Here is a 56,656-nt window from a genome sequence, read left to right as displayed (position 1 = left end):
GCGGTTGGTACTGCGCCGGTTCCGGCGCCGGCGGCTGGCGTTGGCCGGGCTGGTCGTGATCGTTCTGCTGTACCTGCTGGCGTTCGTCGCGCCGGTGTTCACGCCGTGGCGCTACGACGACCTGGACTACGCGGCGTTCCTGTCCGCCCCGTCGCCGTCGCACTGGTTCGGCACCACCAAGATCGGCGAGGACGTGTTCGCGCAGGTCATGCGTGGTCTGCAGAAGTCGCTGACGATCGGGTTGCTCGTCGGGGTGATCTCGACGTCGGTGTCCGCGGTGGTCGGCGCGACCGCCGGGTACCTCGGCGGGTTCGCCAACCGGGTGCTGATGTGGGTGACCGACCTGCTGCTGGTGCTGCCGGCGTTCCTGATCATCGCGATCGCGTCGCCGTGGTTCAAGGGCGCGAACTGGCTGGTGTTCGTGGCGCTGCTGGCGGCGTTCAACTGGATGATCACCGCACGGATCGTGCGCGGCATGACGTTGTCGTTGCGGGAGCGGGAGTTCGTGCTCGCCGCGAAGTTCATGGGACAGCCGGCCTGGCGGATCATCGCCACGCACATCCTGCCGAACATGGCGTCGCTGCTGATCGTGGACGCCACCATCAACGTCGGCGTCGCCGTGCTGACCGAGACGAGCCTGAGCTTCTTCGGGTTCGGCGTGCAGCCGCCGGACGTCTCGCTCGGCACCCTGATCGCCGCCGGCACCGGCTCCGCCACGACCTACCCGTGGCTCTTCCTCGCCCCGGCGGGGTTTCTCGTGGCGTTCGTGCTGGCGGTCAACCTGGTCGGCGACGGCCTGCGGGACGCCATCGACCCGTCGTCGGGAGGCGGGCGATGACCGGGCCGGTGCTCGAGGTCGACGGCCTGGCGGTGTCCTTTCCCGGCGAGACCGGCCGGGTGCAGGCGGTGCGTGGACTGTCCTACGCGGTCGGCCCTGGCGAGGTCCTCGGCATCGTGGGGGAGTCGGGGTCGGGCAAGTCGGTGTCCTCGCTGGCGGTGATGGGCCTGTTGCCGCCGAACGCGGCCGTGTCCGGCTCGATCCGGTTCCGGGGCAGGGAGCTGCTCGGCCTGTCGGACAAGCAGCTGTCGGCCATCCGCGGTCGCCGGGTGGCGATGGTGTTCCAGGACCCGCTCTCCGCGCTGACGCCCGTGTTCACGGTCGGCGACCAGGTGGCCGAGGCGCTGCTGACCCACGACCGCGACCTGTCCGGCCGGGACGCGCGGCGGCGGGCGGTGGAGCTGCTGGACCTGGTGGGGATTCCGGACGCGGCGAACCGGTCGCGGGCCTACCCGCACGAGTTCTCCGGCGGGATGCGCCAGCGGGTGGTGATCGCCATGGCCATCGCCTGCGACCCGGACCTGATCATCGCCGACGAACCGACCACCGCGCTGGACGTCACCGTGCAGGCCCAGGTGCTCGACGTGCTGAGGACCGCCCGCGACGTCACCGGCGCCGCCGTCGTGCTGATCACCCACGACCTCGGCGTGGTCGCCGGGTTCGCCGACCGGGTCATGGTCATGTACGCGGGCCGGGCCGTGGAGACCGGGCCGACCGACGCCGTCTATGCCCACCCGCGCATGCCGTACACGCTCGGCCTGCTGCGGGCCGTGCCCCGGCTGGACGCGGCCACCCAGCTCGTCCCGATCGAGGGGCACCCACCGTCGCTCGTGGGCCTGCCGCCCGGCTGCCCGTTCGCGCCACGCTGCCCGATGGTCATCGACGCCTGCCGGACGACCGAGCCCGAGCTGTCCGTCGTGGACGGCGAGCAGTACGCGGCCTGCCTGCGCGGCAAGGAGATCATCGCCGACGACTCGGCGACCGAGCTTCGTGTCACCACGGCGGGCGGACGCGACCGGATCGTGCTGTCCGTCCACGGCCTGACGAAGACGTTCCCCATCACCAAGGGCAGCGTGTTCAGGCGCCGGGTCGGCGCGGTGCACGCGGTCGACGGGATCAGCTTCGACATCGCCGAGGGGGAGACGCTCGGCCTGGTCGGCGAGTCCGGCTGCGGGAAGACCACCACGCTCATGGAGATCCTCGGCATGGCCAAGCCGCGGGCCGGTCATGTCGAGATCCTCGGCCGGGTCACCCACGAGCTGGACAAGGCCGCCCGCAAGGCGTTGCGGGCGGACGTCCAGGTCGTGTTCCAGGACCCCGTCGCGTCGCTCGACCCGCGCCTGCCGGTCGCGGACATCATCGCCGAGCCGTTGCGGGTCCACGGCCACGACCGGACCGCCGCGCGCGCCCGCGTCGCCGAGCTGCTCGACCTGGTGGGGCTGGGACAGGAGCACGCGCACCGTTTCCCCGGCGAGTTCTCCGGCGGCCAGCGGCAACGCATCGGCATCGCCAGGGCCCTTGCCCTGCGACCGAAGCTCCTCGTCCTCGACGAGCCGGTGTCCGCGCTGGACGTCTCCATCCAGGCCGGGGTGATCAACCTCCTCGACGAGCTGAAGGCCAAGCTCGGCGTGGCGTACCTGGTCGTCTCGCACGACCTGTCGGTCATCCGGCACCTCGCCGACCGGGTTGCGGTCATGTACCTCGGCCGCATCGTCGAGATCGGCGCCGCGGACGAGGTCTTCGCCGGGCCGTCGCACCCGTACACCCAGGCGCTGCTGTCCGCGGTCCCGATCCCCGACCCGCCGGTCGAACGCCGCCGGGAACGCATCGTGCTCACCGGTGACCTGCCGGACCCGGCACACCCGCCGGCCGGCTGTCCGTTCCACACCCGGTGTTTCCGCCGTCTGACCCTGTCCGAGGAGGACCGGAGCCGCTGTGTCGGTACGGCTCCCACCCTGGCCAGCCATGGCGTGGACCACGACGTTGCCTGCCATTTCGCCTGACTCCCACGAAAGGACCGAGCACGATGCGACGTTCCGCCCTGGCGTTGGCCCTGCTCACCGCGTTGGCCGTGGCCGGCTGCGGCAGCGGCGGCGACGCGGAGAAACCACCGCCCAAGGCCGCGCTGAACCAGATCGACATCAACGCCGTCGACCCGGACACGCTGCGGGACGGCGGCGACCTGAACTGGCCGGTCCAGGACTTCCCCAACCAGTTCAACGAGTTACAGGGCGACGCGACCAGTGGCGACATCCCGCCGGTCACCCGGTCCTTCATGCCGACGCCGTCGTGGGAGAAGCCGGACGCCACGTTCGAGCCCAACCCGGACTACGTCGAGTCGTTCGAGCTCGTCTCGGACAACCCGGAGAAGGTCGAGTACAAGCTCAACAAGAAGGCGCACTGGAGCGACGGAAAGCCGATCACCTGGGAGGACTACAAGTCCCAGTGGCAGGCGGTGAACGGCAGGAACCCGGCGTTCGTCCCGCTCTCGACCGCCGGCTACGCCAACATCTCCGACATCTCGAAGGGCGCGGACGAGTACGAGTTCACCGTCACGTTCGACCCGACCTACGCGGACTGGGGCGCCGTCTTCCAGGTCCTCTACCCGAAGTCGGCGACCTCGAATCCCGACGAGTTCAACAAGGGCTGGATCGCCGCGCCGAAGGTCACCGGTGGACCCTTCATGATCGACAAGATCGACGCCACCGCGAAGACCGTGATCGTCAAGCGTGACCCCGACTGGTGGGGCTACCAGCCGCGGCTGGACCGGATCATCTTCCGCAACCTGTCGACCACCGGCGGCACCGCGTCGATCGACGCGCTCGCCAACGGCGGCCTCGACTTCTCCGGCATCGCCGGCAACCTCGACGCGTACAAGCGTGCCAAGCAGATCCCGCACGTCGTGTTCCGCCGTGCCACGCTGCCCAACCTGCGCTGGATAGTGCTCAACGGCGCGGGCTCGGGTCCGTTGGCGGACAAGGAGGTCCGCAAGGCGGTGATCCGCGGCATCGACGTCGCGTCGATCACGAAGGCCGAGGTGGGCCAGCTCATCCCGGACGCCAAGCCGCTCGGCAACCACATCTTCGTCGAGGGTTTCCCCGGCTACCAGGACAACTCGAAGGGCTACGGCTTCGACCCGGAGGCGGCCAAGAAGCGACTGGACGAGCTCGGCTGGAAGCAGGAGGGCCAGTACCGCAAGAAGGAGGGCCGCACGCTGACCATCCGGGACGTCGTTCCCGCCGAGAACCCGGCCAGCGACGACGAGGCGGTGCTCGTCCAGCACCAGCTCGCGGCGATCGGTGTGGAGGTCAAGGTCGAACAAGTCGACCCGGACGGCTACTTCGACGAGCAGATCACCCCGGGCGACTTCGAGCTGGCGCACTGGGCGCAGATGGACGCCGCGTCGCTGATCACGGTCCTGCCGTCGTTCGACCTGACGCCGGACAACGTCGAGCAGAACTTCGGCCACATCGGCAACGCCAAGATCAACAAGCTGCTGAAGGACGCCGCGAAGGAGCTCGACCGCGACCGGCGGAACGCGATCCTGAACGACATCGACGAGGAGCTGTGGGACCTCGGCTACGCCCGCCCGCTCTACCGCCGCCCGTCCATCGTCGCGGTGAAGGACGACCTCGCCAACTTCGGCAACTCCGGCCTGGCCGCCGTCGACTACGCGAAGATCGGCTGGACCAAGAAGTAGCTCGTGGGCGGTGGCCGCGGTGGCGGCCACCGCCTGCCCATAGGATCCGGCGAATGACCCGCCGCGGTGTACGAGTTCTGTTGCTGTTGGGCCTGATCGCGTCCTGTGCCGCGCCGAAGCCGTCCCCCGCGCCCGCCGGGCACGACGCGGCGTTCGACTGCGCGGCGATCCAGGGTCCGCTGTCGAGGGACAGGTTCTACGAGGACAACCCGACCTACACCGACCCGGTCGACGACAGCGCGTCGTGGACGCTCTCGACCCCGCAGGCGCGGGGAATGGACCCGGGCCGGCTCGAACGAGCGTCCGCGGCCCTCGCCGACCTGCCCTACTCGTGGAGCTTCCTCGTGATCCGCCACGACGCGCTGGTGTTCGAGCGGTACTACCACGGCAGCGCGAGGAACCAGAGCAACAACGTGCATTCGGCGTCCAAGAGCATCTGGGGAGCCGCGATCGGCATCGCGGTCGACGAGGGTCTGATCCCCGGCGTCGACGCGACGGTCGCCTCGACCCTGCCGCCGCGCTACGGCGCGGTGATGGGCCCCGAGACCAAGACGGTCCGGGTCCGCGACCTGCTCACGATGACCTCGGGCAGCCAGTGGGACGAGGACGCGACCGAGACCGAGATCGAGCGGACGCCCGACTGGGTCGCGGCGACCCTGCGGCTCCCGAGAGCCGCGGCACCCGGCACGCGGTTCAACTACAGCACCGGCGACTCCCACCTTGGCTCCGCCGTGCTCACCGCGGCCACGGAGACGACGGCCTGCGAGTTCGTCCACGAGCATCTGCTCGCGCCGCTGGGAGTCGTCGCCGAGCACTGGGGGCGCGACCCGCAGGGCTACTTCTCGGGCGGCTACAACTTCTACGTGACACCACGCGAACTCGCGAAGTTCGGGTTGCTCTATCTTCACGGCGGCCGCTGGCACGGCAAGCAGCTCGTGCCGGCGGACTGGGTGGAAACCTCGATGACAGAACAGGTCGACGCCGGCGCACCCTACGGCTACGGATACGACTTCTGGCTGCGCGACCTCGCGGGCCACCAGGTCGCGATGGCCTGGGGGTACGGCGGTCAGATGGTCTACATCGTCCGGGATCTGGACCTCGTCGTCGTGATGACGACCAACACCCGCGACTTCGCCCCGGATTCGTTCGACGGCTCGACGATCGTCGAGAACGACGTGCTTGCCGCGGCCCGCTGAGCGAATGTCGTAACCGGCAACTGTCAGCAACCGGATGGATGGCGTAAATCACTTATGCTGCAAGGGAAACACGCCACTCAACGGGAAGGACGGTCGGGGATGAGGCGGGCGTTGTGGCATACCCTGTTGGCGGTCGTACTGGCCGCCGCGGGTGTTTTCTCCAGTCAGTCGGTGGCGGCCGCGGCCGCCGGACGGTCCGCCATCTTCGGTGGCGGACCCTTCTACCAGGACGGCCAGGCCGTGATCGACACCCTGCGCGCGTCGGGGTTCACGACGGTGATCCTGTGGAGTATTCACGTTCACACCAACGGAGATCTCTACTACAACGACACGCTGATCGTGTCGGGTGGCCAGTACGTCGGCGACTCCGGTTGGCCGGCCCGGCTGCGGCGGCTCAAGCAGGCACCGACCTCGGTCAACCGCATCGAGGTGTCGGTCGGTGCGTGGGGAACCGGCGACTGGGAGGCGATCGACAGCCTCATCACCCGTGACGGGACCGGGTCGGGCACCATCCTGTACCGCAACTTCCTGGCGCTCCGGAACGCCACCGGCGCCGACGCGGTCAACAACGACGACGAGTCGCACTACGAGGTCGACTCGACCGTCAAGTTCGCCCGGATGGCCAATGCCATGGGGTACCGGCAGTTCACGCTCGCCCCGTACACGGCCGTCTCGTACTGGCAGGGTGTCACGAACAGCCTCGGCACGCTCGTCGACCGGGTGTACCTCCAGGGATATGACGGCGGCGCGGGCAACAACCCGGCGTCGTGGGCACAGTCGCTTGGCCGGCCGATCGACCCGGGGCTGTGGAGTAAGCACGGTTCCGGCTGCGGTGCGGGCGACTCGCCCGCGCAGGTGGAGTCGAAGATGCGGTCGTGGCACGGCTCGGCGGGCATTCCCGGCGGCTTCATGTGGCTCTACGACGACATCAAGGCCTGCTCGTCCGCCGGCACCGCCGCGGACTACGCACGAGCGATCAACAACGCCACCAGCAGCTGAGTCCACTGTGGCCCGCCTGGACCGCTCCTTCGGAAACGGTCCAGGCGGGCCGGGTTTTCAGCTCACCGTGTCGACATGGTCGACGCCGCCGGTGCGGTAGTTGTTGACCCGGGTGCTGACCTGTGCCGGGCTCACCACCTCGTTCTCCGCGAAGTACACCCAGTCGACCTGTTCCTGGTAGGCGCGGTCTCCCGGCGAGCCGACCAGCCCGCCGGAGATGAACCACAGGTTGAAGTTGATCGACATCGGGGTCTCGGGGTAGTACCGGTCACCGTGGTCGGCGAACAGGTTGCCGTCCACGTAGTACTTCACGCGGCCGGACGCCACCTGGATCACCAGGTCGTGCCAGCCGTTGTAGCTCGTGCGCCGCTCGGTGTGGATGTTGTCGGCGACCCACGGCTCGTCCTGGTAGGTCTCCCAGGTGGTGGTGTACAGGATGTTCGACGTCTCGCCCCACCCGCCGTTGGGCAGGTACTCGAAGTCCATCTCCCCGTAGTTCGGGTCCATCGGCGCGTTGAGCGGCGTGATCGTGAAGAACGTCTGCACCACGTTGTCGCCGTCGACACCCCGCACCGGCGAGTCGGAGAAGTACACCCGTGCGCCGTAGGTGCCCTCGAAGAACTTGCGCTGGTGGAACAGTTCCGTCTGCCGGGCACTCGACCCGTTGTTGGACGACTCGAGCCGCATGACCTTCTGCCCGTTGACCGTGGGGAACGTGACGAGCGACGGGTCCCACACCGCGCCGGGCACGCCGGGGCCGCCGCCGCCCGAGCGGACGGTCCAACCGCGCTGGGCGATCCGCGCGTCGCTCGACGACGTGTACGCGAAGTCGTCGAACAGCACCTCGCCGGTCGGGACCGGCGGCTCGCCCGGTTCGCCGGGCGGGTCCTGGTCGTCACCACCGGGGCCGGTGCCCCAGATCGTCGTGCCGTTTCGCTGGACGGTCACCTTGTTCCACGCCGCGTAGGTCGTGCGGTTGGTGAACGAGTAGTCGTCGGACTGGGTGATCGGGCCCCAGTTGGTGCGGTAGAAGCGCAGCTGCAGGTCGCCGGTGTTCGCGCCCGGCGCGAGCGAGCCGGCGCCCGAGGTGAAGCCGACCTCCAGGTAGCGGTCGGCGGTCGACGTCGGGGTGGACAGCGTCCGGAACGTGCCGGTGACGTTGGCGCAGCCCAGCACCGCCCACGAGCAGGCGAACCGGTAGCCGACGTCCGGGGTGTCGCCGCGGAAGTAGTACCGCAACGTGACCTCGGCGAGCGGGACGGTGGTCGTGCCGGTGTTGGCGACGGTGAACCACGGCTCCACCTGGTCGGTGGTGGCGCCCGTGGCGCTGGTGCGGTAGTTGGCGGTGAGCGCGTCGGTGGCGGCGGACGCCGGCGCCGCCACGATCGCGGCTGTCGCGACCGCCACGACGACGGTGGCGAGGAACCTACGGGACATTTCTTCTCCTGTACGTGCAGGGTGCGTACCGGGTGGGGGTGCGATCTCCTTCCTTTGTCAGGCCTTGACCGCGCCGCCGGTGATCCCGGCGGTCACCTTTCGTTGGAGCACCAGGAAGATCGCCAGCACGGGCAGCATGAACAGGGTCGACGCGGCCATCGTCGCGCCCCAGTCGGTGCCGAACGTGTTGCTGAACGAGGACAGCCAGACGGGCAGGGTGCGGTCGTCCTGGTCCTTGATGATCAGCAGGTTGGCGAAGGCGAACTCGTTCCACGCGGTGATGAACCCGAACAGCGACGTGGTCAGCAGGCCGGGCGCGAGCAGCGGGAGCACCACCCGCCGGAACGCCGCCGGCCGGTCGCACCCGTCCACCTGGGCCGCCTCCTCCAGTTCGACGGGCACCGCCGCCAGGAAGTTCCGCAGCGTGACGATCGTGAAGGGCAGGGTGATCATGAAGTAGACGAGCGTCAGCATGGACAGCGTGTCGAGCATCCCGGTGTCCCGTGCGATGACGTACATCGGGATCAGCAACGCCTCCCACGGCGTCATCTGCGCGATGAACACCATGAGGATGAAGCCGCGGCGCCCCTTCCACCGCAGCCGTGCCACCGCGTACGCCGCGAGCAGCGCGACCACCAGTGACAGTAGGACCGCGACGCAGGCCACCAGCAGGCTGTTGCGCCAGAAGTACCAGAAGCCCTGCGCGTGCACGGCGGCATTGAAATGGTCGAGGGTCAGCGCGGACGGCCAGAACGTCGGTGTCTCCGCCTGGATCTCCCGCGCCGGCTTGACCGCGGTCAGCACCATCCAGTACACGGGGAACACCGACACGACGAACACGAGCAGTGCCAACACGTTGCGGGCGACGCGGCCGGTCATGCGGCTGCCTCCTCGCGGAACATGTGCCGGAAGTAGAACAGCAGCGCGAACACCAGGAGCAGGACCATGAGCACGGACACCACCGCGCCGACGTCGTAGCGGTGCAGCGACTGCGCGACCTGGTACGCGTACACCGGCAGCGTGGTCGTCGCCCGGCCGGGACCGCCCCCGCTGATGACCCAGATCTGTACGAACGCCTTGCCGACCCAGATCACCTCGAGACAGGTGACGAGCCCGAACATGGGGCGCAGCACGGGAAACGTGATCGAGCGGAACGAACGGAGGCCGCCGGCGCCGTCGATGCGGGCCGCCTCGTACAGCTCGTGGGGGACCGTGGTCATCGCCGCGTACAGGGTGAGCGCGGCGAACGGCACCGACTGCCAGACGATCAGCGCCACGAGGATCGCGAAGGTCTGCGGACCGTCGGCGAACCAGGCGTGGCCGCGGAAGCTCGCGAAGCCCAGCCGCACGAGCACCCAGTTCACCACCCCGAGCTGGGAGGAGAACATCCACTGGAACACCGTGGTCGCGGCGATCATCGGCGTGGCCCACGTGAGCACCAGCCCGCCGAGCACGACCAGCCGCATCACCCGGCCCAGCCGCATGACGAGCAGTGCGACCACGGTGGACAGCACCATGATGAGCCCGACGTTGACCGCCGTGAACAGCAGCGTCCGGCGGGTGACCGACCAGAACTCCGGGTCGGACAGCACGGCGCCGTAGTTGGCGAACCCGGCGAAGCCGGCACCGCCGCGGATCAGCTGGGCCAGCCCGAAGTGCTGGAACGAGATGATCACGTTGCGCAGCAACGGGTACACGAGCAGGTAGGCGGTCGCCAGCAGGGTCGGCGCGATCAGCAGGTACGGCCAGAACGTCCGGCGTCGGCGAGCACCACCCTGTGCGGCGGCCGCGCGGCCGCTTGACCGCCGCACAGGGGGCGCCACTAGTCCGCCTCCCCGGATTTCTGAGTGTTGGTTGCGTCCCGACGAAGGTGCGGGTGGCGAGGTGGATTGTGGCTGGGTGCCGTCACGTTCCCCTGAGGTAACTGTTGGTCGAGCTGGGGACTTCACAGAACAGGCCCTAGTTCGCGGTGTTCAGTGCCGCGGTGATCACCGCGTCCGCGTCGGCGGCCGCGGTCTTCGGGTCGGTGCCGGTGAGCACCTTGGTCAGGAACTCCTTGATCGGGTTGCGTGCCTCGACCGCCGTCCAGTTGGGGGAGTTGGGGGTGGCGTGGCCGTTCGCCGCGCCGGCGGCCATCGCGGCGGCACCCGGGTCGTCGCCGACGGCGTCGGCGAGCGAGGTCCGGTTCGGCACGTAGTTCATGGCGGTGGCCAGCTCGGCCTGCCACTTCTCGCCGGCCAGCGCCTTGACCACCTCGTACGCGCCCTCCTGGCGGGGCGAGGCCACCGGCACGATCAGGTCGGACCCGCCGGTGAACACCGCGCCCGGCTTGCCCGACCGCTTGCCCGGGATGGGGAAGAAGCCGAGCTTGCCCTCCAGGGCCGGGTTGGCGGTGGTGATGAGCTTCGCCGCGCCGGGGACCGCGATGAGCTGCGCGACGTTGCCGTTGGCGAACACGTCGGTCTGCTGCGGCTTGGCCTCGTCGGAGTCCTTCGGCCCGTTGCCGAGCGCCTGGAGCTGGCGGTAGAAGTCCGCGCCGGCCAGAGCCTCCGGCGTGTCGAGCGCGCCCTTCCATTTGCCGCCGTCGCGGACGGCGAGGTCGCCGCCCTCGTCCCAGACGAAGCCCGCGAGCACGTACCAGTTCTGGCCGGGCAGGTAGATGCCCTGCGTGCCGCCCTGGTTGAGCCGCGCGGTCGCGGCGAGCCATTCGTCCCGAGTGGACGGTGGCTCGACTCCCTTGGCGCCGAAGAGGTCCGTGCGGTAGATGACGACCCGGTTGGCCGCGTAGAAGGGGATGCCGTACTGGTGGTCGTCCACCGCGCCCGGCTCGGCGAGGCCGGGCAGCCAGTCCCTGCCCTTCAGCTCCCCGACCTTGTCGGACAGGTCGGTGACGCCGCCGCTCGCCGCGTACTGCGCCACCTGCGTGTTGCCGACCTCGAGCACGTCCGGCGGGTCGGTGCTGGCGAGCGCGCCGGTGACCTTCTCGGTGATGCCGTCCCACTCCTGGATCTGGATGGTCAGGTCGTACTCCGAGTGGTCCTTCTCGAACGCCGCCTCGAAGTCCTTGACGAACTCGTCGGTCGCGGTGTCCTTCATCAACCACACGGTCAGGTGCTGCGGCCCGCCGTCGCCGGCGGCGTCGTCGGAGCCGCACGCGGCGAGGGTGGGGAGGGTCAGCGCCAGGCCGAGCAGGCCGGCGGCAAGGCGGTGCGGCACGGGTCACCTCACGGGTGCTCGAGTATCTGACCAATTGGTAAGGTCCAGTGGTCTGAACCAAAATGGCATAGACCAATACTCAAGTCAACCTGCAGGTGGAGCCCAAAATCTAACACAGCCGTCACGGCGGAGTGGTTAGTTAGGCGAGCTGTTCTCTGGTCCAGTTGTCATACTGGCGGCATGGCCGGAGCCATTCTCAAGCGTGAGCGCGTGCGGGACTACCTGCTCGAGATGATCGAGACGCATCCGCCGGGCGCACCGCTGCCCGCCGAGCGGGTGCTCTGCCAGCGCCTGGAGGTGTCGCGGCCGACGCTGCGTTCGGCGGTGGACGAGCTGGTGAACAACGGGATGCTGGTGCGCCAGCACGGGCGCGGCACGTTCGTCGCGCCGGCCAAGATCACCCAGGAGCTGGTGTCGGGGGACCGTTCGATGGTGCTGCCGCAGGCGGCCGGGACGTGGACGAGCAAGGTGCTGGAGTTCGCGACGATCGCGGCGGGGGCCAGGGTGGGCCGGCGCCTGCGCTTGTCGCCCGCGGCGGAGATCTTCTACGTGGCGCGGCAGCGGTTCGTGGACGGCGCGCCCATGGCCATCGAGTACCTGCACGTCCCGGTGGCCGTGGCGCCCCGGCTGTCCGTCGAGGACCTGGAGTCCGGCGATCTCTACGCCCGCCTGCACGAGCACGGCGTGCGGGTGCACGACGCGATCCAGTCGGTGGAGCCGACGGTCACCAACGACGCCGAGTCGTCGTTGCTCGGCGTGCCGGTCCTGTCGCCCGCGCTGCTGTTCGAGCGGCTGACCAACGACGACACCGGCCGCCCCATCGAGTACGTGCACTCGCTCTACCGCGGCGACCGCTACCGCATCGTGTCGCGGCTCGCCCTCGGCCCGACGGCGACGACCTCGGGGTCCGCCGCCGCGGACGCCCACCATCCGGGCATCCCCCCGGGCGACCTCACCGCCGGGGGCCCGGTCCGCTCGGCGACGGTGGGCGACATCCAGTGAGCCCCGTTCCGGGATTGTCGCCGGCCTGACCGCCGGGCCGCTGCGGGCCGGGCGTGACGAGGACGTCACCACCGGCAGGCCGCCGCGGCTCGCGCTCGGGCCACCCGCGAGAGACCATGGAGGCGGTGGCGGCCTGGACCGCCGCCCGCCGACGTGGTCGCCGCCGGTGCCGGCACCGGCGCCGCGGGTGCCACCGCTAGGAGGTCGTTTTCCTTGCCAGACTCCCGTTTCCGTGAGTTCGCCGACCGTCTCCGCGCCCGCGGGCGTGCCCTGGGCTACTGGGTGGCGCTGGACAGCCCGGTGTCGACGGAGCGCATCGCCCGGCTCGGCTACGACTACGTCACCCTCGACGCACAGCACGGCCTGCTCGGCTACTCGGGCCTGCTGGCCGGCCTGATGGCGATCGACGCCGCGGGCGGCGGCACGGTCGGGCTGGTGCGGGTGGCGGCGAAGGACCCGACCCACATCGGCAAGGCCCTCGATGCCGGCGCGGGCGGCGTGATCGTGCCGCTGGTGGACAGCGCGGCGGACGCGGCGGCGGCCGTGACCGCCGCGCGCTACCCGCCGGCGGGCCGCCGCAGCTACGGCCCGACGCGCTCTGGCCTGCGCGTGGGCCCGGTCCCGGCCGACACCGACGCGACGGTGGTGGTCCTGGCCATGATCGAGACCCCGGGCGGCCTGGCGAACATCGAGGAGATCTGTGCCACGCCCGGCCTGGACGGCGTGTACGTCGGCCCGTCGGACCTACGCCTGGCCGTGGGCGGCGCCCACCCGGGCGACCCGGCGGTGGCGGAGGTCTTCGAGGCGGCGGTGAAGACCATCCGCGAGACCGCCGCGACGGCGGGCATCGCGGCGGGGTTCCACACCCCGGACGGCGACCAGCCGGCGCGGAGGCTCGCGGAGGGGTACACGTTCGCCACGGTCTCGTCGGACCTGGCCCACCTGGAGCTGGCGGCGCGTGCCCACCTCGAGGCCGCCCGCCGTTAGCGCCGTGACCGAGGCGGCCCGTCCGTGCGCTGGTCGCCGGTGAACGACGGTGGTTGCCTGGCTGGGCGGCGACGAGGTGACCGACGGACGGGTCCCGCATCCGGCCGGCGTTCCCGGGGCCGTACCAGGCGATGATCGGCGCTCAGTGGTGTCCGTCGTCGTCCAGCGACAGTCCCTGGGTCACCACCGCCTCGGCGATGTCGTGCAGGGGACGGTCCTGCACGTAGGCGTGCGCCCGCAGGAGGACGAGCGCGTCGTCACGGGAGATCGCGTGCCGGACGGCGAGCAGCTCGGTCGCCGCGGCGACCATCGTGCGGCGGCCACGGACGGCGTCCGGGTCCGGTGCCTCGTCGTCGAGCTCGATGAGCTTGGCGATGAAGCCGGCCATGACGGCGGTGTGCCGGAGCTCCGTCGTGGACAGCGGACCGGTGGTCCGGCGGTACAGGGTCAGCACGCCGATCGGGTTGCTGCGGGCGTCCGGCAGCGGCACCGCGAACATCGCGCGGACGGTGTTCGCCGCCGCCCGGGTGGTGAAGACGGGCCACCGGCTCGCCTTGGGCAGCAGGTCCGGCGCGAACACGGCGAGGCCGGACTGCAGGACGTCCGGGACGGGGCCTTCGCCGAGCGTGTGCTGGTAGTCCTCCAGCCGCTCGGCCCACGTGTCGGTGGCCACCGTGTGCTCCAACCCGCGGCACGAGACCGACACGGCCACGGCGTCGGCCCGCACGTGGTGCAGCACCATCTCGCACGCGGTGCTGACGCGGTCCCAGACCGTCTCGTCCTCGGGCCCGACGGGCCGCAGCCGCCGCCAGAGGTCGTGTCGCCGTCGCTCGCCCATGATCATCTCCCGCTCGCCGTACTCCCGTGCGAGAAGGCGTTCGGAGCCGAGACGGTGGTGGATTGGTGCGGGTTCGAGTTTCACCCGAAAAATCTGCCCGGGACGTCAGCGCAGGTAGGAGGCACCGTTGAGGTCGAGAACGGCGCCGGTGGACCAGCGGGCGGCCGGTGAGGCGAGGTACACGACGGCCGCCGCGACCTCCTCCGGGGTGGCGACCCGGCCGTACGGGCTCTGCGCGCGGACCGCGGCCCCGCCGTCGCCGGCGAGTCGCGCGGCGACCCGGTCGGTCTCGATGAAGCCGGGCGCCACCGAGGTCACCGAGATGCCGTGCGGGGCGAGGGAGACGGCGAGCGACTGCCCGAGCGCGTGCAGGCCGGCCTTGCTCGCGCCGTACGCGGGCGCGTCCGGCTCGCCGCGGTAGGCGCCGCGGGAGCCGACGTTCACGATGGCGCCCCCGGCGCCCCGGTCGATGAGCCGGCGGGCGACGCAGTAGCTCAGGTTGGCCGCGCCGAGGAGGTTGACGTCGAGCGTCTCGCGCCAGGCCCGCTGCCAGGCCTCGTAGTCGGCGTCGGCCACCGCGTAGCCGGCCGTGACGACCGCGGCGTTGTTCACCAGCACGTCCACACCGCCCAGCGCCGTGTCCGCCGCCGCGGCCAGGTCGGCGACCTGCCGTGGGTCGGAGAGATCGCCCGACACCAGCGCGTGGCCGTCGCCGGCCAGCCCCGCGAGGGTCTGCTCGGCCTCGGTGCGCCGTGCCGAGTAGTGCACCGCCACCCGGTCGCCCTCCCGCGCGAACGCGGTCGCGACCGCCCGCCCGACCCCGCCGGACGCCCCGGTGACGAGGACTCCTCGGCTCACGTGCGCCTCCCGACGTCGATGGTGAGGGCTCGCGGGACCCTCAGTAGTCGTCGCGGCCGGTGAAGCGGCGTTCCAGCTGTTCGGCCGCGGAGGCGACGAGGTCCAGCGGGTCGGTGAACTCGTTGATGTCGAGGTTGATCAGCGGTAGCGAGTGGCGCAGCACGACGTAGTCACCCATCAGCACGACCCCGCCGACGACGATCGTCTCGCCGACCTCGGTGAGGACCTCGCCAAGGTCGACCTCCGCGAGCCGCGCGAACGGCGTGGCGATCTGCACCCAGTCCTCCTTCTGGTCGAGGATCTCGTGTGCCACCACCATGATCTGCCGCCGTCCGAGGGTGTCGTCCTCGTCCTGCTGGAACGACACGCGGATGCGGACCTCGTCCGGTTTGTACTGGATCACGTCATAGCTCTGCCTGATGTAGGTGACCAGATCGCCCCAGTCCGCCAATCGAGTCTCCGTTCGTCGCGCCGCCGGTCTCGCCGGAGTCTAGTCCGGAAAACCCCTGCGTGTCGCAGGTACGCTTGCGCGGGTGAAGATCCTCTTCTCGTCCCGTCCGGCGTACGGCCACCTCCTTCCCCTGCTGCCGCTGGCGAACGCGGCCCGCGCCGCCGGCCACGAGGTCGTCCTCGGCACGGGGGAGACCTTCGTCGGCCGGGCGCGTCAGCTGGGGTTCGACGCGCACCGGGTGGGCATCGCGGTCGGCGAGGCCGAGGCCGAGGCGAGGCGGCGCCACGGTGCGAACGCCGAGTTCATCGACGTCGGCGTCACCATGTTCTGCGAGCTCATTCCGAACGCGACGGTCGCCGACCTGACCCCGCTGCTGCCGCGGCTGCGGCCCGACCTCGTCGTCTACGAGCAGAGCGACGTCGGCGCCGGGATAGCGGCCCGGCACGCGGGCATCCCCGCCGTCTCGCACGTGATCGGCCGGTCGATGCCCGCGCCGATCCTCGCCGTGGCGGCGCGGCGGCTGGCGCCGCTGTGGGGCACGCCGCCGGCGGACGCGTTCTTCGGCGACGCCTGCGTCGACCTGTGGCCCGACAGCCTCCGCGACCCGGGCACCGCGGCCGTCCCGACGCTGTTCCGGGCGCGGCCGACGCCGTTCGACCTCGATGTCCCGCTGCCGCCGGTCCCGGACAGCGGCCGCCCACTGGTCTACCTCACGCTGGGCACGGTGGCTCACGGCGCGACGACGGTGCTCCGTGCCGCCGTCGACGGGCTGGCCCGGCTGCCGGTGGACGTCCTGGTCGCGCTCGGACCGGGCGATCCCGCGGCACTGGGCGAGTTGCCGGCGCACGTCCTGGCCGCCGGGTTCGTGCCGCAGGCGGCGGTGCTGCGGCGTGCGGCGCTGGTGGTGCACCACGGTGGCACGGGCACCGTGCTCGGCGCGCTCGCCGCCGGCCTGCCGCAGGTGGTGCTGCCGCTGGGCGCCGACCAGTTCGTGAACGCGGAGACCCTGGACGCGTTGGGCGCGGGGAGATCCCTCGTGGGCGACGCGATCACCGCCGACGCGGTCGAGGAGGCGGCACGCGTGCTGCTGTCCGACCCCACCGCCCGCGACACGGCCCGCGGGGTCGCGGCGGAGATCGCCGCCATGCCGGCGCCGGACCACGTGCTCACCGACATCGTCGGCTGGGTGGACCGGCCGCCGCGGCACGGCCGGCAACGCCGGGACGCGACCCACACCTGACGGTCCGGGGCCTACTCCTGGTCGTCGGGGATCGCGTGTACCGCGGCCTCCTCGGCGGACGCCGCCGAACCGTCGATGCCGACGTCGCGGGCGAACAGGTTCGCGTCGGTGTCGCTGCCGGAGCCCTCGTCCGTCGCGACGAGCCGGCCGGCCCGTGTCTCGCCGACCTCGCCGTCGTAGGGCTCGCCGTCGGTGTCGGACGCGTCGCCGACGCCGTCGCCCTCACGCTCACCCTCGGCGTCCGGCACCTCGCGGGCCAGCCTGCCGTCGAGCGACTCGTGCCCGTCGTAGAAGTCGGATGGCTTCTCCGGGGGTGAGTAGCCCTCGTCCAGGACGTCCTCGACGCCGCGGTCCACGAGGGTGTCCTCGGGTTCCAGCAGGTCGGACTCGCTGTCGATGTCGTCGCGCATGTGCTCCTCCTCGAGACCGAGACATTACGCCTCGTCACGTCGGCGGACACACCGGAAGGGCGACCGTCGGTAGTGGACCCGGGTGCCGCGGCGCACGACCGGGTGATCGGAGCAGGCAGGCGGGTGAGTCACGCGCCTGAACCGGCGGCGGGCGTCACGTCCGGCCGACGCCGGACGATCTCCCCTGTACCAGGCAACGTCGGATTCAGTCAAGCGTCTTGTGGCGTAGGGAACCAAAACTCTCGAATGTGGGGTCCAATCATGTTACGCAGAGCGATATCCGTGGTGGCCGCGCTGACCGCCGTCACCTTCTTCGCCGCGCCGGCGAGCGCGGCGCCCGCCGCGCCGTACTGCGGCATCACCTGGGGATCGGCCGAGAAGGCCGTCACGCCGACCTCCGGCACGGCGCTGGTCGGCATCCGCGCCGGGCGTCACGACTGCTACGACCGGCTGGTGTTCGACCTGCGGGTGCCGGCGCCGCCGACCGGCTTCCTGGTGTCCTATGTGGACCAGGTGATCGAGGACCCGAGCGGGGCCGTGGTCCCGGTGCGGGGCGGCGCGCGGCTCCAGGTCACGGTCGACGCGTTCGCGTACGACCTGAGCACCGGCCAGCAGACCTACTTCTACGCGAACCGTGCCGAGCTGGTGGACGTGACCGGCTACCAGACCTTCCGGCAGGTCGCGTGGGCCGGCTCGTTCGAGAACACGACGAGCGTCGGCCTCGGCGTGCGTGCCCGGCTGCCGTTCCGCGTCTTCGCGCTCGCTGACCGCGTGGTCGTGGACGTCGCGCACTTCTGGTGATCTCGCCGCCGCCACGTCGACGCGGCCTCGTGGCGGGCGTGACTACTCTCGGCGTGGTGGAAAGCGCGGCTGGGGTGGTGCTCGCGGGTGGCCGGTCCACCCGGATGGGGGCGGCCAAGGCCGAGCTGGAGTGGCACGGGTCGACGTTGCTGTACCGGGCGGCGGCGGTCGTCGGGCGGGTGGTCGACGGGCCGGTGCTCGTGGTCGCGGCGCCCGGGCAGGCACTGCCCGAGCTGCCCGCCGGTGTCGAGGTCGTCGAGGATCCCGTCGAGGGGCTGGGGCCGATGCAGGGGCTCGCGGCCGGCCTGGCCGCGCTCCGGGACCGTGCCGAGGTGGCGTTCGTGTGCTCGACGGACCTGCCGTTCCTGCACCCCGCCTACGTGCGCCGGGTGTTGCGTGGGCTCACCGCCGACGCCGAGGTCGTTTTGCCGGTGGCGCATGGGTTCCGGCAGCCGTTGGCGGCGGCCTACCGGACACGGGTCGCCGGGCTGGTCGCCGGCCTCCTGGCGCGGGGCAGGGACCGGCCGGGGATGATCTTCGAACACTGTGTGGTGACCCGGCTGGACGACGCCGCTCTGCTCGACGACACCGCGCTCGCCTCCTACGACCCGGAGCTGGCGTCCGTGGTCAACGTCAACACCCCCGAGGACTACCGGACGGCCCGTGACCGCGAACCGCCCGAGGTGACCGTGCGTCGCACCGGGACGGACATCGTGCGGGCGGCGACGGTCGGGCACGCGGCGGCGGCCGTCGGGCTGACCATGGACCGGCATGTCGTGGCCACGCTCGACGGGCGCCGGGTGACCGGGGACGAACCGCTGGTCGTGGGCGACACGATCACCTTCCGGCTAACGTGATGACCATGGCGGCCATCGAACGTACCGACCTCGACGTGTTCCCCGTCTGCCTCGGCGGCAACGTGTTCGGTTGGACCGCCGACGAGCCGGCGTCCCGTGCCGTGCTCGACGCGTACACCGAGGCGGGCGGCGACTTCGTCGACACGGCGAACTCCTACCTCGTCGAGCACGGCCGCTCGGAGACGATCATCGGGCGCTGGATGGCCGACCGGGGCAACCGCGACGACCTCGTGGTGGCCACGAAGGTCGGCGGCGGGCGGGGAGCGGTCCGCAACCTGCGCGCGGAGACGGTCGAGCGGGAGGCGCACGCCTCGCTCGAACGCCTGCGCACCGACCGTATCGACCTCTACTACGCGCACTTCGACGACGAGGCGACCCCGCTCGAGGAGACGCTGCGTGCCTTCGACGCGCTCGTCCGGTCCGGCGCGGTCCGTCATCTGGGCGCCTCCAACTACTCGCCGGACCGCCTCGCTGCCGCACTGCGCGTCCAGCGTGACAACGGGCTCGCGGAGTTCACCGTCCTGCAGCCGCACTACAACCTTCTCGAACGGGGCTTCGAGGGCGCGCAGCTGCCCGTCGCCGAGGAGTGGGATCTTGCCGTCATGCCCTACTACGCACTGGCGAAGGGCTTCCTGACCGGCAAGTACCGGCCGGGCGGCGACGCGGTCGAGTCGCCGCGTGCCGAGGGCGCCCGCGCCTACCTCGACCGGGGCGGCGCGGCCGTCCTCGACGTGCTGGACGAGGTCGCCGCCGCCCACGACACGACACCGGCCGCCATCGCGCTCGCCTGGCTGCGCACCCGCCGGCAGGTGGTCGCCCCGATCGCCAGCGCCCGCACCACCGAACAGCTCGCGCAGATCCTGCCCGCCGCCACCCTGACGCTGACCGCCGCCGAGACCGACCGGCTGAGCAGGGCGAGTGACGACCTCATCCCATGACGGCTTGGCACCCGCGCGGCGCGATCGCCAGGACCGGGCTGGACCTCAGCGGTAGAGGCCGAGGAGGGCACGCGACGCCGCGTCGACGATCTCGCTGGCGGACGCCCTGAGGGTGCCGTCCAGCCACGCGGTGACCAGCTCGGCCATGCCGCCGATGAAGAGCAGGCCCGCGGTCTCGTCCTCGGTCTCGCTCCGGCCCCGGGCGCCCAGCCACTCGCGTGCCTCGATCGCGGACTGGTGGGCGAGGTGGCGCAGGAGCTCGGTCCGGCGCTGGCGCAGCTTCGGGACGGCGACGGACTCCACGATGGCCACCCGGCCCTTCCTCGGGTCGTCGAGCAGCAGCCCGACGAACGCGCCGACCGACGCGCGTACCCGCGCCTCCGGATCGTCACCGGCCCGGTCCGCCGCGCTCCTGCTGGTCTCCTCGATCTCGGCCGCGATCTCGTTCATCAACTCCTCCTGCAGCGCGTCCAGCCCGGAGAAGCTCTCGTAGAAGTAACGCTCGGACAGGCCCGCCTCGGCGCAGACGGCGGTCATCGTGGTCCGCGTGTCCGGGTCGGCCCACACCGCGAGCGCGGCCTCGAGCAGCCTCAGCCGGCGCGCGGCGGCACGCTCCCGCGCGCTGACGCCCCGGTAGACCCCTGACTGCACAGCCATGTCCCCACCATGCCACATGCGCCAAGGTTGACAGGACGCCCTTCCTGAATAAGGCTGAGCGGGACCACAGCAGCGCGAGGTGAGCCAATGACGGCCGAAGTCCGACGACCGCGCGAGAACGAGCCCGTACGACCGATCCCGGCACTGCACCGCGAGGACCGCGGCCTGCCGTTCATCGGCCAGATCCTCGAGTACGCAAAGGATCCGGTCGGCCTCTACCGGAGTCACTGGGAGCGCTACGGTCCGGTCGCTCCCTTCCGCACGGTCGGCAGGTCGTCCGCGGCGATGCTGCTCGGCCCCGACGCCTGCGGGGAGGCACTGCAGAACAAGGACAAGGCGTTCGCCAACGAGCCCGCCTGGGCACAGCTCGTCGGCCCCTTCTTCAACCGGGGCCTCATGCTCATCGACTTCGAGGAGCACAGAGGACACCGGCGGATCATGCAGGAGGCCTTCACCAGGCCGCGCCTCGCGGCCTACACCCGCCGGCTGCACCCGGCGATCGAGCAGGGCATGGCGAACTGGACCGCGGACGAGGAGTTCCCGGCGTACTGGCGGCTCAAGCAGCTGACCCTGGACATCGCCGCCGACCTGTTCATGGGCGGCGCGCAGGACACCAGCCAGGCCGAGATGGACCGGGTCAACAAGGCCTTCGTCGCCTGCGTCCAGGCCGCCGCGGGGATCATCCGCGCGAACGTGCCGTTCACCCGCTGGGGCCGGGCCTACCGCGGCCGCAAGGTCCTCGACGGCTTCCTGCGCCACTACCTGCCGGCCAAGCGGGCGACCCAGACCGACGACATCTTCTCCGTCCTGTGCCACATCGAGACCGACGAGGGCGACCGGTTCACCGACGACGACGTCGTCAACCACATGGTCTTCCTGATGATGGCCGCACACGACACCTCGACCATCACCACCTCCACGATGCTGCAGTACCTGGGGCAGCACCCGGCCTGGCAGGACCGCTGCCGCGCCGAGGCCGAAGCCCTCGGGCCGGACCCGTCGATGGCCGAGCTGGAGGGACTGGTCGCCATCGACCTCGTGATGCGCGAGGCCCTCCGGCTGCGCGCACCCGTGCCGGTGGTGGTCCGCCACACGGTCAAGGACACCGTGGTGCAGGGCGTCCGCATCCCCGCGGACACCGGCGTCGCGCTGGGCATCCAGTTCACCCACCTGATGGAGGACTACTGGACGAACCCGACGGAGTTCGACCCCGACCGGTTCTCGCCAGAGCGCCGCGAGGACAAGTCGCACCGGTTCGCGTGGGAGCCGTTCGGCGGTGGCGTGCACAAGTGCATCGGGATGTACTTCGCCGGCCTGGAGGTCAAGGCGATCATGCACCGGCTGCTGCGTGAGTTCCACTGGCGTGTCGACCCCGGCTACGTGCCGCCGATGGACAACCACTCCCTGCCGTTCCCGAAGGACGGCCTGCCGATCACCCTGGTCAGGAACTGATATGGACTTCGACGACACCGCGGCGGAAGCCGCCTGGCGTGCCGAGGTGCGCGCCTTCCTGGAGCAGCACCGCGAGGAGCTGGGCGCCCGCCGTGACGGGAAGGCGGCCGCCCAGGCCCGACAGGCCACCCTGTACGACGCCGGATTCGTCGGCGTCACCTGGCCGGTCGAGGCGGGTGGCCGCGGCGGCACCCCCATGCAGCAAGCGATCATCGACCAGGAGACGGCCAGGCTCGGCCTCCCCGCGCTGGTCAACCTGATCGGCATCGGCATGTGCGGCCCGACCGTGATCGCGCACGGCAGCGACGACCAGAAGGGGCGCTACCTCAAGCGGTTGCTCCGGGCCGACGACGTCTGGTGCCAGCTGTTCAGCGAGCCGGCCGCCGGCAGCGACCTGGCCGGGCTGCGCACCAGGGCCGTGCGCGACGGCGACGACTGGCGGGTCGACGGACAGAAGGTCTGGACGACCAGCGCCCAGCTCGCCGACTACGGCATCCTGCTCACCAGGACCGACCCGGACGTGCCCAAGCACCGCGGGCTGACCATGTTCGTCGTCGACATGCACGCTCCCGGCGTCACCGTGCGGCCGCTGCGGCAGATGAGCGGCGGCGCGGACTTCAACGAGGTCTTCTTCGACGACGTCGTCATCCCCGACACCGAGCGGCTCGGCGCGGCCGGCGACGGCTGGCGGGTGGCGCTGACCACCCTGATGAGCGAACGGCTCTCGCTGGGTGGCGGCGGCACCGGGATCGGCCCCGGCATCGAGGCGGTGGCCCGGCACGTGGCCGAGCACCTCGACGCGTTGCCGCCCGACCGCCAGGTCCTGGCGCGCCAGGACCTGGGCCGCGCGTACGTCGCCGCGCTCGGCAGCCGGTACACCGGCTACCGCCAGCTCTCGAAGCTCAGCCGCGGCGAGTTCCCCGGTCCGGAGGCCTCGGCCGGCAAGCTCGCCGGTACCCGGACGGCCCGCGATCTGGCCGACCTCGCGGTGCGCGTGCTCGGCGACGACGCACGCGTCGCGACCACCCGCGACGGCGACGGTTTCTGGCAGGAGCTCCAGGCCGGTCTGCCCGGCATGGCGATCGCGGGTGGCACGGACCAGGTGCTGCGCAACATCATCGGCGAGCGCGTCCTCGGGCTGCCCGCCGAGCCGCGCGCCGACAAGGGCGTCACGTTCCGGGAGAGCATCGCCGCCACGGAGAGGACGGGCGCATGAACTTCGACCTGGACCAGGAACACCTGGACCTGGCCGCCGCCGCGCGGGACTTCCTGTCGGCCTCCGCCTCCCCGGCCGCCGCGCGCAAGGCCCTGGAGGGCGGGACCGGCGTTCGGCCGGGCCGGGCGGAGCTGGTCAAGAGCGGCTTCGCGACGATCACCGTCCCGGAGCGCGAAGGCGGGGGCGGGGGCACCGTCCTCGACCTCGCCGTGGTGGCCGAGCAGGCCGGGCGGCTGCTCGCCGGCCCGTCGCTGGTGAGCTTCGCGCGGGCGGCCGTGCTCCTGGACGGCGACACCCGGCTGGCCGGCCTCGCCGCCGGCGAGGTGTCCGTCGCGATCGTGGACGACAGCGGACCGGTACTGGACGCGGTCGGCGCCGACACCTTCCTGGCACCGCGCGACGGCGCCCTGGTCTGCGGGCCGGGCACCGTCACGGCCCGTGAGCCGATCGACCCGACCCGCGGCCTCGGCGACGTCGCCCTCGGCGAGACCACCGTGCTGGTGCCGGACGCGGCCGAGCTGTGGCGGCGGGGCGAGCGCGTCGGCCGGACGATCCTCGCCGCGGAGGGCCTGGGCGCCGCGTCCCGCGTCCTGGAGCTCGGGGTGGAGTACGCGAAGCAGCGGCACGCGTTCGGGCGCGCGATCGGCTCCTACCAGGCGGTCAAGCACATGCTCGTCGACGTGTACGTCGAGGTGGAGCAGCTCCGCTCGCTCGTCTGGTGGGCGGCGTGGGCCGCCGACCACGCGCCCGGCGAGCTGCCGCTGGCCGCGGCCGCCGCGAAGGCCGCCGCGGCCACCACGCTGGAGCACGCGGCCGAGACGGTGGTCCAGGTGCACGGCGGCATCGGCTTCACCTGGGAGCACGACGCGCACCTGTACTGGCGCAGGTCCAAGGTGGACCGTTTCCTGCTCGGCGACGACGTGGCGGCCTACGACGAGGTCGCGCGGCTGGCGGTGGCGCGATGAGCGACGCGAGTTCTCGACCCGGTCCCGGCGAGCACAACCTCGCCGTCCTCGCGGAGCAGGCCTTCGCCCGCCACGGCGACTACGAGCAGGTGTTCTTCGAGGGCAGGTGGGTGAGCTCGGGGGAGATCCACGAGCGGTCGACCAGGGTCGCGGGCGGCCTGCGCGCACACGGTGTGGCGCCGGGGGACCGGGTCGTCGTGATGATGATGAACATGCCCGAGGTGTTCGTCTCCTACCGGGCGATCTGGCGGCTCGGCGCCGTGGCGACGCCGGTGATCTTCCTGCAGAAGGTGCCGGAGCTGCGGCACATTCTCACCGACTCCGGCGCCAGGGCGGCCATCATCAGCGCGGAGCTGGTGGACCTGTTCCGCGGCGCCGCCGAGGGGCTGGACATCACCACGTTCGTGGTCGGCGGTGCGGGCGGCATCCCGTTCGCGGAGCTCGAGGCCGGCGAGCCGGCCGGGATCGAGCCGCGGGCCGACGACGACCTCGCGGCGCTGCTGTACACCGGCGGCACGACCGGCCGGGCGAAGGGCGTCATGCTCAGCCACGGCGGGTTGTGGGAGTCCGGTCGCGGGCTCAACCTGGTCGCCAGGAGCACGGACACGACCCGGTCGCTGCTGCCCCTGCCGCTCTCCCACGCCTACGGCCTGGTCGTCGCCATCGCCGCACTGCATGCCGACCGCAAGCCGGTCTCGGTCGTGCAGCGCTGGTTCGACCCGGTCGGCTGGCTGACGCTCGTCGCCGAGCACAGGCTGGAGACGAGCGCGGTCGTCCCCGCGATGCTGCAACTGCTGCTCGCGCAACCACTCGCCGAGTACGACCTGTCGTCACTGCGGTCGTTCGGCTCGGGCGGCGCGACGTTGCCGCCCGCGGTGCGGGAGGAGGCCGAGAAGGTCTTCGGGGTGACCGTCCTGCAGGGCTACGGCCTCACGGAGGCCAGCGCGGCGGTGTCGGCGGAGACGGTCGGCGAGCACCGGCCGGGCAGTGTCGGCAAACCGTTGCCCCACGCGGAAGTTCGCATCGTCGACCCCGACGGGAACGTGCTGCCGGCGGGCGGGGAGGGCGAGATCTGCGTGCGTGGCGCCGGGGTCATGCAGGGCTACTGGCACGCGCCGGAGCTGACCGCGCGAACGGTGCGGGACGGCTGGCTGCACACCGGCGACGTCGGCCGGTTCGACGAGGACGGCTTCCTCTACGTCGTGGACCGGCTGAAGGACCTGATCATCCGGGGCGGCTTCAACGTCTACCCGCGTGACGTCGAGGACGCGCTGCTCGAACACCCTGCGGTCCAGCTGGCCGCCTGTGTGGGGCGGCCCGACCCGGAACGCGGCGAGGAGGTGGTCGCGGTCGTCCAGCTGGCCCCTGGCCGGGCGGCGACCGGCGACGAGCTGGTGGAGTTCGCGAAGGCCCGGATGGCGAAGTACAAGTACCCGCGCGAGGTGGTCGTGCTCGACGCCGTGCCGCTGACCGGCGTCGGCAAGATCAACCGGCGGGCCGTGCGTGAGATCTTCTCTGACAAGCGAGGTCGTTCATGAGTCGCGAGATTGCCGGGATGTCCGTGATCGTCACGGGAGGCGCCCGGGGCATCGGCCGGGCCACGGTCGAGCGCCTGGCCGGGTTGGGGGCGTCGGTCGCGATCGGCGACCTGGACGTCGACCTGGCGGCGTCGGTGGCCGAGCCGTTCGGCGACCGGGTCGCGGCGGCGCGGCTGGACGTCACGAACCCCGCGTCGTGGCACGGGTTCCTGGCGGAGGTCGGTCATCTCGGGCCGTGGGACGTGCTGGTCAACAACGCCGGCATCATGCCGCTCGGCGAGCTGCTGAAGGAACCCGACCAGGTCACCCGGACGATCTTCCAGGTCAACGTGTTCGGGGTGATCAACGGGACGAAGGCCGTCGCGCCGGGGATGGCCGAACGGGGCCGCGGCCACATCGTGAACGTGGCGTCGGCGGTGGGGCGCCTGGCGGTCGCGAACGGCGCGACGTACTCGGCGTCGAAGTTCGCGGTGGTGGGCTTCAGCGAGGCGACGCGGGTGGAGCTGGCGCCGCTGGGCGTGGACGTGACGATGGTGCTGCCCACCGTCGTGAAGACGGAGCTGTCGGCGGGCGTGCCCGCCGCGCGGGGCTTCAAGATCGTGACACCGGAGGACGTGGCCGAGGCGATCGAGTCCGTGCTGCGCAAGCCACGCGCCGAGGTGTGGGTGCCACGTTCGGTCCAGGGCCTCACGAAGTTCGTCCAGGCACTGCCGCGCCGGGTCCAGGAGGTGCTCGGCAAGCTGTCGGACGCGGGCAACGTGCTGAGCGAGGCGGATCCGGTCGCCCGCAAGGACTACGAGGACCGGGCCCGCCGCAACGCCGACACCACCGCCGAGTGAGGAGGCCGCCCCGCCGCTCGGCGAAGGCTCACCGCGGGAGGGCCGCCAGGACGGCGTCGGCGAAGTCGTCGGTCGAGGCGGTGCCGCCCAGGTCCGGTGTGCGTGTCGTGCCGTCCGCGAGCACGGTCTCGATGGCGTGCAGGAGCTCGGCCGCCGACTCGGGCCGGCCGAGGTGGTCGAGCATCATCGCCGCGGACCACAGCGCGCCGAGCGGGTTCGCGATGCCCTTGCCGGCGATGTCGGGCGCGGACCCGTGCACGGGCTCGAACATCGACGGGAACTCGCGTTCGGGGTTGAGGTTGGCCGCGGGCGCGACACCGATGCTGCCCGCGAGCGCGGCGGCGAGGTCGGACAGGATGTCGCCGAAGAGGTTCGACGCCACGATCACGTCGAAGTCCCCCGGCCGCAGCACGAGTTTGGCCGCGAGCGCGTCGATGTGTTCCTGCCGCCACGTGACGTCCGGGAACCCGGCCGCCCGCTCGCGCACGATCTCGTCCCAGAACGGCATGGTGTGCACGATGCCGTTGGACTTCGTCGCCGACGTCAGCCGGCCGCCGCGGGCACGGGCGAGCTCGAAGGCGTAGTCGGCGACGCGGGTGACCCCGGCGCGGGTGAAGACGGCCTGCTGCACGGCCAGCTCGTCGGGAAAGCCGCGGTTCTGCCGGCCGCCGATCTCGCTGTACTCGCCTTCGACGTTCTCGCGGACGATCACGAGGTCCACGGTGGACGGATCGCGCAGCGGGCCGGGTAGGCCGGGCAGGACCTTGATCGGGCGCAGGTTGACGTACTGCCGGAACTGCCTGCGGATCGGGATGAGCAGCCCCCACAGCGACACGTGGTCGGGCACGTCCGGCCAGCCCACGGCGCCCAGCAGGATCGCGTCGTGCCCGGCGATCCGCGCCAGCCCGTCGGCCGGCATCATCGCCCCGGTCGCCCGGTAACGGGCACACGACCAGTCGAGCTCGTCGTGGACGAAGGCGAAACCGCCCCGGCTCGCGAGCCTGTCCAGCGCCTTCAGGGTTGGCGGGATGACCTCGGTGCCGATGCCGTCACCGGGGATGACGGCGATGCGGTAGGTCCTCACGCGGGCTTCTCCGGTCCGCACGCTGCCAACGCCGCCAAGGGTACGTGGTGCTGTCCGGCGTGGATGTCGCGATCCCGGAGGCTGCCCTGGGGGATGGGCCGGGGGAAGGAGATCTTGACGACGTTCAGCGACGGGATACGGAAGAACCGCACGTCCTCGGCGCGGACCTCGTAGAGCGTCGCGACGACGTCCTCGTTCAGGATCTCCGGGTCGGCGGCGAGGGCGTAGCCCGCCGCGTCGCGCATGAAGAGCTCCATCGTGACCCAGAAAGGGCCGGCGTTCTTCGAGCGGACCTCGAGTGCGAGGTCGGCGAACGTGTCAGGCATTGGCCCTCCGGTACGCGGTGCGGAACAGCTCGGTGGGGGAGACGGTGTCGACGACGTGGTTGAGGACGAACTCGTAGACCGGGCCGCGCTCGGTCTCCGCCGGTGAGGTCGCGAACGCGAGGCTCGGCAGGTAGTCCATGTCCGGGGTCGGCAGGTGCAGCATGAGTGGGTTGGCGACCTTGGCGACGGCGGTCGCCAGGGCCTGCGTCGCGGCGCGGACCAGGAGCATGACGCCGACCTCGCGGGCCGGCCGGCTCGCCGGGTCGAGCTTCCCGAGGATGGCGTCGTGGCCGTAGAGCCGGATGTCGAAGGCGTAGTCGGTGTCGCCGAGCCCGAGGGTCTGGCCCACGCGTTCGGTGAGGATCTTGGCGAGCAGGGCGGCCCAGTCCTCGATGTTGGCGAGGATGTGCTCGTCCCGGATCGCGGTGAACGACATCGTCTCGTGGCCCGCGATCCGCGCCCCCTCCAGCTTGACCGTGTGCTCGGCCGGGTGGAACTCGGATCCCTCGACCCGGACCCGCCTCGGGTCGAGCGCGGTGTAGGTGGCCGCGGCGACGTCCAGCTCGCCGGCCGGCTCACGCATGCGGAACGGGTCGACCGTCTCGTAGAGCATGTGCGCGGCCACCGAGATCGGGGTGCACGCCGCGTCCGGGTCGAGGGGCTCGATGGTGAAGCCGGTCCGGTCGATCGTGGCGAGCACGCCACCCGCGCGCGGGTTGGTCGTGCACTGCCCGCCGCACTCGACGATCTTCGCTGCGTGCCAGGTCGGACCGGGTGGCATGCCGGCCATCAGCGGGTACGCGGCGGCGAGGGCGGTGTCGGTGGCCCGGCCGGCGAGCACGACGTCGGCGCCGGCACGCAACGCCTCCTCGATGGGCTCGTGTCCCATCATGCCGACGATGTGACTGCAACCATCCAAAGTGGACACGTCGAGCGCACCGGACGGCGCGAGGGGATGGATCTTCCCGGCGCGCAGCCGCTCGGTGAGCACCTCGGCGCGTTGCTCGCTGTAGATCCGTGCCACGGACAGGGCGAGGCTCTCCTCGCGGAGGATGTCCTCGACGATGCCCGCGACCCAGTCCACGCCCGAGTCGGTGCCGCTCGTGCCACAGGACCCGACGATGAGCGGGATCTGTGCCCGTGCCGCGGCGCGCAGCAGGATCCGCAGGTCGCGGGCGACCGCGGCGGCGGTCGTCTTGGCGGTGCCCGAACCGAGGTAGTACGGACCCGAGTCGGTCGAGCCCGCGTCGACCGCGATGACGTCGGCGCCGAGCGTGAGGCCACGGTCCACCGTGGACTGGGTGAAGCCGGCGCCGAGCATGCCGGTCGGCGTCAGTACGCGGACGGCTTCTGGTGAGGTGTTCATCGCACCGCTTTCGTCAGGTGGTGGTTGAGTGACGTGCGTGGCCGGCCCGCGAGCGCCGCGACGAGCTCCCGGGCCGCTTCGACGGCGGTCGTCCGGCGGGCCTCGACCGTCTGGCCCGCCATGTGGGGGTAGACCGTGATGCCCTCGACGCCGCGCAGCGGGCTGTCCGCGGGCAGCGGCTCGGTGTCCACGACGTCCAGCGCGGCCCCCGCGAGCCGGCCGTGGCGCACGGCGTCGGCCAGCGCCGCCTCGTCGACGAGCGGTCCCCGCGCGGTGTTGACGAGTACCGCGGTGGGCTTCATCGCCGCCAGTGCCGCCTTGTCGATGAGATGCCGGGTGCTGGCGGTCAGTGCCGTGTGGAGGGAGACGAAGTCCGCACGCCGCAGCAGGGTCGGCAGGTCGACGAACTCGACGCCGGGCCGTGTCGTGGGGACCGAGGTCACGCACAGCACCCGCATGCCGAAGGCCAGCACGAGCGGGACGATCGCGCGGGCCGCCGCGCCGAACCCGACCAGACCGACTGTGGCGCCCCGTAGTTCGCGGCCGCCGGTGCGTGGCCAGCCGCCTTCGCCGACGCCTCTCGCCGAGGTGACCAGGTTCCGTGCCGTGGCCAGCAGCAGCCCCATCGTGTACTCGGCGACGGCGTTGCTGTTGACGCCGGGCAGGTTGCTCACCGAGATGCCCCGTCGGGTCGCGGCCTCGACGTCGACCGAGTCGTAGCCGACCCCGGACCGGACGACGGCCCGGAGGGAGTCGCACCGGTCGAGCACGGCGGCGGTCAGCGGGTCGTTCGCGATGATGGCGCCGGTGACGCCGTCGAGTGCCGCGACGATCTCGTCGGCCGTGAGCCCGCGGAGCGGCCGGCGGTGGATGGTGTGGCCGGCGCCGGTGAGGACGCCGTCCGCCTCGGGGCTGGCGTAGTCGGTGGTGATGAGGACTCGTGCCACGTCGGTCACCTCAGAGGGCGGTCGTGTGCCGTCGGTTGAGGGCGGAGACCCGCAGGACGACCACGACGGCCAACCCGGCGAGCAGCGAGATGTCGAGGAGCATGAAGCGCCAGCCCGTGACGTCGACCATCGCGCCGACCAGTGCCGGGCCGAGGAACCCGCCGGTCGCCCAGCCGACCGTGTACAGGCTGGTGTACATGCCGGTCACCTGTGTGGACGGAGCGAGGTTCCACAGGACGACCGCGGCGTTGATCATGAACCCGGCGGCGCCCACCGCGGCGGCGCAGAAGGCGATGACCGTCGTGGTGGCGGTGGGCATGAGCGTGCCGGCGGCCAGCGCCAGACCGAAGATCGTCATCCCGAGCGCCATGGTCCGCACCCGGCCGATGCGTTCGGCGAGCAGTGCCGCGGGGTAGGCGGCGAGGAGGAACGCGACGCCGCTGGGGAACGTGAGGGAGCCCGCGTCGCCGCGGGACAGGCCGAGGGTCTCCATGCCGTACGGGGTGAACAGCGACCGGGAGGCGAACCACGCGGCGCCGAACAGCAGCACCGAGACGATGACCAGGAGGCGGCTGCGGTTCCGGTCGCGCAGGATGTCCCTGACGATGTCGCGGATGCGGGTGGCCGGCGCGCTCGAGGGCGCCTCGTCCTCGGCGAGCGCGAGCTGGTACCCCCGCGACCGGTTGTCGCGCACCCGCCAGACGAGCACCGCGGCGGAGACGATCATGAGCAGCGCGGGGACCGAGAACGCGAGGGTCGGGTGGTCGTCCACGAGCAGCGCGCTCACCAGTGCGGACACGATGACCGTCAGGCTGGAGGCGATCTTGACCGCCGCGTTCGCGCGGCTGCGCCGGTCCGGCTCGACGAAGTCGGGCAGCAACGCCTGGGCGATCGGCTTGTAGCTGTTGCCGACCAGTGCGTAGACGAAGATGACGGCGATCAGCGACGGCAGTGTGGACGTCGTCGGGATCAGGGTGAAGAGCAACGCCGCGACCGGCATGCCGACCGCCAGGTAGGGGATGCGGCGGCCCCAGCGGGTGCGGGTGTTGTCGGAGCGGTTGGCGATCCAGGGCTGGATGAAGATCCCGAGCAGGTTGTCCATCCCCATGAGCAGCCCGACGACCGCGGCGCTGGTGATGTGCTCGCGGAGCAGGGGCGGCACCTGGGCGTCGTAGAAGTCCCAGGTGGACTCCTGGGCGAAGACGGCCAGCGCGACGAAGAACGTGATCCGCCTGGTGACCCGCCGGTCCGCGGGCGCGACTGCCGTCATCGGAACCTCCATTGGCTGCGTGACCGAAGGCTAGGATGCTATAGCAAAATCGTCAAGCTATTGCATGACGATGTGCCATAGGATGTGGGCGTGACGGTCGAGCAACCCGAGACACTCGCCAACCGGGCATACCGCTCGGTCCAGGAGGCGATAGCCGCCGGCGAGCTGTCCCCGAACGAGAAGATCACCGAGCGGGGCCTCGCGGAGCGGCTGTCGATGAGCCCGACGCCGGTGCGGGAGGCGATCCGCAGGCTGGAACAGGACGGCCTGATCGAGCGGGTGGGTCCGCGGACGGTCGTGGTGGCGGACATCGGCACCTCCGCGGTCGAGGACCTGGCCGAGGTCGAGGTGGCACTGCGTGGCCTGGTGGCCCGCTTCGCCGCCCGTCACGCGACGCCCGGCCAACTGGCCGCGCTGGACACGATCCTGGACGAGGCCGACGACCTGCTGATCGTGCTGAAACAACGCCACGCCGACGGCCGCCCGGTCGACAAGCACCTGAACACCCTGTTCGACACGATGCAACGCTTCAACGACACGGTGGCGGCGTGTGCCGGCAACACCGTCCTGGTGCGACTGCTCGACCAGGCGCGGGTGTTCACCCGGGCGCAGCGCAGAGCCCGCCTCCTGCGGCACACGGCGGTGAACGACCAGTTCGGGCTCGACCGCTACAGCAGCCACCGTGCGCTGGTCCGGGCGTTGCGTGCCGGCGACTCGGCGACCGCCGAGGAGCTGGTGCTGGCCGACGCCCGCGGCGGCCTGGACGACCTGCGCCGCGAACCCGGCGACCAGGTGTCCACCCGCGACCGGTGACGGCGGTACGAGCGGGACGGTGGTGCCGGGGCCTTTCGGCTGGCCCCGGCGACCCTCCGCCGGCGTCCGGCGGAGGGTCTGTCACTCGTTGTGCGGGAGCGACCTGACCGCGAGCGGTTCCGGGAACGTTCACGGTCGTGAATCTCGTCGCGGGACACGGAAAGGGCGTTACGTGAATCGCGCTCGGATTCGTCCCGGGTCTGTTCGCATCAGGACGGGTCGACCTCCACGCACACCTCGAACAGGCCCGGGTACGCCGTGACGCCGGGGACGCGTCGTCCGGCCGGGGTGAAGTCACGAAAGACCGCGCGGTAGGCCTCGACGTCCTCCCACAGCGCGATGTTGACGTACTAGAACGTCGTGTCGGTCAACCCCGTGTTGCGGTGCAGGCGGGCGTGGATGAAGCCCGGCGCGGTGGTGAAGTGGTCGATCGTGCCGCGCCACACCTCGAGGAACTCCTCCTCCTTGTCCGGTGGCACGGTGAAACTGTTGATCAGTGTGACGGGCATCGTCTTCCTCTCACGGGTTCTCACGGCACGGTGACGACGACTCGGCCGCGAACGTGGCCGGTCGCGTTCGCGACCTGGGCCGCTCCGGCTTCGACGAGCGGGAACGTCTGTGTGACGGGCAGAACGAGTCGTCCGGCCGCCACCAGGCGGGCGCCTTCGCGTAGTGCGGGGGTCCGGTCCCGGCCGAGGCCGGTGGACACCCGGGCGCCGTGCGACGGGGCGCTGAAGTCGGCGATCGAGACGACCCGGCCGGGATCGCCGGTCAGCTCCACGAGCTCGGCGATGATCCCGGAGCCGGCTGCGTCCACGGCGGCGTCGATGCCGCGCGGCGCCAGCGCGCGGACCCGGTCGGCGAGGCCGGGGCCGTACGTGGTGGGGACGGCCCCCAACGACGCGAGGTAGTCCTGGTTCGACGGACCGGCGACGCCGATGACGGTGGCGCCCCGGTCCACGGCGAACTGGACCGCGGCCGACCCGACCCCGCCGCTGGCGCCGTTGACCAGGACGGTGTGCCCGCCGCGGACGCCGGTGTCGGCGAGGACGCGCAGGGCGGTCTCGAACGGGGTCGCGAACCCGGCGGCGTCCTCGAAGGACACCTCGCGCGGCTTCGGCGCCCAGGAGGTGAGCACGGCGTGCTCGGCGTAGGTCTCCAGGCCGGACCCGAACACGGCGTCGCCGACCTGGACGTCGGTGACGCCGTCGCCGACCTCGTCCACGATCCCGGCGGCGTCACCACCGATCCCGGCCGGGGGCCGGACGTGGCGCAGCAGGCCCTGCCGGATCTTCCATTCGAGGCCGTTCACGCCGGCGGCACGCACGGCGACGCGGACCTGACCAGCTCGCGCGTGGGGCGCGGCCACGTCGACGAGCTCCAGGACCTCCGGGCCGCCGTAGCGGGTGAATCGCACAGCCTTCATAGTTCGAGGATGTACGACACCTGCGGTATCCCGGCTCGCTACAGCCCCAGTTGCGGGAATCCGACAGAATATCAAGCATGAAGCCGGATTCAGTCACGCTCGACGACCTCGACCGGCAGCTGCTGCACGCACTGCACCTCGACGCCCGAGCGCCGTTCGCACGGATCGGCGAGGTGCTCGGCGTGTCCGACCGGACGGTCGCGCGCCGCTACGCGCGGCTGCGCGCCGGCACGGTCATCAACCCGGTCGGCGACGTCGACCCCAGCCGGCTCGACGGCGCCGAATGGGTCGTGCGCATACAGTGCAGGCCCGGCGCCGCATCGCAGGTCGCCGAGGCCCTCGCCCGCCGCGACGACACCCGCTGGGTCGCCCTGCTCTCCGGCGGCACCGAGATCAGCGCCAGCCTGCGCGCCTGGTCCGCAGGCGAACGCGACGAGCTGATCCTGCAACGCCTCAACCGCACCGCCCCGGTGGTGTCGGTCACCGCGCACAGCGTGCTGAACGTCTTCAGCGATGCCCGCCACGGCTTCGAGGGACCACACCAGCTCACGGCCGACCAGATCGCCGCGCTCACCCCGGCCCACGCCGACACCGCCACCCTGGCCGACGCCGACCGGCCCCTGCTGGCGGCGCTCGCCGTCGACGGACGGGCGCCCTACCCGGTCCTCGCGACCGCGACCGGCTGGTCGGAGTCGACGGTCGCCCGCCGTCTCCACGCACTGCGCGGCGCCGGCCTGCTCCGGTTCGACCTCGACGTCAACGCGGCGGCCCTGGGCTACCACGCCGAGGCCCGCCTGTGGGCCAGCGTGCCGCCGGCCCATCTCGCCGAGACCGGTGCCGCCGTCGCCGCCCACCCCGAGGTCGCCTTCTGTGCCGCGACCACCGGGCCGACGAACCTGCTCGTCTCGGCCGTCTGCCGCGACAGCCGGGACCTCTACCGCTACCTCACCGACCGCCTGGGTGCCCTTCCGCTGATCGGCGAGGTCCAGACCGCGCCCGTGATCCGGGTCGTCAAACGTGCCGGCCGCCGGCCGTGACGCGGACTCGGTCACAGTGTGGACCGGCGGGCGAGTGGGTATGGATGGCGCATGAGTGATCAGGTGGACCCGGCGGCGCTCACGACCGTCCTCGACGGGCGGTGGAGCGAGCTGCGGCGCGGGTTGCGGAAGCGGATGGCAGGCGCCACGTTCGTCGACACCTACGACCTCGACCGGGAGGCCCACCGCGCGCTGGTCTGGGAGCAGCTGCGTGAGCTGGTGGAGTCCGGGCACCCCAGGCTCGGGTTCGACACCGCGTACGGGGGCGAGGGGGACATCGGCGGCTCGGTCGTGTCGTTCCAGACGCTCGGGTACGGCGACCTGTCGCTCATGGTCAAGGCCGGTGTCCAGTGGGGACTGTTCGGCGGCGCCGTGCAGATGCTCGGCACCGCGCGGCACCACGAGAAGTACCTGGGCGACATCATCTCCCTGGCGCTGCCCGGCTGTTTCGCCATGACGGAGTCCGGGCACGGGTCGGACGTCCAGCACCTGCGGACCACCGCGTCCTATGTGGACGGCGAGTTCGTCATCGACACGCCCGACGACGACGCGCGCAAGGACTACATCGGCAACGCCGCCCGGGACGGCCGGATGGCCGTGGTCTTCGCGCAGCTCGAGGTCGGTGGCCGGGAGTACGGGGTGCACGCGTTCCTCGTGCCGATCCGCGACGAGGCCGGGCGGCCGATGCCCGGCGTGCGGATCGAGGACTGCGGGCCCAAGGCCGGGCTGAACGGGGTCGACAACGGGCGGTTGTGGTTCTCCGGCGTGCGGGTGCCGCGGGAGGCGTTGCTCAACCGGTACGGGGACGTGTCGGTGGACGGGGAGTACACGAGTCCCATCGAAGGGGACGGCCGGCGGTTCTTCACCACGCTGGGTGCGTTGGTGCGCGGGCGGATCAGCGTGGCGGGCAGCGCGGGCAGCGCCACCCAGCGCGCGCTGACCATCGCCGTCCGGCGCGGCGAGACGCGGCGGCAGTTCCGGCGCCCCGGCGCGGACGCCGAGATCGTGTTGCTGGACTACCTCGCGCACCAACGGAAGCTGCTGCCGGCGCTGGCCACGTCCTACGCGCTGCACTTCGCGCAGGACGAGCTCGTCGCGATGCTGCACGAGGTGCACGGCACGGCGGAGCCGGACGAGCGGGCGCAGCGCGTGCTGGAGTCCCGTGCCGCCGGTATCAAGGCGGTCGCGACCTGGCACGCGACGGCGACCATCCAGGCGGCCCGGGAGGCCTGCGGGGGTGCCGGGTACCTGGCGGAGAACATGCTGGCCGGGCTCCGCGCGGACACCGACGTGTTCACCACCTTCGAGGGTGACAACACCGTGCTGCTCCAACTGGTCGCGAAGGGACTGCTGACCGACTACCGGGACAACTTCGCCGACCTCAGCCCGCTGGCGACGGCACGGCTGGTGGCGGAGCAGCTGATGGGCGCGGTGCTGGAGCGGTTGCCGGCCCGGTCGATCGTGCGCCCGGAGCCGCGGGACCGGGCCTGGCACCGGGACCTCTTCGCCGACCGGGAACAGCATGTCGTCGAGGGACTGGCCCGCCGGCTGCGTGCCGCGGCGTCGTCGGACAGCGACCCGTTCGACGTGTTCAACGACGCCCAGGACCACGTGCTCCGTGCCGGGCGCGCGCACATCGACCGCGTGGTGCTGGACGCGTTCGCGACCGCGGCCGACGGGTGCGCCGACCCGGCCGCCCGGGACCTGCTGAACCAGGTCTGCGACCTGTACGCCCTGTCGAACATCGAGGCGGACCGTGCCTGGTTCCTCGAACACGGGCGGCTCACCGCACCGCTGGCCAAGAAGGTGGTCGCGGAGGTCAACGCACTCTGCAAGGCCCTGCGGCCCCACGCCCGCACCCTGGTCGACGCGTTCGCGATCCCGGAGCAGTTCGTGACGGTGCCGCTGACCGCCGAGTAGCTCGCGGGTCGACCCGGACGTGCTCTCAGGCGGCGCTCGACGAGACGATGTCGCCGGCCAGCGGGGCGATCGTGCCGATGATCGTGTCGACCGTCTCGGCCGGCACCCCGGCCTCGGTCAGCGCGGCGGTGAGGTGCCCGGCGACGAGGTCGAAGTGGTGCTGGCCGATCCCGCGCCCGCGGTGGACGTCCTTCATGGTCCGCCCGCCGTACTCGTCGGGCCCGCCCAGCGCCGCGGCGAAGAACTCGACCTGCATGCCCTTGAGACGCGGCATGTTGGTGCCGTTGAAGAACACCGCGAGCTCGGGGTCGGCCAGCACCCGCTCGTAGAAGTCGTCGACCACCGCGATCAGTGCTTCCTGACCGCCGATCTGCTCGTAGACGCTCACGACGTCCCCTCCCGGGACTGGTACCGGTATGACCTCCCTAGGAATAGCGAGCAACTGTTTCCACCACGTAACACCATGATCAACGGCAGGCAAGCGAAACGGTCACCACTGGGACACGGCGGTTTCCGTCCGGGCGGGCGACGTTCGTCTTCGCGTGTGGTGGCCCGACGGGACCAGCGCTTCGCACACGGATCGGGCAGTGACACGGGCAGTGACACGGGCAGTGACACGGACGCCGAACAAGAAGTGATCGGCACCAGGACGGGCTCGGCGCGGTTGGCCGCGCCCCGGCCGTAGGGTCGCTGTATGGCGCGCTTTGAGGTCACCACCGCGATCGCGGCGCTTCCGCGGCGCGTCTTCGATCTCTGCCTGGAGGTCGAAGTGCACACTGCCTCGATGGCCGACTCCGGCGAGAAGGCCATCGGCGGCGTCACCTCCGGCCGGATGAAGCTGGACGACACCGTCACCTGGCAAGCCAGGCACTTCGGCCTGCACTGGCGGATGACCTCCGTCATCAGCGCCTGTGATCCACCCGGCTACTTCGTCGACGAGCAGGTCACGGGTCCGTTCAAGCGCTGGCACCACGCCCACCACTTCGAGCCGGACGGGAACGGCGGCACCGTCATGCGCGACATCATCGACTTCGCCGCCCCGCTCGGCCCGTTCGGGGCCCTTGCCGAGCGCACCGTGCTCAACTGGTACATGCCGCGGCTCATCCGCAGCCGCAACGATCACGTCAGGATCGCGGCCGAGTCGGCCAGGTGAGCGAGGACAGCAGTGTTACGACGTCGTCCGGCTCTCGGTCGGCGTGCGTAGCATGGGGCGATGTTGTCCGGTGGGTCCGACAGCGACGACGGGTTGTTGTGGGACATCACCACCCCCACGCGACCCGGCCGAGTGCCCGGGGTCGCCATGGCCGGGTTCGGCGACCGCGGCGTCACCCCGCCCGGCCTCCGGCTGATCCCGCACCCCGCCGTGACCCTGGTCCTGGTGTTCGGCGGCACGATCGCCGTTGAGGACGCGGGCGGAAGGCGGCGGCAGGGCAGCTTCGTCGCCGGGCTCGGGTACGGCGAGGCGCTCCGCACACTGCGGGCGGACGCCTTCGAGTGCCTGCAGGTGCGCCTGTCACCGACGCTCGCGCACGCGGTTCTGGGGGCCGCCGTGGCCGACCTGGACGGTGCCGCGGTCGCGCTGGACGATCTGCTGGGCCGGGAGGCGGCCCGGATGTGTGACCGGCTGGGCGGCCTTTCCTCGTGGGCGGACCGCTTCGCGTCGGTCGACGGGTGGCTTGCGCAACGCCGTGCGGAGTCGCGGGTGGCACCGGAGGTGGCGTGGGCGTGGCGGCGGATCGTCGCCGGGCGCGGTGTGGTCCGGGTCGAGCGGCTGGCGGCGGAGGTGGGCTGGAGCCGAAAGCGCCTGTGGTCCCGGTTCCGGTCGCAGCTCGGCCTGGCGCCCAAACCCGCCGCGAAGCTGGTCCGGTTCGACCATGCCGTGCACCGCCTGGTCGCGGGGCAGGACGCGGCCGGCGTCGCGGCCGATGGCGGCTACACCGACCAGTCCCACCTGCACCGGGACGTGGTGGCCTACACCGGGTTGACGCCCACGACGGTGGTCGGCGAGCCGTTTCTCGCGGTCGACGACGTCGCGTGGGGCTGGCCAGGGCGTTCCTCGGTCGTCGGGCCGGGTCGATCACCGTAGGCTCTCGGACGACTCGACCCCGCTGAGACTGGAGCCCCCATGCCGTTGCCCCAGACCGGGATCTTCGCCCTCGGCACCCTGGCGCACGCCTACCTGGAGTTCGACCTCGCGCCCGGCGCCGAGCCGGCCGCGATGGTGGCCGCGGCGGCCGGTGTGGCCGAGCCGCGGACGACGATGGGTGGGGTCAACCTGGTGACCGGGATCCGTCCGGAACTGTGGGCGGGCAACCTTCCTCCCGACGCCGCCGGGTTCGAGACGCCGGTCGTCGGGCCGGACGGCTACACCATGCCCGCCACCCAGCACGACCTGATGCTGTGGGTCGCCGGGCCCAGCTACGACGTGGTGTTCGACGTGTCACTCGGCCTCGTCGACGCGCTGGCCGGCACGGCGGTGCTCGCCGACGAGACCGTCGGCTGGTCCTACCACCGCGACCTGGACCTGACCGGGTTCATCGACGGCACCGAGAACCCGGCACTGGGCGAGGCGCCGGCCATGGTGCTGGTGCCCGACGGCACGCCCGGCGCCGGTGGAACCGTTCTGCTGCTGCAGAAGTGGGCGCACGAGGCGGCGGCGTGGACGCGGCTGCCCGAGGCCGAGCAGGAACGCGTGATCGGGCGGACCAAACGCGACAGCGTCGAGCTGGCGGACCGGCCGGCCACGTCCCACGCCGCCCGCACCGACCAGGACGAGTTCGGGCACATCTTCCGGCGCAATACCCCGTACGGCTCGGTACTCGACCACGGCACGATGTTCGTCGGCTTCAGTGCCGCGCGGCGGCCGCTGCACACGATGCTCGAGAGCATGGCCGGCGTGACCGGCGAACGCGACGCACTCACCCGGTACTCGAAGCCCCTCACGGGCGCCTACTACTTCGTGCCGTCACTCGACGACCTGGCCACGGTGCCGGACACACCGGCACGGTAGCCGCGAACGCCGCGGCCGTCAGGGGTGGTCGGGGTGGGGGTACTCGTGGACGAGGGCGCGGACGTCGTCCACGGGCTCGTCGGTCGCGGCCCACTTGGCGCGGATCCGGTCGAGGTAGGAGCGGACGGTCGGGATGGCGATGCCCAGGCGCCGGGCGGTGGCGGCCAGTGTGCTGCCGGTGCCGTACAGGTACAGCACGTGCAGCTCCTGCGTCGACAGTTCGGGCGGGTCGTCGTTGATGAGGGTCATCAGCTCGGTCGTCAGCGCCAGCTGTCCGGTGTGGACGGTCCGGATCGCCTCGGCCAGCTTGTCGATGTCGTCGTCCTTGATGAGGTAGCCGGAGGCGCCGGCCCGGATGGTGGCGCGGACGTGGCGGCGGTCGCCGTGTACGGAGATGACGAGCACCGCGGCGCCGGTGGCGTGCAGCGCGGCGACGTTCGTGGCGGGGTCGGTGCCGTCCTCCAGCTGCAGGTCCAGCAGGACCACGTCGGCGCCGGTCTCGTCGGCGGCCAGGTAGCCGGCGACCGTGGTGGCGACGTGGGTGACGGTGATGTCGGTGGTGTCGCCGAGCAGGACACGCAGCCCGGCGGGCACGAGCTTGTCGTTGTCGACGACGGCGACGCGGATCACCTCGGCCACCGCAGGTCGATGCGGGTGCCCTCGCCGGGGTGACTGTCCACTGTGGCCGTGCCGCCGATCTCGGTCATCCGCTCGATGATCGAGTGCCGGATGCCGTAGCCGAGCTCGGTGGTCTCCGGGTCGAAACCCTTGCCCTGGTCGACGATCGCGACGGTCACCGTCCCCCCGCCGGCCATGGCGGTGAGACGGGCGCGGGTGGTGCCGGCGTGCGCGGCGACGTTGCTGAGCGCCTCGGCGCTGGCCCGGTACAGGGCGTCGACCACGCCGCTGGGCAGGCTGTCTGGCAGGTTCGCGAAGTGGTACTCCACCCGCAGCCCCAGCGCGGCGCTGTCGCCGCCGGCCTCCATCAGTGCCAGGGACAGGTCGGTGAGGGTCCCACCGGGGTCGTCGGGGGCCGCGCCGCGCAGGACGTTGACGCTGACCGCGCACTGCCGGCGCACCATGGGATCCGGGTGGGCGGCCGGGCCGGGGCCGGCGATCGCGGTCAGGATGCGCAGCGGGCCGTCGTGCAGGGCCCGGTAGCGGCGGAGCTGCTCGCCGAAGTGCCGGGTGCGTTCCTCGGTGTGCGCGCGTTGGGCGGCCAGCCGTTCCCGCGCGGTGATGACCTGCTGGGTGGCGAGGGCCAGATGGTAGACGACGCGCCGCAGCCGCCGGATGAACACCAGGCAGCAGACGGCGGTGCCGGCCTGCCAGCCGATGATGTTGGCCAGCGAGCCGATGTCCGCGCCTGTCTCGAGCAGTTGCCCCTGTCCCACCGCGTAGGCCGCGGCGAGCGTGGCGCAGCCGGCCGCCGTGGCCCGCGGCGAGGCACTGACCAGTGCGACGGCGACCGCGACGCTGACGGTGACCGGCTCCAGGTACGGGTTGGCCAGCGTGTCGAAGAGCCGGTTGGACACCGCCAGCGGCAGCACCACCACGCCGGCGGCGGTGACCGCGACATCCACGGCGAGCACCCAGCCGGGCACCGCCTCCCGCCGCAGGACCAGCGTGATCAGCACCGCGCTCCACGCGAACAGCACCGCGTACACGGCGATCGCCAGCGGAATCCTTGTGTAGGCGCCGATGTCCACACCGCCGGCGATGCTCACCGCGACCATCGCCAGGGTGGCCAACCGGAACAGCACCACCACTGCCGCCACGATTCCCCGCACCTGGCGATGCAGACCCCATCACCCCCGCCGACTCGAGCCGTTCGGCCAACCCTTGCACCCGGCCGCCACCGCGTCCATGCCGCACGGGTGCGACACGGAACGTTCCGGTCCGGTCAGGAAAGGGGCGGCGCGAGCACGATGTCGAAGGTGACCTGTGACCACGCGCGGTCCATGGCGCGGCCGTCCGGGGTCGGGCCGGGGGCGTGGCGCCGGAAGTCCTTGACGAGGGACTCCTTGACCCCGAACACGGTGTCCGAGCCGAGAAGCTCGTCGCCGCGGACGAAGATGTGGGTGACGAGGGTGCGCAGGCCTTCCGCGGTGACCATGAAGTGCAGGTGCGACGCGCGCATGGGGGAGCGGCCCACCGCCGCGAGCAGCTGCCCGACCGGGCCGTCGTGGGGGATCGGGTACGGGGTCGGGGTGATGGCCCAGAACGAGTAGCGGCCGCCCTCGTCGGTGAACAGGTGGGCCCGAGCAGCGATCCGGTCATCGCCGTACTGGACGTCGTACAGGCCGTCGTCGTCGGCCTCCCAGACCTCGATCCGGGCGCCGGCGACGGGCTGCCCCTCGGTGTCGGTGACGGTGCCCTCGACCCAGCAGGGTTCCCCCGGCGCGCCGCCGGAGCTGTCGCCGCCGATGGGTATCTCGGGGCTGTTCGCCACGAAGAACGGGCCGAAGACGGTCGCCTCGGTGGCGTTTCCGTGAGCCTCGTTGTTGACGGCGATGGTCTGCATGGAAAGGCCGAGCACGTCGGACAGCAGGATGAACTCCTGGCGCCTGTCGTCGGTGATGTGACCGGCGGCGGTGAGGAACTCGATCGCCTTCGTCCATTCCTCCTCGGTGAGGCGGACCTCCCGGACGAAGCCGTGCAGGTGACGCACGAGCGCGGTCATCAGCTGCCGCAGCCGCGGGTCGGGGCAGTCGTCGAACGAGTGGACGACGCGGTCGAGGAGGTCGGCCTCGCGACGCTCCTGCTCGGCGGAGGTCATCGGGCCCCTTTCCCGAGAATCTGGTTCAGTGCCGACCGCAGCGCGGTCTCGGGGTCCGCCGGCAGCGTCATCGCCCGCCACGCGACGTGTTTGTCGGGCCGTACCAGCAAGGCGCCGCTCTCGCCCACCTCACGCAGCTTCGCCCAGTCGTAGTAGAGGTCGGTGACCTCGCGGCCCGGTCCGATGACGACGGTCCCGAGTGGCACGTCCAGCTCCTGTGCCACCTTACCGGCCGCCGCGGCCCACGCCTCGCCCGCGATGCCGGTGATGAGGGTGAACCGGTGGTACGGCGCGAGATCCATCAACGCCGTCCTGGTCATCGTGTCCCCGACCCAGGCGTGCGGCAGGTGCGCGCCCGGCACGGTGGACATCTCGTAGTAGAGGTCGGGGTCACGCGTCGGCTCGGGCGGCGCCGTGCCGTCGGCGGCCACCGCCGCCGACCGGTAGAACTGCCCGAGGTCCACGCCGTGCGCGTTGAACTCGTAGTCCTTCAACGCCATCGCCTCGACCAGGGCCGCGCGCTTGGCGGCGCCCTCCGGCGTGTTGGCCTTGCGCTCCTCCATCGCGGCGACCATCTCCGCCTCGGTCGTCGCGTCGAGCAGCCCGAGCACCTCGAAGAACTGGACGAACTCGCGGCTCGACCTGTTCGCCCGCCGGACGATCCGCTCGGCCACCGGCGCCCGCTCGACCGAGTAGGTGTCCAGCAGGCTCGGCGCGGCCTGACCACGCAGCACCATCGCGAGCTTCCACGCGAGGTTGTAGGAGTCCTGGATCGAGGTGTTCGAGCCGAGCCCGTTGCTCGGCGGGTGCCGGTGGACGGCGTCCCCGGCGCAGAAGACCCGGCCCTTCTGCAGGTGCTTCGCGAACATCTCGTTGTTGCCCCACAGGCTGGTGCCGGTGATCTCGACGTCGATGTCCGGCATGCCCAGCAGGTCGCGCACGATCTGGGTCGCGGCCGCCTCGTCGACCACGGGCGGCGCGTCGTCGATGTCGTAGCCCCAGACGATCAGCCACTCGTGCCACGGCCGGACCATCCGCACCAGGCCCGCGCCGATGCCGCCGACGTTCGCGCCGGGTTGGATCACCCAGTACAGGACCGAGGGGCGGTGCCCGACGTAGGCCGAGATGTCGGCCCGGAAGGTGATGTTCATCGAGCCCGCGATGTCCATCGCGCCCTCGTACGGCAGGTCGAGGTCGGCGGCGACCTGCGACCGGGCACCGTCGGCGCCGATCAGGTACCTGGCGCGGATCGTGTACTCGGTCCCCGTCAGCCGGTCCCGGACCAGGACGTCCACGCCGTCGTCGTCCTGGGTGTGGGAGACGTACTCCGTGGAGAACCGGGTCTGCGTGCCGCGCTGCGTCGCGTTCCTGACCAGGATCGGCTCGAGGTAGGTCTGCGGGATGTCGACCACCAGGCACGGCGACGCCAGCTGGTAGTCGGCCTCGCGGGACGGGTGCGTGCCCCAGGTGCGGATGCGGCCGATCTCCTCGCCGGCGATCGACGTGCAGAAGACGGTGTCGCCGACCAGGTGGTGCGGCGTGGCGTCGGCCAGGACCTGGTCCTCGATGCCCATGTCGCGGAAGGTCTCCATCGCACGCTGGTTCGTGATGTGCGCGCGGGGCGTGTTCGCGGTCCACCGGTACTTCGTGACCATGATGTTGTCGATGCCCAGCGTCGACAGGAACAGCGCCGCCGACGCGCCGGCCGGTCCGGAGCCGACGATGAGGACGTCGGTCTCCACCACCGAGTGGCTGGGCAGGCGGGTCTCGGCCTGACCGTCGTCGAACCGGGGCATGGCGCACCTCCCTGTGCTGGTGGGGCGAGTGTCCGAGGCCGCGTGCGGGTCAGGCCAACGATCCGGCCGGAGATGGCGGAAATGAGGATCTCAGCAGGCCTGGCGGCGTACCTGGCCCGCGGGGACACCGAACCGCCTGCGGAACGTCTGGGAGAAGTACGCGACCGAGGTGAAGCCGCACCGAGCGGCCACCTCCGCGGTCCGGAGGTCGTTGCCGCCGGTCAGGACGCCGTACGCGGCGTCGAGCCGGCGCGACAGGATGTGCCTGGGCACGCTCGTGCCGGCGGCCGCGAACAGCCGCGACAGGTGGCGCTCGCTGACGCCCGTGCCGGCCGCGACGTCGCCGGCGGACAGCGTGGGGTCGGCGAGGTGCTCCTCGATGAACGCGCGGGCCGCCGCCCGGTGTGCCACGGGCAGGTCGGCGTGCCCGGCGAGCACCGCGACGAGCTCCAGGACCGCCTGCTCGTCGGCCGGCACCGGGCGGTCCGGGCGGACGGCCCGCGCGACGAGCCGGGCCAGTGCCCGCCCGTGCGGGTTCTCGTCCGCGTCGACCACGACGGGCGTGCGCACCGTCGTCAGGCCGGTGAGCTGGGTGAACTCCGCCCGGGGCACCTTGACGGCCAGCTCGTCGAGGCCGTGGCCGAACGCGCGCAGGAACGGGCGGTCGGCATCGCAGACGAGGAGCTGCCCCGGCCGGAGCACCCGACGCTGGCCGTCCTGTTCGAACACCGCCTCGCCCATGATCGTCACGTAGACCGCGATCGAGTCGGCCGGCCGGGCCTCGACCATCGCGTCGGAGCGCTCGACCAGGTGCCGCGTGCCACGGACCCGGGCGAGGTGGGCGCGCTCGAGCTGGAGGTTCACCTCGGTGGCCGCGAACGACCGGCCCGCGGGCGGGCGGCAGGCGAGGGCGATCAGCGACTCGGCGTTGTGCCGTTCCCACAGCTCGACCTGGCGATCCGTCTCGATCTGCGCCGTGGCGAAGGCACGCGCCCGGGGGATCGTGACGACGCCGGCCATGCTGCCTCCTCGCGGGCACGTTTTCCCACCACGGTAATCGCCCGCGGGCCGGGCCGCGCCCGGGTCGCGTCCCGAACCCGTGTCCGGCCGGCGGACGAGCGCCGGGCCGCCGTCATGCCGCGGCGGCGCGGACCAGCCGGCCCACCGTGGCGCGGAGGTGGACGAACTCGGGCAGCTCACGGGTGGCGATCTGGTCGCGGCGGCGGGGCAGGCCGACGGTGAGGTCGGCGATCACCCGTCCCGGGGAGTGACCGAGGACCACGACCCGGTCGCCCACGTAGATGCTCTCGTCGATGTCGTGGGTGACCAGCAGGATGGTCATCGTGTGGGTCGCCTGGACGGCCAGGAGCAGGTCCTCCAGCTCCTCGCGGGTCTGCGCGTCGACCGAGCCGAAGGGCTCGTCCATCAGCAGCAGCCTCGGCCGGTAGGCCAGCGCCCGTGCGATCGAGACCCGTTGCTGCATGCCGCCGGAGAGCTGCCAGGGATGACGGCGCGCGGTGTCGGCGAGACGCACCGCGTCGAGCGCCGCCATGGCCGCCGCGCGGCGGGTCGCGCGGTTCATGCCGCGTCGCCGCAGGGGGAGTGCGACGTTGTCGCGGACGGTCAGCCAGGGCAGCAGCGTGCGGGAGTAGTCCTGGAAGACCACGGCCAGGTCGTCCGGGGTGCCGTCGACCGGGGTGCCGTCGAGCCGGATCTGTCCGCCGGTGGGGCGGACGAGCCCGGCGATCGCGCGGAGCAGGGTGGACTTGCCGCACCCGGAGCGGCCGACGATGCTCACCAGCTCGCCGTCGCCCACGGTCAGTGTCACGTCCTCGATCACGGTGGGGCCGGCCCGGTGGTAGGCGTGGCGGAGCTTGTCCACCTCCAGGGTGGTCACAGGCCGAAGACCCGCTCGGCGTTGGTCTGGAAGAACGCCTTCTTCGCGGTCTCGTCGAGCGGGAGGTCGTCCTGTACGGACACCTCGTCGGGTACGTACTGGTAGGGGTAGTCCATCGCGTAGAGCACCCGGTCGCCGCCGAGCACCTCGCGGCAGAACATGATCGCCGGCGGCCAGGCCATCCCGCTCGTGGTGACCCATACGTTCTCCCGCAGGTACTCGCTCGGTGTGCGGGCGATCGGCCGCATGGCCTCGTACCGTCCCGACCGCACGGACGCCGCGTGCATGTAGTCGAGCCGGTAGAGCCAGAACGGCAGCGCCTCGCCGAGGTGGCCGACGACGACCCGCAGCCGGGGGAAGCGGTCGAAGACGCCGGCGGTGATCATGCGGAGCAGGTGCATGCCGGTCTCCACCGCGAACCCGTAGATCGCCCCGTCGAGCCCTGCCTCCACCAGAGGCTCGATCATCGTGCGCGGCGGGGCGGTGGGATGCAGGTAGATCGGGGTGTCGAGTGCCTCGGCCGCCTCCAGGATGGGCCAGAACTTCTGGTTGTCCAGGTACTCGCCGTGGGTGTGCGAGTTGATGATCACGCCTTTGAAGCCAAGGCCGGCGCCGCGCGCGATCTCCTCGGCAGCCGCCGCGGGGTCCTGCGGCGCGATGGCGGTCAGGCCGGTGAGGCGGTCGGGATGGCGCCGGCAGGCCTCCGCGAGCCGGTCGTTGGCCAGTGTGGCCATGGGCACCGCCTGGTCCGCGTCGAGCACCTGCGTGCCGGGCGCGGTCAGCGAGACGATCTGCCTGCCGATGCCCGCGGCGTCCATGTCGGCGAGCCGGCGCTCGCCGAGGTCCTGGAGGCGTTCGCTGACCGCCCTGGCCCGCTCGCTGCCGTGCCGCGCGTAGAAGCCGACGAGGCTGACGAACCCCGGGTCCAGGTCGGTGCCGGTCTCGAGCATGTTCCGCCACAGCGCCATCAGCTCCGGGGGCGCGAAGGCCTCCTCGGTGGCGATGCGCTGGTAGCCGGCGTCCGCCATGTTCTCCTCCGTTTCACGCCACCAGGCCGGCGACGTCGAAGTGGCCGGGCAGCACGTGCTGCTGGGTCATGAAGTCGGCGACCCGCTGGGCGAGGCTCTTGTCGTTGGAGGGCGAGAACTCGCCGATCGTGATGGTGTCCGCCCCCTGCGGGGTCAGCCCGCTGATGTAACTCGGGAGTATTCGCGTCACGGCGTGGCGGTCGCGCTTCGCGAGCTGCTGGGCGCGTGCCATCGCCCGCTGGAACGCCGCGACCGTGCGCGGGTTCTGTTTCGCGAACCGCTCGGTGGTGTGGTAGCAGCCGATCGGGAAGTCGTCGGTGCGCCCGCCGATCGTGTCCAGCACCACCCGTGCCCCGAGCGTCTGCCGGAACCGGGACAGGAACGGGTCGGTCGCGAACGACGCGTCGACCGAACCGTTCTGCAGCGCTGCGCCCATGGTCGGGTAGGTGACGTCGACGAAGCGCACCCCGGCCGCGTCGACGCCCGAGGACCGCAGCGCCGCGCGGGTGAGCAGCGCCGGCAGTCCCTTGCTGTTGGTCATCCCGATGGTGGTGCCGGCGAGGTCCTTCGGCGCGTGGATGGCCGACGCGTTCGGCGTCACGATGACGTACATGCCACGTTTCGCCCGCGCGCTGTCGACGATGATGCGCAGCCGGAGCCCCTTGCTCGCGGCCAGGATCGGCGTGACGTACCCGTCGTGGGCGATGTCGATCGCGCCGGAGAGGTTGCGGGACACCGCCTCCTCCGCGTTGGCCAGCACCACCGGCGTGACCGTGAGCCCCTCGGCCTTGAAGTATCCCCGGTCGACGGCCAGGTACACGGCCGCGGCGTCCCAGGTCGGCAGCACGCCGACCCGCAGGTCCGTCCTTTCCGGACCCCGTGCGTCGTTTCCTTCCGGCGCACCGGATCCGCCGCACGCGGCGACGGACAGGGTGAGGAAGGCGAGTGCGATCGTGGCGACCCTGTGGCGAAGTGTGCTCACCGGTACTCCTCTGCGTCGTACTGCCAGCCGAGGACGCGCCGTTCGACCGCCAACAACGCCGTGTTCAGCACGTAGCCCACGATGCCGAGCAGGACGATGGCCGACCACATCTCCGGCAGCTCGAAACCCTTCTTCGCGTTCGACAGGAAGAACCCGATGCCGTCGGTCGCGCCGACGAGCTCGGAGGTGACCATGAGGATGATCGACAGCGACAGGCTGATCCGCAGCCCGGCGAAGATCCTCGGCGCGGCGGCGGGCACGACGACCAGCCACAGCCGGGTCTGCCTGCCCAGCTTGAACACCCGGGCGATGTCGAGCTGGGCGGGCTCCACCTGCCGGGCGCCCTCGATGGCGTTGAGCAGGATCGGCCAGACGACCCCGAAGACGATGACCGACACCCGCATCGTCGTGCTGAACCTGAACAGCACGACGAACACCGGGATCAGCGTGGTCGCGGGGATCGACCGGGCGAAGTGGACGAGCGGCCGCACGTACTCGATCGCGTGGCGCGACCGGCCGAGCGCCACCCCGGCCGGGATGCCGACCGCGGCCGCCAGCGCCCAGCCGCCGAGCAGGCGTCCCAGGCTGGGCAGCAGGTCGTGGATCGCGGTCCCGGTCAGGAAACCGTGGCTCACCGGACCGGAGAACCAGGTCTCGTACAGGGTCCTGGCGATGGTGCTCGGCGGCGGGAAGTACGGTGCGTAGTCCGCCGGCGTGAGCGTGGTCGTGACCAGCTGCCAGAAGCCCACCACCACAAGGAAGACCGACCACCGCAACGCCGTGCCGGCGAGACCGGACCCGGCCCGGCGCCGTGCCGGCGCGGTCGTGCGGCGGCCGCTCATCCCGGTTCCCCGAGACGCTCGAAGTGCCAGCGGAACGCCGTGCGCTCGCCGTACCGGAGCCCGGCGTCGAGCAGCAGACCGAGCGTGCCGATCACCAGCACCGCGGCGAAGACCTCGGCGGCGCCGTCCGGGTCGCCGCTCGCGTCGAAGACGAACTGTCCCAACCCGTCGCCTCCGCCGCCCGAGATCAGCTCGGTGCTGATCGTGACGATGAGGGCGACCGAGGAGGCCAGCCGCACCCCCGTCGCGACGAACGGGGCGACGCTCGGCAGCCAGACCCGCAGCAGGATCGCGGCCCGGCCCAACCCGAAGCAGCGGGCCATGTCGCGCGCCAGCGGGTCCACGGCGCCTGCGCCATAGATGGTGTTGACCAGGATCGGCCAGGTCGCCGCGTACGCCGCCAGGAGACGCTCCATCTCACCCTGGTCGGCGACGACCAGCAGCGCCAGCGGGACCAGTGCCACCGCCGGGATCGGACGCAGGAACTCGACCAGCACCCGGGCCGCGGAGTCCACCACCGGCAGGCTGCCGAACAGGACCCCGGCCGGCACCGCGATCGCGGTCGCGACGAGCAGGCCGGCGGACCAGCCGCCCAGGGTGAAGGCGATGTCGCGCAGGAACCCGCCGTCGGTGAGCAGGCGGCCGGCGTGCGCGAGGACCGTGGACGTCGGCGGCAGGTACGACGGGTCGACCAGTCCCACGCGGCCGACCACCTCGCCGGCCAGCAGGAACACCGCGACCCCGGCGAATCCCCGCAACAGCGGCCCCGCCGTGCGCCGGGCCTTTCGGGACAGTCGCACGACGACCGGTTTCCTCGCAGGGGGATGTGTCACGGCGTGCTCCCCAGTCGAACTCCACGGCCGCCACGCGGTCACGGTTCGTACCCGTCACCTTACTCCCCGGGATCAACGGTCGTGAATACCGCGAACCGATTTCGCAGCGGCGGACCAGGAGTCCACGACAGCTTCGGGACACCGTTCCCGTGGATCCGCGCGGGCGGGGAGTCCACGCCTTCCCGCTGGTACGCCCCCCGCGGGAACCGGGCCGAACACCGTTGTGGTGCCGCGACTCCCGGTCGCGGGCCGGTGCCGGCGGGCCGGTCCGGGCGTAGGGTCCCGTCCCGTGCTGCGGATCATCTTCCACGACGCGGACCTGTCCCGGGTGCGGGTGGCCAGAGCACCGGACCCCTTGTGGGAGACCGTTCTCGGCCTGTACCGGCTGACCGCCGACGCCGAGGACGTACCCGTGTTCGCCGGCTGGCAACGGACCGCCCGGATCGCGGTCCACGAACAGGGCCTGCGCGGTGCGGTCGGCCTGCTCCGCGGGCTCGTGCCGAAAGCCGGCTACTTCCCCGACTTCCTCACGCCGGCCGAGGCGGACGGCGGGTTGACCGCCGGTCTCGCCGCCGTCCGGGACACCCCGCGCGAACGGCTGTCCCGGGACATCGGCCACGCCGGGCGAACCAGGCGGCTGCCGTCCTGGGTCGGCCGGCTCGGCCATGGGGACCGTGGCGTGCTCGACGATCTGGTGCGGGCCATGGACCTCGTGCACCGCGCGGTGGTCCGCCCGGTCTGGGACGAGGTGGAGGCCGCGGTTGGCGTCGAGCGGTCGGTCCGCGCCACCGCGCTGCTCGACGGAGGGGTGACCGCCATGCTCGACTCCCTGCGGCCGGTGCTGCGCTGGGACCCGCCCGTCCTGTCCGCCGACTACCCGCTGCCGCTCGACGTGCGCCTCGACGGCCGTGGCCTGCTGCTGATCCCGTCCTACTTCTGCTGGGGCAAGCCGGTCGTGCTCGCCGACCCGGGCCTGCCGCCGGTGGTGGTCTACCCGGTCGAGCACCCGCCGAGCTGGCTGGCGGGCGTGGCCGGGCGGAGTGCCCGGCCGCTCGAGGCGTTGCTCGGCCGGACCCGTGCGGCCGTCCTCGCCGCGCTGGCCACCACGTCCACCTCCACCGAGCTCGGGGCCCGGCTGGGGATCTCCACGGCGTCGGCGAGCGAGCACGTCGGTGTCCTGCGGGACGCGGGCCTGGTCGTGAGCCGGCGAACCGGCCGGATCGTGCGGCACGCGCCGACCCCGCTCGCGGCCGCCGTGCTCGAAGGCCGGCTTCGAACATTTCGGACATGACCGAATGGTGTCGCCACGACCTCCCTGTGCCGAGACCCTTCCACGGTAGGACGTTCCCCAACCGTGAAGGACTGATCGGCATGTCGAGATGGCGCATCCGGCTGGGCGTGGTGGTGGCCGCGCTGCCCGCCGTCCTGCTCACCCTGCCCATGCCGGAGGCGGCGGCCCGGCCCGACTTCCAGGCCCCGTTCCAGTGCGGCACCGCGCTGCGTGCGGAGTCGTTCGCGCACGCGCCGGCCGTCGACATCTTCCGCGACCCGACCTCGGCGACCGAGGGCGCGCAGCTCGTCGCACCCGCGCCCGGCGTGGTGAACCAGTCGTACAGCAACCCGGCCGGCGCCGGGAACATCATCCAGATCAACCACGGCGGGGGCTGGTTCACCACCTACCTCCACCTGCAGTCCCGCGCGGTCGGCGCCGGCACCCGGGTGGTGCGCGGCACGCCGATCGGTCGCGTCGGGCACACCGGCGAGACGTCGAACGGCGTGTCGCACGTGCACTTCGAGATGGCGGTCGACCGCAATGGCGACGGCCAGGCCGAGTGGGGCTACCCGAACAACGAGCGCACCACGCCGGTGTTCAACGGTGTGACGTACGGCCAGGCCAACTCCCAGAGCTACCGGATCACGAGCCGCAACTGCGGCACGGCGGTCGACGAGATCGGCGTGTTCCGCCCGTCGACCGGCGACTGGTTCTCGCCCGGCCGAACGGTCGCCACGAACTGGGGCGAGCCGGGCGACCGCCCGTTCGCGGCCGACCTGAACCGGGACGGCATCGACGAGATCGGCGTGTTCCGCGCGTCCACCAGCGACTGGTTCACACCGGGCCGCACGTTGTACTCGAACTGGGGCGAGCCGGGGGACCTCCCGGTCGCGGGTGACTTCAACGGCGACGGCCTCGACGAGGTCGGTGTGTTCCGGCCGTCGACCGGTGACTGGTTCACCCCCGGCCGGACACTGGCGTCGAACTGGGGCGAGCCCAGGGATCTCCCCGTGGTCGGCGACTGGGACGACGACGGGGCCGACGAGATCGGTGTGTTCCGGCCGTCGACCGGTGACTGGTTCACCCCCGGTCGCACGCTGGCGTCGAACTGGGGCGAACCCGGAGACCTGCCCGTGGCAGGCGACTGGAACGCCGACGGCGCGGACGAGATCGCGGTGTTCCGCTCGTCGACCAAGACCTGGCACCGACTCGGCGCGGTGATGCGGTCCAACTGGGGCGAGCCGGGCGACCTGCCCATCGCCGGCAACCTGTCCTGACCCTCGTTCGCCCCAACGGGTCCGCGTCCGTCGCACCCGGGGCCGGGCCGCGGCCCGGCCCCGGGTCAGCGCGTTCGGGGGTCGCTGCCGTCGACGGCGGTGCGGATCTGGTCGATGTTCTCGCGGAGGGTGTCGGAGATCATCTCGTCGGTGCGGGGGTCGGCGAGCATCTCCAGCACGACCCGGATCGTGGTGTCGATGACGGTGCCGGCGATCTCGTCGTGGAACGGGACTCTCCGCAGGCGGCCGGCCGTCGGGTCGGCCTTGACCTTGTCGAGGACCATCTGCCGCAGCTCGACGTGGTTCTCGGCCAGGGCTCTGGCGAGGTTCTGCGCGTACTTGCCGGTCCTGAGCACCGCGGCCACCTCGTCGAGCACGGCCACGGTGACCGGCTTCTTCAGCACGTCGATCACCGTGCCGAGGAAGCGGTTCACCAGGCGCTGGGTCACGGCGTCGCCGATGGTCCGGTCCACCGCGCGACCCAGCCGCGCGACCAGCACGACGATCCGGAGCAGCCGGAACGCGCGCAGCGCCGGGTGTGACACCGGGATCATGCCGACGACCTCGAACCAGTTGCGGCCGAGGAACCTCCAGCCCCAGCCGACCGAGTGCCAGCGCCAGAGGAACTCGACCAGGAACACGCCGCAGATGCCGACGTCGACCTTGAACAGGAGTTTCTGGGTCGCCGTGGGCGGGTCGGCCAGCCAGACCCAGGCGAGCAGGCCGACCGAGACGATCGCGAGCAGCACCATCAGCCAGTCGATGGCACGCACCCGGTGGACGTGGCGGAGAAGGTCCACCTGACCGTGTTTCTGCGCGTACATCACGCCGGGCACCTCCGAGGACTGGCCGCAGGTGCCCATCCTCGACCACAACGCGCCGTCCTGCCCGGTCATGGCCGCGCCCATCCCTCTGGAGAGCTACCCGAACCGTCTCCTCGCAGGGGATTCGCCGGTCACGGCCGCGCCCCTACCGTTCGCGGCACGGTCGCCACACCGGTGGCCACTGCTCGACCGGAGGTCATGGGTGAACGCGGAGTCCGTCGTGGAGCAGCCAGCTGGGCTCGAACGCATCCTGCGGTTCCCGCTGGTCTGGCTGCTGGTCGGGATAGTCGGCGTCGGTGGCGTGTCGGCGCTGACCGCGGGTGGGCCGCCGGTGCTGGCCGCCGTCGGGGCGGTCGCCGCGGTCGCCGTGTACTGGGTGGTCATGCGTTACGTCGCGCGGCGGAGCACACCGGAGATCGCGTGGGCGGGCGCGGTGTCCAACGCGGCGATCGGCATCGTGCTCGGTGTCGTGTTCATCGCGGCGTCCGTGCTCATGGTGGTCACCGAGTTCTCGTTCACGCGGGCGTCGGGAGACACCGCGTCGATCGTGGCGACCATGGTGGCGATCCAGCTCGGTGCGGCGGTGACGGAGGAGCTGCTGTTCCGCGGCCTGGCCCTGCAGGCACTGGAACGGGTGTGCGGCAGCTGGGTCGCGCTGGCGATCACCGCCGTGTTCTTCGGTCTGCTGCACCTGGCCAACCCGGGCGCGACACTGTGGAGCTCGTTCACGATCGCCGTCGAGGCCGGGGTACTGCTCGGCGCGGCGTTCCTGTGGCGGCGCAACATCTGGTTGGTGGTGGGCCTGCACTTCGCGTGGAACACCAGCGTCGGGCTGCTCGGCATCCCGGTCTCGGGTCACCCGGCGACCGGCGTGCTGACCGCCCACCCGACCGGCCCCGAACTGCTGACCGGCGGCGGGTTCGGCCTGGAGGCGTCGATCGTGCCCGTGATCGTGAGCCTCGTGCTCGCCGTCCCGATGCTCATCCTCGCCCACCGGCGAGGAAACCTGGTGCCCCTGCGCCGCCCGTCGGCCCCGCCCGTGGTCTGACCAGCGCCGACCATCGCCCGCCCGTTAGGCCATTGGAGTGACAACTGGTCTAGACCCCTTGCTTTGTTGTGGTCTAGACCACATGTTTGCGACAACACTGCGTCCCTGTCGCAAGGAGTCCGATGTCCAAACTGAGATGGCCCCACATGGTGGGGATCTGTACCGCGACGGTCGCGCTCGTGCTCGGGTTCACCGCGGTGCCCGCCTCGGGTGCCGGTGGGGTCTCGGCGACCTTCACCAAAGGCACCGACTGGGGCACCGGTTACGAGGGCAAGTACACGATCACGAACGGCGGCTCGTCGGCCCGCTCGTCGTGGCAGGTCGAGTTCGACCTGCCGTCCGGCCACCGGATCGCCAGCCTGTGGGACGGCGGCTACACGGCCAACGGCCAGCACGTGACCGTCAAGAACACCTGGAACGGCAGCATCGCGCCGGGCGCGTCGGTCAGCTTCGGCTTCAACGTCGCCTACTCCGGCGCCTACTCCGCGCCGGCCAACTGCAAGCTCGACGGCGGTTCGTGCGACTCCGGCGGCACGCCGCCCACCGACCCGCCCCCGACGGACCCTCCGCCGACGGACCCGCCGCCGACCGACCCGCCGCCCGCCGGCGGTGCCAAGAACCTCGGCTACTTCGTGCAGTGGGGCGTCTACGGCCGCCAGTACTTCGTCAAGAACATCGTGACGAGCGGCTCGGCCGCGAAGCTGACGCACCTCAACTACGCGTTCGGCAACGTGACGAACGGCCAGTGCGCCATCGGCGACTCCTACGCCGACTACGACATGGCCTACACCACGGCCAACAGCGTCGACGGCGTGGCGGACACGTGGGACGCCGGCGCGTTGCGCGGCAGCTTCAACCAGCTGCGCAAGCTGAAGCGGCAGTTCCCGAACATCAAGATCCTGTTCTCCTTCGGCGGCTGGACCTGGTCCGGCGGCTTCGGTCAGGCGGCGGCCAACCCGGCCGCGTTCGCGGACTCCTGCTACCGGCTGGTCGAGGACCCGCGCTGGGCCGATGTGTTCGACGGCATCGACATCGACTGGGAGTACCCGAACGCCTGTGGGCTGTCCTGTGACTCCAGTGGCGCGGCGTCGTTCCGGAACGTGATGCAGGCGCTGCGTGCCCGCTTCGGCAGCAACAACCTGGTCACCGCCGCGATCACCGCCGACGGCTCGAACAGCGGCAAGATCGACGCGGCCGACTACGGCGGCGCGTCCCAGTACGTCAACTGGTACAACGTGATGTCCTACGACTACTTCGGCGCGTTCAGCCCGCAGGGCCCGACCGCCCCGCACTCGCCGCTGACGTCCTACACCGGCATCCCGACGGCGGGGTTCAACTCCGACGCCGCGATCCAGAAGCTGAAGAGCAAGGGCGTCCCGTCGAGCAAGTTGTTGCTGGGCATCGGGTTCTACGGCCGCGGCTGGACCGGCGTCAGCCAGGAGGCACCTGGCGGCACCGCGAGCGGCGCGGCGCCGGGCACCTACGAGGCGGGCATCGAGGACTACAAGGTCCTCAAGACCCGTTGCCCCGCCAACAGAACCGTCGCCGGCACGGCGTATGCCAAGTGCGGCAGCGAGTGGTGGAGCTACGACACGCCGGCCACCATCGGCGGCAAGATGTCGTACGTGCGGAGCCAGGGTCTCGGCGGCGCCTTCTTCTGGGAGCTGTCCGGCGACACCGGCAACGGTGAGCTGATCACCGCGATGCGCAACGGCCTCGGCTGAGCGTTGTGGCAGACGACACCGCCCTCGTGCGCGATCACGAGGGCGGTGTCGTGTCCGGTGTGGACGGTCAGGACCGGATGTAGCCGGCGATCTGGCCCAGCACAACGGTGTCGGTCAGGTAGCCGAGGTGGGTCTGGCAGGCGACCAGGTTGTTGGCCGCGCCGTCCAGGCGGGTGCTGGTGTACGGGAGGATCACCCCGTCACACGGGGAGTACCAGGTCGCGTACCGGGTCGCGCCGGGGGTCTCGTCGCCCGAGGAGATCTGGGCGATGAACGACGAGCCCGGGTACATCTGCTGGCAGGTCACGAAGACCAGGCACGCTCCCGCCGCGGTGGTGCCGTGGTTGGCGCCCGCGATCGACGCGAGGTGGCTGACGCTCGTGTTGCCGCCCAACACCTTCAGGTAATACTGGCTGACCAGCCCACCCATGGAGTGGTTGACGATCGCGACCTGTGACGCGCCGGTCCGCGCCTTGACCTGGTTGACGTACGTGGCGAGCCCGCGCGCGTTCGTCACGTTGTCGCCGTAGGAGTTGTACTCGTAGGCGAACAGGTTGCCGCTGGACCAGCCGGCCGCCCGGAACACCGACATGGCCGTGACCCAGTTGGACGCGCTGCCCGTGTAGCCGTGCACGAACACCACCGGCGTGCTGGTGGCCGCGCCGGCCGAAGGCGCGGGCGAGAACAGGGCGAACGCCACGGCGAACGCGGCGACGACC

55 protein-coding genes (1 of these 55 cut by a window edge) are annotated in these 56,656 nt (G+C 71.5%); 26 read left to right on the top strand and 29 right to left on the bottom strand.

Annotated features, from left to right (window positions below; all coding sequences use genetic code 11):
* The 5 genes from VET29_RS30515 to VET29_RS30495 all read left to right on the top strand — a co-directional run.
* Nucleotides 1–838: the 3' portion of an ABC transporter permease gene (locus VET29_RS30515; protein ID WP_324926841.1), read on the top strand. Its footprint begins 77 nt before the window's first position; 838 of the gene's 915 nt are visible here — the last part of the coding sequence; its start codon lies beyond the left edge, outside the window; the stop codon is at nt 836–838.
* On the top strand, nt 835–2,841 hold the full coding sequence (locus VET29_RS30510; protein WP_324926839.1) for an ABC transporter ATP-binding protein: 2,007 nt from the start codon (nt 835–837) through the stop codon (nt 2,839–2,841). Before VET29_RS30515 ends, VET29_RS30510 begins: the two co-directional genes overlap by 4 nt.
* Nucleotides 2,842–2,864: 23 nt before the next feature.
* A complete protein-coding gene (locus VET29_RS30505; protein WP_324926838.1) occupies nt 2,865–4,538 on the top strand; it encodes an ABC transporter family substrate-binding protein in 1,674 nt (557 codons plus the stop codon).
* A gap of 53 nt (nt 4,539–4,591) precedes the next feature.
* Nucleotides 4,592–5,734, top strand: a complete 1,143-nt coding sequence (locus VET29_RS30500) for a serine hydrolase (protein WP_324926836.1) — start codon at nt 4,592–4,594, stop codon at nt 5,732–5,734.
* Nucleotides 5,735–5,860: 126 nt separating this feature from the next.
* Nucleotides 5,861–6,733 (top strand): lysyl endopeptidase, encoded by an 873-nt coding sequence (locus VET29_RS30495; RefSeq protein WP_324926834.1) that lies wholly within the window; start codon nt 5,861–5,863, stop codon nt 6,731–6,733.
* A gap of 57 nt (nt 6,734–6,790) precedes the next feature.
* On the opposite strand, the gene VET29_RS30490 is transcribed toward VET29_RS30495, so the two are convergent.
* From VET29_RS30490 to VET29_RS30475, 4 genes are all read right to left on the bottom strand, one after another.
* Nucleotides 6,791–8,170: a cellulose binding domain-containing protein gene (locus VET29_RS30490; RefSeq protein WP_324926832.1), complete on the bottom strand. Its 1,380-nt coding sequence runs from the start codon at nt 8,168–8,170 to the stop codon at nt 6,791–6,793.
* 57 nt (nt 8,171–8,227) lie between these two features.
* Nucleotides 8,228–9,049 (bottom strand): carbohydrate ABC transporter permease, encoded by an 822-nt coding sequence (locus VET29_RS30485; RefSeq protein WP_324926830.1) that lies wholly within the window; start codon nt 9,047–9,049, stop codon nt 8,228–8,230.
* Nucleotides 9,046–9,981, bottom strand: coding sequence for a sugar ABC transporter permease (locus VET29_RS30480; RefSeq protein WP_324926827.1), 936 nt, complete (start codon nt 9,979–9,981; stop codon nt 9,046–9,048). The genes VET29_RS30485 and VET29_RS30480 overlap by 4 nt, the downstream gene beginning before the upstream one ends.
* A 148-nt stretch (nt 9,982–10,129) precedes the next feature.
* Nucleotides 10,130–11,386 (bottom strand): extracellular solute-binding protein, encoded by a 1,257-nt coding sequence (locus tag VET29_RS30475; protein WP_324926825.1) that lies wholly within the window; start codon nt 11,384–11,386, stop codon nt 10,130–10,132.
* A gap of 180 nt (nt 11,387–11,566) precedes the next feature.
* Between VET29_RS30475 and VET29_RS30470 the strand changes: the two genes are divergently transcribed.
* Together VET29_RS30470 and VET29_RS30465 are read left to right on the top strand one after the other, a co-directional pair.
* The gene (locus tag VET29_RS30470) at nt 11,567–12,388 is read left to right on the top strand and encodes a GntR family transcriptional regulator (protein WP_324926822.1); all 822 of its coding nucleotides are present in this window, start codon (nt 11,567–11,569) and stop codon (nt 12,386–12,388) included.
* A gap of 213 nt (nt 12,389–12,601) precedes the next feature.
* Nucleotides 12,602–13,375, top strand: coding sequence for an HpcH/HpaI aldolase family protein (locus VET29_RS30465; RefSeq protein ID WP_324926820.1), 774 nt, complete (start codon nt 12,602–12,604; stop codon nt 13,373–13,375).
* Between the two features lie 142 nt (nt 13,376–13,517).
* Here the strand turns inward: VET29_RS30465 and VET29_RS30460 are convergent, their stop codons facing one another.
* From VET29_RS30460 to VET29_RS30450, 3 genes are read right to left on the bottom strand one after another with little or no spacing between them, the layout of a single operon-like run.
* Entirely contained in the window at nt 13,518–14,297 is a 780-nt protein-coding gene (locus VET29_RS30460) for a GAF and ANTAR domain-containing protein (RefSeq protein ID WP_324926817.1), read from the bottom strand.
* A 21-nt stretch (nt 14,298–14,318) separates the two neighbouring features.
* Nucleotides 14,319–15,071: an SDR family oxidoreductase gene (locus VET29_RS30455; RefSeq protein WP_324926814.1), complete on the bottom strand. Its 753-nt coding sequence runs from the start codon at nt 15,069–15,071 to the stop codon at nt 14,319–14,321.
* Between the two features lie 40 nt (nt 15,072–15,111).
* Entirely contained in the window at nt 15,112–15,522 is a 411-nt protein-coding gene (locus VET29_RS30450) for a hypothetical protein (protein WP_324926812.1), read from the bottom strand.
* Nucleotides 15,523–15,604: 82 nt separating this feature from the next.
* Between VET29_RS30450 and VET29_RS30445 the strand changes: the two genes are divergently transcribed.
* A complete protein-coding gene (locus tag VET29_RS30445; RefSeq protein WP_324926810.1) occupies nt 15,605–16,762 on the top strand; it encodes a glycosyltransferase in 1,158 nt (385 codons plus the stop codon).
* An 11-nt stretch (nt 16,763–16,773) separates the two neighbouring features.
* Here VET29_RS30445 and VET29_RS30440 read toward each other — a convergent pair whose 3' ends face one another.
* Nucleotides 16,774–17,172, bottom strand: a complete 399-nt coding sequence (locus tag VET29_RS30440; protein ID WP_324926808.1) for a DUF5709 domain-containing protein — start codon at nt 17,170–17,172, stop codon at nt 16,774–16,776.
* A 261-nt stretch (nt 17,173–17,433) separates the two neighbouring features.
* Between VET29_RS30440 and VET29_RS30435 the strand changes: the two genes are divergently transcribed.
* From VET29_RS30435 to VET29_RS30425, 3 genes are read left to right on the top strand one after another with little or no spacing between them, the layout of a single operon-like run.
* Nucleotides 17,434–17,973, top strand: coding sequence for an AMIN-like domain-containing (lipo)protein (locus VET29_RS30435; RefSeq protein WP_324926805.1), 540 nt, complete (start codon nt 17,434–17,436; stop codon nt 17,971–17,973).
* 56 nt (nt 17,974–18,029) lie between these two features.
* Entirely contained in the window at nt 18,030–18,830 is an 801-nt protein-coding gene (gene mobA, locus VET29_RS30430) for a molybdenum cofactor guanylyltransferase (protein ID WP_324926802.1), read from the top strand.
* 5 nt (nt 18,831–18,835) lie between these two features.
* Nucleotides 18,836–19,768 (top strand): aldo/keto reductase, encoded by a 933-nt coding sequence (locus VET29_RS30425; protein WP_324926799.1) that lies wholly within the window; start codon nt 18,836–18,838, stop codon nt 19,766–19,768.
* Between the two features lie 45 nt (nt 19,769–19,813).
* On the opposite strand, the gene VET29_RS30420 is transcribed toward VET29_RS30425, so the two are convergent.
* Nucleotides 19,814–20,425: a TetR/AcrR family transcriptional regulator gene (locus VET29_RS30420; protein ID WP_324926795.1), complete on the bottom strand. Its 612-nt coding sequence runs from the start codon at nt 20,423–20,425 to the stop codon at nt 19,814–19,816.
* A gap of 87 nt (nt 20,426–20,512) precedes the next feature.
* On the opposite strand from VET29_RS30420, the gene VET29_RS30415 reads away from it, so the two are divergent.
* The 5 genes from VET29_RS30415 to VET29_RS30395 are packed head-to-tail and all read left to right on the top strand — an operon-like array spanning nt 20,513 to nt 26,435.
* Nucleotides 20,513–21,877 carry a cytochrome P450 gene (locus VET29_RS30415; protein ID WP_324926793.1) on the top strand — a complete coding sequence of 455 codons (1,365 nt, stop codon included), beginning with the start codon at nt 20,513–20,515 and terminating at the stop codon, nt 21,875–21,877.
* Between the two features lies 1 nt (nt 21,878).
* On the top strand, nt 21,879–23,093 hold the full coding sequence (locus VET29_RS30410; protein ID WP_324926791.1) for an acyl-CoA dehydrogenase family protein: 1,215 nt from the start codon (nt 21,879–21,881) through the stop codon (nt 23,091–23,093).
* Entirely contained in the window at nt 23,090–24,058 is a 969-nt protein-coding gene (locus tag VET29_RS30405) for an acyl-CoA dehydrogenase family protein (RefSeq protein WP_324926789.1), read from the top strand. Before VET29_RS30410 ends, VET29_RS30405 begins: the two co-directional genes overlap by 4 nt.
* Nucleotides 24,055–25,596 carry a class I adenylate-forming enzyme family protein gene (locus VET29_RS30400; RefSeq protein WP_324926787.1) on the top strand — a complete coding sequence of 514 codons (1,542 nt, stop codon included), beginning with the start codon at nt 24,055–24,057 and terminating at the stop codon, nt 25,594–25,596. The genes VET29_RS30405 and VET29_RS30400 overlap by 4 nt, the downstream gene beginning before the upstream one ends.
* Nucleotides 25,593–26,435, top strand: a complete 843-nt coding sequence (locus VET29_RS30395) for an SDR family oxidoreductase (protein ID WP_324926785.1) — start codon at nt 25,593–25,595, stop codon at nt 26,433–26,435. Before VET29_RS30400 ends, VET29_RS30395 begins: the two co-directional genes overlap by 4 nt.
* Before the next feature lie 28 nt (nt 26,436–26,463).
* Here the strand turns inward: VET29_RS30395 and VET29_RS30390 are convergent, their stop codons facing one another.
* Genes VET29_RS30390 through VET29_RS30370 form a run of 5 tightly spaced genes read right to left on the bottom strand, consistent with a single transcriptional unit; the run spans nt 26,464 to nt 31,428 of the window.
* On the bottom strand, nt 26,464–27,519 hold the full coding sequence (locus tag VET29_RS30390; protein ID WP_324926784.1) for a tartrate dehydrogenase: 1,056 nt from the start codon (nt 27,517–27,519) through the stop codon (nt 26,464–26,466).
* On the bottom strand, nt 27,516–27,845 hold the full coding sequence (locus tag VET29_RS30385; RefSeq protein WP_324926782.1) for a DUF4387 domain-containing protein: 330 nt from the start codon (nt 27,843–27,845) through the stop codon (nt 27,516–27,518). The genes VET29_RS30390 and VET29_RS30385 overlap by 4 nt, the downstream gene beginning before the upstream one ends.
* The gene (locus VET29_RS30380; RefSeq protein WP_324926780.1) at nt 27,838–29,211 is read right to left on the bottom strand and encodes an acyclic terpene utilization AtuA family protein; all 1,374 of its coding nucleotides are present in this window, start codon (nt 29,209–29,211) and stop codon (nt 27,838–27,840) included. Before VET29_RS30380 ends, VET29_RS30385 begins: the two co-directional genes overlap by 8 nt.
* Nucleotides 29,208–30,158: a phosphoglycerate dehydrogenase gene (locus tag VET29_RS30375; RefSeq protein ID WP_324926778.1), complete on the bottom strand. Its 951-nt coding sequence runs from the start codon at nt 30,156–30,158 to the stop codon at nt 29,208–29,210. The genes VET29_RS30380 and VET29_RS30375 overlap by 4 nt, the downstream gene beginning before the upstream one ends.
* Before the next feature lie 10 nt (nt 30,159–30,168).
* Nucleotides 30,169–31,428 carry an MFS transporter gene (locus VET29_RS30370; RefSeq protein WP_324926776.1) on the bottom strand — a complete coding sequence of 420 codons (1,260 nt, stop codon included), beginning with the start codon at nt 31,426–31,428 and terminating at the stop codon, nt 30,169–30,171.
* Nucleotides 31,429–31,518: 90 nt separating this feature from the next.
* Between VET29_RS30370 and VET29_RS30365 the strand changes: the two genes are divergently transcribed.
* Nucleotides 31,519–32,241, top strand: a complete 723-nt coding sequence (locus tag VET29_RS30365; RefSeq protein ID WP_324926774.1) for a GntR family transcriptional regulator — start codon at nt 31,519–31,521, stop codon at nt 32,239–32,241.
* Nucleotides 32,242–32,591: 350 nt separating this feature from the next.
* Here VET29_RS30365 and VET29_RS30360 read toward each other — a convergent pair whose 3' ends face one another.
* Nucleotides 32,592–32,750 carry an antibiotic biosynthesis monooxygenase family protein gene (locus VET29_RS30360; RefSeq protein ID WP_324926772.1) on the bottom strand — a complete coding sequence of 53 codons (159 nt, stop codon included), beginning with the start codon at nt 32,748–32,750 and terminating at the stop codon, nt 32,592–32,594.
* Nucleotides 32,751–32,770: 20 nt separating this feature from the next.
* Nucleotides 32,771–33,667, bottom strand: coding sequence for an NADP-dependent oxidoreductase (locus tag VET29_RS30355; protein WP_324926770.1), 897 nt, complete (start codon nt 33,665–33,667; stop codon nt 32,771–32,773).
* A gap of 77 nt (nt 33,668–33,744) precedes the next feature.
* On the opposite strand from VET29_RS30355, the gene VET29_RS30350 reads away from it, so the two are divergent.
* Nucleotides 33,745–34,704: an Lrp/AsnC family transcriptional regulator gene (locus VET29_RS30350; RefSeq protein ID WP_324926768.1), complete on the top strand. Its 960-nt coding sequence runs from the start codon at nt 33,745–33,747 to the stop codon at nt 34,702–34,704.
* 51 nt (nt 34,705–34,755) lie between these two features.
* A complete protein-coding gene (locus VET29_RS30345; protein WP_324926766.1) occupies nt 34,756–36,624 on the top strand; it encodes an acyl-CoA dehydrogenase in 1,869 nt (622 codons plus the stop codon).
* 25 nt (nt 36,625–36,649) lie between these two features.
* Here VET29_RS30345 and VET29_RS30340 read toward each other — a convergent pair whose 3' ends face one another.
* A complete protein-coding gene (locus VET29_RS30340; RefSeq protein WP_324926764.1) occupies nt 36,650–37,012 on the bottom strand; it encodes a group 1 truncated hemoglobin in 363 nt (120 codons plus the stop codon).
* Between the two features lie 306 nt (nt 37,013–37,318).
* On the opposite strand from VET29_RS30340, the gene VET29_RS30335 reads away from it, so the two are divergent.
* From VET29_RS30335 to VET29_RS30325, 3 genes are read left to right on the top strand one after another with little or no spacing between them, the layout of a single operon-like run.
* Entirely contained in the window at nt 37,319–37,777 is a 459-nt protein-coding gene (locus VET29_RS30335; RefSeq protein ID WP_324926762.1) for an SRPBCC family protein, read from the top strand.
* Nucleotides 37,778–37,837: 60 nt separating this feature from the next.
* Nucleotides 37,838–38,710 (top strand): helix-turn-helix domain-containing protein, encoded by an 873-nt coding sequence (locus VET29_RS30330; protein ID WP_324926760.1) that lies wholly within the window; start codon nt 37,838–37,840, stop codon nt 38,708–38,710.
* A gap of 39 nt (nt 38,711–38,749) precedes the next feature.
* On the top strand, nt 38,750–39,634 hold the full coding sequence (locus tag VET29_RS30325) for a Dyp-type peroxidase (RefSeq protein WP_324926758.1): 885 nt from the start codon (nt 38,750–38,752) through the stop codon (nt 39,632–39,634).
* A gap of 18 nt (nt 39,635–39,652) precedes the next feature.
* On the opposite strand, the gene VET29_RS30320 is transcribed toward VET29_RS30325, so the two are convergent.
* The 10 genes from VET29_RS30320 to VET29_RS30275 all read right to left on the bottom strand — a co-directional run bounded on the left by VET29_RS30320 (nt 39,653) and on the right by VET29_RS30275 (nt 49,758).
* Entirely contained in the window at nt 39,653–40,273 is a 621-nt protein-coding gene (locus tag VET29_RS30320; protein ID WP_324926756.1) for a response regulator transcription factor, read from the bottom strand.
* Nucleotides 40,261–41,412 carry a sensor histidine kinase gene (locus VET29_RS30315; RefSeq protein ID WP_324926754.1) on the bottom strand — a complete coding sequence of 384 codons (1,152 nt, stop codon included), beginning with the start codon at nt 41,410–41,412 and terminating at the stop codon, nt 40,261–40,263. The genes VET29_RS30320 and VET29_RS30315 overlap by 13 nt, the downstream gene beginning before the upstream one ends.
* A 125-nt stretch (nt 41,413–41,537) precedes the next feature.
* Complete coding sequence (locus VET29_RS30310; protein WP_324926752.1) at nt 41,538–42,413, bottom strand: intradiol ring-cleavage dioxygenase; 876 nt, start codon at nt 42,411–42,413, stop codon at nt 41,538–41,540.
* Complete coding sequence (locus VET29_RS30305; protein ID WP_324926750.1) at nt 42,410–44,209, bottom strand: FAD-dependent monooxygenase; 1,800 nt, start codon at nt 44,207–44,209, stop codon at nt 42,410–42,412. Before VET29_RS30305 ends, VET29_RS30310 begins: the two co-directional genes overlap by 4 nt.
* A 90-nt stretch (nt 44,210–44,299) precedes the next feature.
* Nucleotides 44,300–45,229, bottom strand: a complete 930-nt coding sequence (locus tag VET29_RS30300) for a helix-turn-helix domain-containing protein (RefSeq protein ID WP_324926748.1) — start codon at nt 45,227–45,229, stop codon at nt 44,300–44,302.
* A 112-nt stretch (nt 45,230–45,341) separates the two neighbouring features.
* Nucleotides 45,342–46,106 (bottom strand): ABC transporter ATP-binding protein, encoded by a 765-nt coding sequence (locus VET29_RS30295; protein WP_324926745.1) that lies wholly within the window; start codon nt 46,104–46,106, stop codon nt 45,342–45,344.
* Nucleotides 46,103–47,134 (bottom strand): amidohydrolase family protein, encoded by a 1,032-nt coding sequence (locus VET29_RS30290; protein ID WP_324926743.1) that lies wholly within the window; start codon nt 47,132–47,134, stop codon nt 46,103–46,105. The genes VET29_RS30295 and VET29_RS30290 overlap by 4 nt, the downstream gene beginning before the upstream one ends.
* A gap of 13 nt (nt 47,135–47,147) precedes the next feature.
* Nucleotides 47,148–48,116, bottom strand: coding sequence for an ABC transporter substrate-binding protein (locus VET29_RS30285; protein ID WP_324926741.1), 969 nt, complete (start codon nt 48,114–48,116; stop codon nt 47,148–47,150).
* Nucleotides 48,113–48,958, bottom strand: a complete 846-nt coding sequence (locus VET29_RS30280; protein WP_324926739.1) for an ABC transporter permease — start codon at nt 48,956–48,958, stop codon at nt 48,113–48,115. The genes VET29_RS30285 and VET29_RS30280 overlap by 4 nt, the downstream gene beginning before the upstream one ends.
* Complete coding sequence (locus VET29_RS30275; protein WP_324926737.1) at nt 48,955–49,758, bottom strand: ABC transporter permease; 804 nt, start codon at nt 49,756–49,758, stop codon at nt 48,955–48,957. Before VET29_RS30275 ends, VET29_RS30280 begins: the two co-directional genes overlap by 4 nt.
* A gap of 322 nt (nt 49,759–50,080) precedes the next feature.
* Here VET29_RS30275 and VET29_RS30270 point away from each other — a divergent pair, with 322 nt between their 5' ends.
* Entirely contained in the window at nt 50,081–51,082 is a 1,002-nt protein-coding gene (locus VET29_RS30270) for a helix-turn-helix domain-containing protein (RefSeq protein WP_324926735.1), read from the top strand.
* An 80-nt stretch (nt 51,083–51,162) separates the two neighbouring features.
* Nucleotides 51,163–52,341, top strand: coding sequence for a M23 family metallopeptidase (locus VET29_RS30265; RefSeq protein ID WP_324926733.1), 1,179 nt, complete (start codon nt 51,163–51,165; stop codon nt 52,339–52,341).
* Nucleotides 52,342–52,406: 65 nt separating this feature from the next.
* Here the strand turns inward: VET29_RS30265 and VET29_RS30260 are convergent, their stop codons facing one another.
* A complete protein-coding gene (locus VET29_RS30260) occupies nt 52,407–53,237 on the bottom strand; it encodes an ion transporter (RefSeq protein WP_324926731.1) in 831 nt (276 codons plus the stop codon).
* A gap of 148 nt (nt 53,238–53,385) precedes the next feature.
* On the opposite strand from VET29_RS30260, the gene VET29_RS30255 reads away from it, so the two are divergent.
* A complete protein-coding gene (locus VET29_RS30255; protein WP_324926729.1) occupies nt 53,386–54,213 on the top strand; it encodes a CPBP family intramembrane glutamic endopeptidase in 828 nt (275 codons plus the stop codon).
* Between the two features lie 122 nt (nt 54,214–54,335).
* Nucleotides 54,336–55,937, top strand: a complete 1,602-nt coding sequence (locus VET29_RS30250) for a glycosyl hydrolase family 18 protein (RefSeq protein WP_324926727.1) — start codon at nt 54,336–54,338, stop codon at nt 55,935–55,937.
* Nucleotides 55,938–56,004: 67 nt separating this feature from the next.
* On the opposite strand, the gene VET29_RS30245 is transcribed toward VET29_RS30250, so the two are convergent.
* Nucleotides 56,005–56,656 (bottom strand): esterase/lipase family protein (locus VET29_RS30245; protein WP_324926725.1); only part of this gene is annotated, 652 nt, incomplete at its 5' end.

Origin of the sequence: Actinophytocola sp., assembly GCF_035634895.1 — a bacterium.
Classification (GTDB): domain Bacteria; phylum Actinomycetota; class Actinomycetes; order Mycobacteriales; family Pseudonocardiaceae; genus Actinophytocola.
Note: the sequence above shows the minus strand (reverse complement) of the source record. Positions and strands in the feature narration are given on the sequence as shown.

What these genes read in the sequence shown, in the direction of transcription:
- VET29_RS30510 (WP_324926839.1), top strand. Translation starts at nt 835, where the DNA reads ATGACCGGGCCGGTGCTCGAGGTCGACGGCCTGGCGGTGTCCTTTCCC.
- VET29_RS30505 (WP_324926838.1), top strand. Translation starts at nt 2,865, where the DNA reads ATGCGACGTTCCGCCCTGGCGTTGGCCCTGCTCACCGCGTTGGCCGTG.
- VET29_RS30500 (WP_324926836.1), top strand. Translation starts at nt 4,592, where the DNA reads ATGACCCGCCGCGGTGTACGAGTTCTGTTGCTGTTGGGCCTGATCGCG.
- VET29_RS30490 (WP_324926832.1), bottom strand. Translation starts at nt 8,170, where the DNA reads ATGTCCCGTAGGTTCCTCGCCACCGTCGTCGTGGCGGTCGCGACAGCC.
- VET29_RS30485 (WP_324926830.1), bottom strand. Translation starts at nt 9,049, where the DNA reads ATGACCGGCCGCGTCGCCCGCAACGTGTTGGCACTGCTCGTGTTCGTC.
- VET29_RS30470 (WP_324926822.1), top strand. Translation starts at nt 11,567, where the DNA reads ATGGCCGGAGCCATTCTCAAGCGTGAGCGCGTGCGGGACTACCTGCTC.
- VET29_RS30440 (WP_324926808.1), bottom strand. Translation starts at nt 17,172, where the DNA reads ATGCGCGACGACATCGACAGCGAGTCCGACCTGCTGGAACCCGAGGAC.
- VET29_RS30435 (WP_324926805.1), top strand. Translation starts at nt 17,434, where the DNA reads ATGTTACGCAGAGCGATATCCGTGGTGGCCGCGCTGACCGCCGTCACC.
- VET29_RS30425 (WP_324926799.1), top strand. Translation starts at nt 18,836, where the DNA reads ATGGCGGCCATCGAACGTACCGACCTCGACGTGTTCCCCGTCTGCCTC.
- VET29_RS30420 (WP_324926795.1), bottom strand. Translation starts at nt 20,425, where the DNA reads ATGGCTGTGCAGTCAGGGGTCTACCGGGGCGTCAGCGCGCGGGAGCGT.
- VET29_RS30415 (WP_324926793.1), top strand. Translation starts at nt 20,513, where the DNA reads ATGACGGCCGAAGTCCGACGACCGCGCGAGAACGAGCCCGTACGACCG.
- VET29_RS30410 (WP_324926791.1), top strand. Translation starts at nt 21,879, where the DNA reads ATGGACTTCGACGACACCGCGGCGGAAGCCGCCTGGCGTGCCGAGGTG.
- VET29_RS30405 (WP_324926789.1), top strand. Translation starts at nt 23,090, where the DNA reads ATGAACTTCGACCTGGACCAGGAACACCTGGACCTGGCCGCCGCCGCG.
- VET29_RS30400 (WP_324926787.1), top strand. Translation starts at nt 24,055, where the DNA reads ATGAGCGACGCGAGTTCTCGACCCGGTCCCGGCGAGCACAACCTCGCC.
- VET29_RS30395 (WP_324926785.1), top strand. Translation starts at nt 25,593, where the DNA reads ATGAGTCGCGAGATTGCCGGGATGTCCGTGATCGTCACGGGAGGCGCC.
- VET29_RS30385 (WP_324926782.1), bottom strand. Translation starts at nt 27,845, where the DNA reads ATGCCTGACACGTTCGCCGACCTCGCACTCGAGGTCCGCTCGAAGAAC.
- VET29_RS30380 (WP_324926780.1), bottom strand. Translation starts at nt 29,211, where the DNA reads ATGAACACCTCACCAGAAGCCGTCCGCGTACTGACGCCGACCGGCATG.
- VET29_RS30370 (WP_324926776.1), bottom strand. Translation starts at nt 31,428, where the DNA reads ATGACGGCAGTCGCGCCCGCGGACCGGCGGGTCACCAGGCGGATCACG.
- VET29_RS30360 (WP_324926772.1), bottom strand. Translation starts at nt 32,750, where the DNA reads ATGCCCGTCACACTGATCAACAGTTTCACCGTGCCACCGGACAAGGAG.
- VET29_RS30355 (WP_324926770.1), bottom strand. Translation starts at nt 33,667, where the DNA reads ATGAAGGCTGTGCGATTCACCCGCTACGGCGGCCCGGAGGTCCTGGAG.
- VET29_RS30350 (WP_324926768.1), top strand. Translation starts at nt 33,745, where the DNA reads ATGAAGCCGGATTCAGTCACGCTCGACGACCTCGACCGGCAGCTGCTG.
- VET29_RS30345 (WP_324926766.1), top strand. Translation starts at nt 34,756, where the DNA reads ATGAGTGATCAGGTGGACCCGGCGGCGCTCACGACCGTCCTCGACGGG.
- VET29_RS30335 (WP_324926762.1), top strand. Translation starts at nt 37,319, where the DNA reads ATGGCGCGCTTTGAGGTCACCACCGCGATCGCGGCGCTTCCGCGGCGC.
- VET29_RS30330 (WP_324926760.1), top strand. Translation starts at nt 37,838, where the DNA reads ATGTTGTCCGGTGGGTCCGACAGCGACGACGGGTTGTTGTGGGACATC.
- VET29_RS30325 (WP_324926758.1), top strand. Translation starts at nt 38,750, where the DNA reads ATGCCGTTGCCCCAGACCGGGATCTTCGCCCTCGGCACCCTGGCGCAC.
- VET29_RS30310 (WP_324926752.1), bottom strand. Translation starts at nt 42,413, where the DNA reads ATGACCTCCGCCGAGCAGGAGCGTCGCGAGGCCGACCTCCTCGACCGC.
- VET29_RS30305 (WP_324926750.1), bottom strand. Translation starts at nt 44,209, where the DNA reads ATGCCCCGGTTCGACGACGGTCAGGCCGAGACCCGCCTGCCCAGCCAC.
- VET29_RS30300 (WP_324926748.1), bottom strand. Translation starts at nt 45,229, where the DNA reads ATGGCCGGCGTCGTCACGATCCCCCGGGCGCGTGCCTTCGCCACGGCG.
- VET29_RS30290 (WP_324926743.1), bottom strand. Translation starts at nt 47,134, where the DNA reads ATGGCGGACGCCGGCTACCAGCGCATCGCCACCGAGGAGGCCTTCGCG.
- VET29_RS30280 (WP_324926739.1), bottom strand. Translation starts at nt 48,958, where the DNA reads ATGAGCGGCCGCCGCACGACCGCGCCGGCACGGCGCCGGGCCGGGTCC.
- VET29_RS30265 (WP_324926733.1), top strand. Translation starts at nt 51,163, where the DNA reads ATGTCGAGATGGCGCATCCGGCTGGGCGTGGTGGTGGCCGCGCTGCCC.
- VET29_RS30260 (WP_324926731.1), bottom strand. Translation starts at nt 53,237, where the DNA reads ATGACCGGGCAGGACGGCGCGTTGTGGTCGAGGATGGGCACCTGCGGC.
- VET29_RS30250 (WP_324926727.1), top strand. Translation starts at nt 54,336, where the DNA reads ATGTCCAAACTGAGATGGCCCCACATGGTGGGGATCTGTACCGCGACG.